This window comes from Pseudomonas sp. S3_E10, from assembly GCF_054667615.1.
In genome coordinates this window covers 3996554-4053622 of the sequence record NZ_CP162743.1, presented here as the reverse complement: position 1 = coordinate 4053622, position 57069 = coordinate 3996554, and the positions used below count along the sequence as shown (strand labels likewise).

At 60.5% G+C, this 57069-nt stretch carries 54 protein-coding genes and 1 tRNA gene (2 of these 55 only partly in view); 30 read left to right on the top strand and 25 right to left on the bottom strand.

Annotated features, from left to right (window positions below):
* Positions 1–124, top strand: partial view of an LTXXQ domain protein gene (locus AB4N98_RS18495; protein ID WP_065876957.1) — the final stretch only. Its footprint begins 341 nt before the window's first position; 124 of the gene's 465 nt are visible here — the last part of the coding sequence; the start codon falls outside the window, past its left edge; its stop codon occupies positions 122–124.
* A gap of 69 nt (positions 125–193) precedes the next feature.
* Complete coding sequence (locus AB4N98_RS18490) at positions 194–1537, top strand: sensor histidine kinase (RefSeq protein WP_017529184.1); 1344 nt, start codon at positions 194–196, stop codon at positions 1535–1537.
* A gap of 240 nt (positions 1538–1777) precedes the next feature.
* Here the strand turns inward: AB4N98_RS18490 and arcD (AB4N98_RS18485) are convergent, their stop codons facing one another.
* Positions 1778–3205, bottom strand: a complete 1428-nt coding sequence (gene arcD, locus AB4N98_RS18485) for an arginine-ornithine antiporter (RefSeq protein WP_017529185.1) — start codon at positions 3203–3205, stop codon at positions 1778–1780.
* Positions 3206–3624: 419 nt separating this feature from the next.
* On the opposite strand from arcD (AB4N98_RS18485), the gene arcD (AB4N98_RS18480) reads away from it, so the two are divergent.
* The 12 genes from arcD (AB4N98_RS18480) (at position 3625) to AB4N98_RS18425 (ending at position 17810) form a co-directional block, all read left to right on the top strand.
* Complete coding sequence (arcD, locus tag AB4N98_RS18480; RefSeq protein ID WP_017529186.1) at positions 3625–5052, top strand: arginine-ornithine antiporter; 1428 nt, start codon at positions 3625–3627, stop codon at positions 5050–5052.
* A gap of 20 nt (positions 5053–5072) precedes the next feature.
* A complete protein-coding gene (gene arcA, locus AB4N98_RS18475) occupies positions 5073–6329 on the top strand; it encodes an arginine deiminase (RefSeq protein ID WP_065876958.1) in 1257 nt (418 codons plus the stop codon).
* Between the two features lie 11 nt (positions 6330–6340).
* Complete coding sequence (locus AB4N98_RS18470) at positions 6341–7351, top strand: ornithine carbamoyltransferase (protein ID WP_017529188.1); 1011 nt, start codon at positions 6341–6343, stop codon at positions 7349–7351.
* Between the two features lie 96 nt (positions 7352–7447).
* Positions 7448–8377, top strand: a complete 930-nt coding sequence (gene arcC, locus AB4N98_RS18465; RefSeq protein ID WP_017529189.1) for a carbamate kinase — start codon at positions 7448–7450, stop codon at positions 8375–8377.
* Between the two features lie 18 nt (positions 8378–8395).
* Entirely contained in the window at positions 8396–8758 is a 363-nt protein-coding gene (locus AB4N98_RS18460) for a DUF5064 family protein (RefSeq protein WP_017529190.1), read from the top strand.
* Positions 8759–8906: 148 nt separating this feature from the next.
* A complete protein-coding gene (locus tag AB4N98_RS18455) occupies positions 8907–10415 on the top strand; it encodes a sigma-54-dependent transcriptional regulator (RefSeq protein WP_065876959.1) in 1509 nt (502 codons plus the stop codon).
* A 340-nt stretch (positions 10416–10755) separates the two neighbouring features.
* The gene (gene gcvH / locus AB4N98_RS18450; RefSeq protein ID WP_065876960.1) at positions 10756–11139 is read left to right on the top strand and encodes a glycine cleavage system protein GcvH; all 384 of its coding nucleotides are present in this window, start codon (positions 10756–10758) and stop codon (positions 11137–11139) included.
* A gap of 10 nt (positions 11140–11149) precedes the next feature.
* Positions 11150–13987: an aminomethyl-transferring glycine dehydrogenase gene (gene gcvP, locus AB4N98_RS18445; protein ID WP_135196406.1), complete on the top strand. Its 2838-nt coding sequence runs from the start codon at positions 11150–11152 to the stop codon at positions 13985–13987.
* A gap of 97 nt (positions 13988–14084) precedes the next feature.
* A complete protein-coding gene (locus AB4N98_RS18440) occupies positions 14085–15461 on the top strand; it encodes an L-serine ammonia-lyase (protein WP_017529194.1) in 1377 nt (458 codons plus the stop codon).
* 39 nt (positions 15462–15500) lie between these two features.
* The gene (gene gcvT / locus AB4N98_RS18435; RefSeq protein WP_065876961.1) at positions 15501–16625 is read left to right on the top strand and encodes a glycine cleavage system aminomethyltransferase GcvT; all 1125 of its coding nucleotides are present in this window, start codon (positions 15501–15503) and stop codon (positions 16623–16625) included.
* A 388-nt stretch (positions 16626–17013) separates the two neighbouring features.
* The gene (locus AB4N98_RS18430) at positions 17014–17226 is read left to right on the top strand and encodes a cold-shock protein (RefSeq protein WP_003227496.1); all 213 of its coding nucleotides are present in this window, start codon (positions 17014–17016) and stop codon (positions 17224–17226) included.
* A gap of 95 nt (positions 17227–17321) precedes the next feature.
* Positions 17322–17810, top strand: coding sequence for an RDD family protein (locus AB4N98_RS18425; RefSeq protein ID WP_068937278.1), 489 nt, complete (start codon positions 17322–17324; stop codon positions 17808–17810).
* Between the two features lie 76 nt (positions 17811–17886).
* Here the strand turns inward: AB4N98_RS18425 and nadA are convergent, their stop codons facing one another.
* Positions 17887–18945, bottom strand: a complete 1059-nt coding sequence (gene nadA / locus AB4N98_RS18420; RefSeq protein WP_017529197.1) for a quinolinate synthase NadA — start codon at positions 18943–18945, stop codon at positions 17887–17889.
* A gap of 324 nt (positions 18946–19269) precedes the next feature.
* Here nadA and AB4N98_RS18415 point away from each other — a divergent pair, with 324 nt between their 5' ends.
* From AB4N98_RS18415 to AB4N98_RS18365, 11 genes are read left to right on the top strand one after another with little or no spacing between them, the layout of a single operon-like run.
* Positions 19270–19839 (top strand): acyl carrier protein, encoded by a 570-nt coding sequence (locus AB4N98_RS18415; protein WP_026067366.1) that lies wholly within the window; start codon positions 19270–19272, stop codon positions 19837–19839.
* Between the two features lie 10 nt (positions 19840–19849).
* Positions 19850–21124, top strand: a complete 1275-nt coding sequence (locus tag AB4N98_RS18410; protein ID WP_017529199.1) for a beta-ketoacyl-[acyl-carrier-protein] synthase family protein — start codon at positions 19850–19852, stop codon at positions 21122–21124.
* A gap of 1 nt (position 21125) precedes the next feature.
* The gene (locus AB4N98_RS18405; RefSeq protein WP_065876963.1) at positions 21126–22193 is read left to right on the top strand and encodes a beta-ketoacyl-[acyl-carrier-protein] synthase family protein; all 1068 of its coding nucleotides are present in this window, start codon (positions 21126–21128) and stop codon (positions 22191–22193) included.
* A complete protein-coding gene (locus tag AB4N98_RS18400) occupies positions 22190–23488 on the top strand; it encodes a beta-ketoacyl-[acyl-carrier-protein] synthase family protein (protein WP_135196407.1) in 1299 nt (432 codons plus the stop codon). The genes AB4N98_RS18405 and AB4N98_RS18400 overlap by 4 nt, the downstream gene beginning before the upstream one ends.
* Positions 23485–24696 (top strand): beta-ketoacyl synthase N-terminal-like domain-containing protein, encoded by a 1212-nt coding sequence (locus tag AB4N98_RS18395; protein WP_065876964.1) that lies wholly within the window; start codon positions 23485–23487, stop codon positions 24694–24696. Before AB4N98_RS18400 ends, AB4N98_RS18395 begins: the two co-directional genes overlap by 4 nt.
* Positions 24697–24738: 42 nt before the next feature.
* The gene (locus AB4N98_RS18390) at positions 24739–27606 is read left to right on the top strand and encodes an aminotransferase class III-fold pyridoxal phosphate-dependent enzyme (protein WP_137220232.1); all 2868 of its coding nucleotides are present in this window, start codon (positions 24739–24741) and stop codon (positions 27604–27606) included.
* A gap of 9 nt (positions 27607–27615) precedes the next feature.
* Entirely contained in the window at positions 27616–28353 is a 738-nt protein-coding gene (locus tag AB4N98_RS18385) for a 3-oxoacyl-ACP reductase family protein (RefSeq protein WP_017529204.1), read from the top strand.
* Positions 28350–29114, top strand: a complete 765-nt coding sequence (locus AB4N98_RS18380; protein WP_116079226.1) for an SDR family NAD(P)-dependent oxidoreductase — start codon at positions 28350–28352, stop codon at positions 29112–29114. Before AB4N98_RS18385 ends, AB4N98_RS18380 begins: the two co-directional genes overlap by 4 nt.
* Before the next feature lie 2 nt (positions 29115–29116).
* Positions 29117–30400 (top strand): DUF1302 family protein, encoded by a 1284-nt coding sequence (locus AB4N98_RS18375; protein ID WP_460148856.1) that lies wholly within the window; start codon positions 29117–29119, stop codon positions 30398–30400.
* A gap of 36 nt (positions 30401–30436) precedes the next feature.
* Positions 30437–31267, top strand: coding sequence for an outer membrane lipoprotein-sorting protein (locus AB4N98_RS18370; RefSeq protein ID WP_017529207.1), 831 nt, complete (start codon positions 30437–30439; stop codon positions 31265–31267).
* Positions 31268–31302: 35 nt separating this feature from the next.
* Positions 31303–33912 (top strand): efflux RND transporter permease subunit, encoded by a 2610-nt coding sequence (locus tag AB4N98_RS18365; protein ID WP_017529208.1) that lies wholly within the window; start codon positions 31303–31305, stop codon positions 33910–33912.
* Positions 33913–34014: 102 nt separating this feature from the next.
* On the opposite strand, the gene AB4N98_RS18360 is transcribed toward AB4N98_RS18365, so the two are convergent.
* From AB4N98_RS18360 to AB4N98_RS18270, 19 genes are all read right to left on the bottom strand, one after another.
* On the bottom strand, positions 34015–34398 hold the full coding sequence (locus AB4N98_RS18360) for a MerR family transcriptional regulator (RefSeq protein WP_017529209.1): 384 nt from the start codon (positions 34396–34398) through the stop codon (positions 34015–34017).
* A 160-nt stretch (positions 34399–34558) separates the two neighbouring features.
* The gene (locus AB4N98_RS18355; RefSeq protein ID WP_017529210.1) at positions 34559–35137 is read right to left on the bottom strand and encodes an NAD(P)H-dependent oxidoreductase; all 579 of its coding nucleotides are present in this window, start codon (positions 35135–35137) and stop codon (positions 34559–34561) included.
* Positions 35138–35323: 186 nt separating this feature from the next.
* Positions 35324–35399: transfer RNA gene (locus tag AB4N98_RS18350), tRNA-Lys, on the bottom strand.
* Between the two features lie 111 nt (positions 35400–35510).
* Positions 35511–36158 (bottom strand): 7-carboxy-7-deazaguanine synthase QueE, encoded by a 648-nt coding sequence (queE, locus tag AB4N98_RS18345; RefSeq protein ID WP_068937273.1) that lies wholly within the window; start codon positions 36156–36158, stop codon positions 35511–35513.
* Positions 36159–36322: 164 nt separating this feature from the next.
* Entirely contained in the window at positions 36323–37156 is an 834-nt protein-coding gene (ybgF, locus tag AB4N98_RS18340; protein ID WP_017529212.1) for a tol-pal system protein YbgF, read from the bottom strand.
* Between the two features lie 6 nt (positions 37157–37162).
* A complete protein-coding gene (gene pal / locus AB4N98_RS18335) occupies positions 37163–37663 on the bottom strand; it encodes a peptidoglycan-associated lipoprotein Pal (RefSeq protein WP_003209827.1) in 501 nt (166 codons plus the stop codon).
* Positions 37664–37718: 55 nt separating this feature from the next.
* Positions 37719–39020, bottom strand: a complete 1302-nt coding sequence (gene tolB / locus AB4N98_RS18330) for a Tol-Pal system beta propeller repeat protein TolB (protein ID WP_460148855.1) — start codon at positions 39018–39020, stop codon at positions 37719–37721.
* Positions 39017–40090, bottom strand: coding sequence for a cell envelope integrity protein TolA (gene tolA, locus AB4N98_RS18325; protein WP_017529214.1), 1074 nt, complete (start codon positions 40088–40090; stop codon positions 39017–39019). The genes tolB and tolA overlap by 4 nt, the downstream gene beginning before the upstream one ends.
* Complete coding sequence (tolR, locus tag AB4N98_RS18320; protein ID WP_161979898.1) at positions 40090–40542, bottom strand: protein TolR; 453 nt, start codon at positions 40540–40542, stop codon at positions 40090–40092. Before tolR ends, tolA begins: the two co-directional genes overlap by 1 nt.
* A 23-nt stretch (positions 40543–40565) precedes the next feature.
* On the bottom strand, positions 40566–41261 hold the full coding sequence (gene tolQ, locus AB4N98_RS18315; protein ID WP_032890916.1) for a protein TolQ: 696 nt from the start codon (positions 41259–41261) through the stop codon (positions 40566–40568).
* Position 41262: 1 nt separating this feature from the next.
* Complete coding sequence (gene ybgC / locus AB4N98_RS18310; RefSeq protein WP_032890914.1) at positions 41263–41718, bottom strand: tol-pal system-associated acyl-CoA thioesterase; 456 nt, start codon at positions 41716–41718, stop codon at positions 41263–41265.
* A 139-nt stretch (positions 41719–41857) separates the two neighbouring features.
* Positions 41858–42916 carry a Holliday junction branch migration DNA helicase RuvB gene (gene ruvB / locus AB4N98_RS18305; protein ID WP_017529216.1) on the bottom strand — a complete coding sequence of 353 codons (1059 nt, stop codon included), beginning with the start codon at positions 42914–42916 and terminating at the stop codon, positions 41858–41860.
* Positions 42917–43528, bottom strand: a complete 612-nt coding sequence (gene ruvA, locus AB4N98_RS18300) for a Holliday junction branch migration protein RuvA (RefSeq protein WP_003175802.1) — start codon at positions 43526–43528, stop codon at positions 42917–42919. It abuts the gene before it with no gap.
* A gap of 69 nt (positions 43529–43597) precedes the next feature.
* The gene (ruvC, locus tag AB4N98_RS18295; RefSeq protein ID WP_017529217.1) at positions 43598–44122 is read right to left on the bottom strand and encodes a crossover junction endodeoxyribonuclease RuvC; all 525 of its coding nucleotides are present in this window, start codon (positions 44120–44122) and stop codon (positions 43598–43600) included.
* Between the two features lie 171 nt (positions 44123–44293).
* A complete protein-coding gene (locus tag AB4N98_RS18290; protein WP_017529218.1) occupies positions 44294–45040 on the bottom strand; it encodes a YebC/PmpR family DNA-binding transcriptional regulator in 747 nt (248 codons plus the stop codon).
* 135 nt (positions 45041–45175) lie between these two features.
* Positions 45176–46951 (bottom strand): aspartate--tRNA ligase, encoded by a 1776-nt coding sequence (gene aspS, locus AB4N98_RS18285; protein ID WP_021491234.1) that lies wholly within the window; start codon positions 46949–46951, stop codon positions 45176–45178.
* Positions 46952–47059: 108 nt separating this feature from the next.
* Positions 47060–47281, bottom strand: a complete 222-nt coding sequence (locus AB4N98_RS18280) for an FmdB family zinc ribbon protein (protein ID WP_010208103.1) — start codon at positions 47279–47281, stop codon at positions 47060–47062.
* Between the two features lie 166 nt (positions 47282–47447).
* Positions 47448–47789: a ribbon-helix-helix domain-containing protein gene (locus AB4N98_RS18275; RefSeq protein WP_017529220.1), complete on the bottom strand. Its 342-nt coding sequence runs from the start codon at positions 47787–47789 to the stop codon at positions 47448–47450.
* A 182-nt stretch (positions 47790–47971) separates the two neighbouring features.
* Positions 47972–48445 carry a Dps family protein gene (locus AB4N98_RS18270; RefSeq protein WP_003193874.1) on the bottom strand — a complete coding sequence of 158 codons (474 nt, stop codon included), beginning with the start codon at positions 48443–48445 and terminating at the stop codon, positions 47972–47974.
* A gap of 351 nt (positions 48446–48796) precedes the next feature.
* Here AB4N98_RS18270 and AB4N98_RS18265 point away from each other — a divergent pair, with 351 nt between their 5' ends.
* Complete coding sequence (locus AB4N98_RS18265) at positions 48797–49399, top strand: cold-shock protein (protein WP_460148854.1); 603 nt, start codon at positions 48797–48799, stop codon at positions 49397–49399.
* A 70-nt stretch (positions 49400–49469) separates the two neighbouring features.
* Here AB4N98_RS18265 and AB4N98_RS18260 read toward each other — a convergent pair whose 3' ends face one another.
* Together AB4N98_RS18260 and AB4N98_RS18255 are read right to left on the bottom strand one after the other, a co-directional pair.
* Positions 49470–49676, bottom strand: a complete 207-nt coding sequence (locus AB4N98_RS18260) for a SlyX family protein (RefSeq protein WP_003175810.1) — start codon at positions 49674–49676, stop codon at positions 49470–49472.
* A 3-nt stretch (positions 49677–49679) separates the two neighbouring features.
* Positions 49680–50105, bottom strand: coding sequence for an HIT domain-containing protein (locus AB4N98_RS18255; RefSeq protein WP_460148853.1), 426 nt, complete (start codon positions 50103–50105; stop codon positions 49680–49682).
* A 743-nt stretch (positions 50106–50848) separates the two neighbouring features.
* On the opposite strand from AB4N98_RS18255, the gene AB4N98_RS18250 reads away from it, so the two are divergent.
* The gene (locus AB4N98_RS18250; RefSeq protein WP_460148852.1) at positions 50849–52141 is read left to right on the top strand and encodes an OprD family porin; all 1293 of its coding nucleotides are present in this window, start codon (positions 50849–50851) and stop codon (positions 52139–52141) included.
* Between the two features lie 192 nt (positions 52142–52333).
* Here the strand turns inward: AB4N98_RS18250 and AB4N98_RS18245 are convergent, their stop codons facing one another.
* The gene (locus AB4N98_RS18245; protein WP_017529223.1) at positions 52334–53176 is read right to left on the bottom strand and encodes a mechanosensitive ion channel family protein; all 843 of its coding nucleotides are present in this window, start codon (positions 53174–53176) and stop codon (positions 52334–52336) included.
* 136 nt (positions 53177–53312) lie between these two features.
* Positions 53313–53798 (bottom strand): YajQ family cyclic di-GMP-binding protein, encoded by a 486-nt coding sequence (locus tag AB4N98_RS18240; RefSeq protein ID WP_003175814.1) that lies wholly within the window; start codon positions 53796–53798, stop codon positions 53313–53315.
* Between the two features lie 125 nt (positions 53799–53923).
* On the opposite strand from AB4N98_RS18240, the gene AB4N98_RS18235 reads away from it, so the two are divergent.
* The 3 genes in view from AB4N98_RS18235 to AB4N98_RS18225 are tightly spaced (at most 46 nt apart) and all read left to right on the top strand, a layout consistent with a single transcriptional unit that may run on beyond the window.
* Entirely contained in the window at positions 53924–54841 is a 918-nt protein-coding gene (locus AB4N98_RS18235) for a putative 2-dehydropantoate 2-reductase (RefSeq protein ID WP_065876986.1), read from the top strand.
* Positions 54842–54887: 46 nt separating this feature from the next.
* Positions 54888–56924, top strand: coding sequence for a sensor histidine kinase (locus AB4N98_RS18230; protein WP_017529225.1), 2037 nt, complete (start codon positions 54888–54890; stop codon positions 56922–56924).
* 2 nt (positions 56925–56926) lie between these two features.
* Positions 56927–57069, top strand: the 5' end (the start) of a protein-coding gene (locus AB4N98_RS18225) for a cob(I)yrinic acid a,c-diamide adenosyltransferase (RefSeq protein ID WP_017529226.1). Its footprint extends 436 nt past the window's final position; the window shows 143 of its 579 coding nt (coding positions 1–143); the start codon lies at positions 56927–56929; its stop codon lies off the right edge, out of view.

Sequence of the window (57069 nt, the reverse complement as noted above, 5' to 3'; positions counted from 1 at the left end):
TACCGTGCTCAAGCCGGACCAGCAGAAGAAGTTCGACGAGATCGTCAAAAAGCAAGCCGAGCGCCGTGCCGAGTGGAAGGAATTCCAAGCCTGGAAAGCGCAACAGCCGCAAAAAGCGCAATAATGCCCTCGCGTTAATGCTCCCAGCCCAGTGGCCCCCCGCCACTGGGCTTTTCCAGTTTGAGGGTTTCCTGTGCGTTCATTGTTCTGGCGCATCCTGGCCAGTTTCTGGCTGGCCATCGCCTTGGTTGCCGGGCTGTCGATCCTGCTTGGGCACATGCTTAATCAAGATGCGTGGATTCTCAGCCGGCACCCCGGCCTCAATAACCTGGCCCAAGAGTGGACTCAACTCTACGAAGCCCAGGGTGAGGACGCTGCCCAGGATTTGCTGCAACAGCGCAAGCGCCAGTACCACATTGACGTACAAGTGTTGAACGAAAGCGGCGAGCCGGTGGTGCGCGGGACCTTCCCGCGTCGCGCCGCGGCTTTTGAAGCCCGCCAGAACGACAACAAGGACAGCCACCTGCCCTGGCGGCGCCTGACCGCCGAGTACACCAGCGAGAAAACCGGCGACACCTACCTGTTGATCTACCGCATTCCGCACCCGGAACTTGACCAATGGCACCGCAGCAGCCTGACCTGGCCCTTGAGCGCATTGGCCATTGCCCTGGTGGTGCTGACCCTGTTCAGCCTGTTCGTCACCTTGTCCATCACGCGCCCGCTCAGCCGCCTGCGCGGCGCGGTGCATGACCTCGGCCAAGCGAGCTATCAGCAAAACAGCCTGGCACGCCTGGCCAACCGTCGCGATGAGTTCGGCGTACTGGCCACCGACTTCAACCGCATGGGCGCGCGCCTGCAAAGCCTGATCGGCAGCCAGCGCCAATTGTTGCGCGACGTTTCCCACGAACTGCGCTCGCCACTGGCCCGCCTGCGCATAGCCCTGGCACTGGCCGAACGCGCAAGCCCTGAAGAACGCGAAAAACTCTGGCCACGCCTGACCCGCGAATGCGACCGCCTCGAAGCGCTGATCAGTGAAATTCTGGTACTGGCCCGCGTCGATGCCGACAACGCCAGCGCCGAACAGGTCGACCTCATCCCACTGCTCAAGACCCTGCAAAAGGACGCCCAACTCAGCGCACCGGACCAGGTGGTGCAACTGAGCACCGACAGCGACCTGCACCTGAAGGGCTGGCCGACCATGATCGAACGCGCTGTGGATAACCTGCTGCGCAACGCCCAACGCTTCAACCCGCCAGGCCAACCAATCGAGTTGCAGGCACAGCGCCAGGGCGAACGCATCCTGATCAGCGTGCGCGACCATGGCCCCGGCGTCGACGCCGAACACCTCAGCCAACTGGGCGAACCGTTCTACCGCGCCCCCGGCCAGACCGCCCAAGGCCACGGCCTCGGGCTGGCGATCGCACGGCGCGCCGCCGAACGCCATGGCGGCAGCCTGAGCCTGGCCAACCACCCCGGCGGCGGGTTTATCGCCAGCATCGACCTGCCGTTGGAACCGGGGGTTGTCACTGCGGTGTGATGATCTCTTAGAGTGGCCCTTCTCAGACGGCCTGGGGCCAGGCACATCGCCTGCTGGCGCCGCTGACCATCGCGGCACGCCGTTGCAGTGGGATTTGCCGGCGGGGGAATTGGGGGCACATCGGGCTCAGTGGTGACTCGTCACACCGCTATCGAGGGCAAGCCCCCTCCCACATTTGACTGTGTTCACAAATCAAAATGTGGGAGGGGGCTCCCGATGAGGCCAGTACAGCCAACCCAGTCAAAGCGCCAAAACCCCGCTGTACAACCCATACGCCGCCAACCCCGCGCCCGCAATCACACAGCTGAAAATGCCTTTTTCCACGTGGGTAAACAACGGTTGCCCCTGTTCACGCTTGGCCAGGGCAAACAGGATCACACCCGGCGCGTACAGCAGCGCCGACAGCAACAAATACTTCAAGCCGCCGGCATACAGCAGCCACACCGCATAACCCAAGGCAATCACCCCCACCAGCAGGTCCTTCATGCGTTGGCCCTGGGCGTCTTGGTAGGTTTCACCACGCCCGCTCAACAACACCGCATAGGCCGCCGACCACAGGTACGGCACCAGAATCATCGACGAGGCCAAGTAAATCAGCGTGGTGTAGGTGCTGTGGGAAAACAGCGTGATCACCAGAAAAGCCTGGATCATCACGTTGGTCAGCCACAGCGCATTGACCGGCACCTGGTTGGCGTTTTCCTTTTTCAGGAAGGCCGGCATGGTCTTGTCATGGGCCGTGGCGTACAGAATTTCCGCGCAGAGCAGCGCCCATGACAGCAACGCCCCCAGCAGCGACACCGCCAGGCCGAGGCTGATGAGCATCGCGCCCCATGGCCCGACGATGTGCTCCAGCACGCCCGCCAACGACGGGTTTTGCAGGCTGGCCAACTCCGGCTGGCTCATGACGCCCAGGGACAGCACATTCACCATCACCAGCAGCGCCAGTACGCCGAGAAAACCGATGACCGTGGCCCGGCCAACGTCCGCGCGTTTCTCGGCCCGCGCCGAATACACGCTGGCGCCCTCGATGCCGATGAACACAAACACCGTGACCAGCATCATGTTGCGCACCTGGTCCACCACGCTGCCGAATTGCGGGTTGCCCAGGCCCCAGATGTCGCGGGTGAAGACATCGGCCTTGAACGCCACGGCGGCGATCACGATAAACATCAGCAGCGGTACGATCTTCGCCACGGTGGTGACCTGGTTGATGAACGCAGCCTCCTTGATCCCACGCATCACCAGAAAGTGCACAGCCCACAGCAGCACTGACGCACAACCGATGGCCACTGGCGTATTGCCTTGGCCAAACACCGGAAAAAAGTACCCGAGGGTGCTGAACAGCAACACGAAGTAACCGACGTTGCCCATCCACGCGCTGATCCAGTAACCCCAGGCCGATGAGAAACCCATGTAGTCGCCAAAACCTGCCTTGGCGTAGGCATACACCCCGGAGTCCAACTCAGGCTTGCGATTGGCCAGGGTCTGAAACACAAAGGCCAGGGTCAGCATGCCCACGGCGGTGATCGCCCAGCCGATCAGCACCGCGCCCACCTCGGCGCGCGCCGCCATATTCTGCGGCAAGGAAAAAATCCCCCCGCCGATCATCGAACCCACCACCAGGGCGATCAGGGCGCTGAGTCGAAGTTTCTGGGCCGGTTGAGACATGCACACTCCTGAGAATTTAACCGCTGACACTCGCACACTCATTTAACTAACTGCGCGAGTGTAGCGTTTATTAGCGATGGCGATAAAAGCGCCGCGTTCATAACCCAACGGCATGACAACTTATAGCGTTCAGGCGTATTTATAATTTAAATACGACAAATACTTCAGCGTTTTATTTAAACGTTTGCACATTCCATAAAACGGTCTAGCGTCAAACGTCCATACGTAGCCCCAATGCGTGACCACAAAGCAGAAACCGCTCTGGCAAGCGGCTTTGCGCGAAAAACTATTGCCCAAGGATTTCCAGCCTAAGTCATTAATTCACAATGGAATGTGCCAATGAAGTGATCTGAGTCAGCTGTTTGATTAGCACACGGAATTATTCTGTGGTCTCTCTTCTCCTGCATTGGAGTTATGCGATGTCTGAATCTCCCGGAAAACTTCGCTTAGGCGCATTGGTTGCACTTGTCGTCGGCTCGATGATTGGCGGCGGTATTTTCTCGCTGCCGCAAAACATGGCGGCCAGCGCCGATGTCGGCGCCGTGCTGATCGGTTGGGTGATCACCGCAGTGGGCATGCTGACCCTCGCATTCGTATTCCAGACCCTGGCCAACCGCAAGCCCGACCTCGATGGCGGCGTGTACGCCTACGCCAAGGCCGGGTTTGGTGACTACATGGGTTTCTCATCGGCCTGGGGCTACTGGATCAGTGCCTGGCTGGGTAACGTCGGTTACTTCGTGTTGCTGTTCAGCACCCTCGGTTACTTTTTCCCGATCTTCGGCGAAGGCAACACCCCGGCTGCCGTGATCGGCGCTTCGGTGTTGCTGTGGGCCGTGCATTTTCTGGTGCTGCGCGGGATCAAGGAAGCGGCGTTCATCAACCTGGTGACCACCGTAGCCAAGGTTGTGCCGCTGGTGCTGTTCGTGTTGATCGCAGTGTTCGCGTTCAAGCTGGACATCTTCACCGCAGATATCTGGGGCGTGAAAAACCCGGACCTGGGCAGCGTGATGAACCAGGTGCGCAACATGATGCTGGTGACTGTGTGGGTGTTCATCGGTATCGAAGGGGCGAGCATCTTTTCGGCCCGCGCCGAAAAACGCAGCGACGTGGGCAAGGCCACCGTGATCGGCTTTATCACCGTGCTGCTGTTCCTGATGCTGGTGAACGTGCTGTCGCTGGGCATCATGACCCAACCTGAACTGGCCAAATTGCAGAACCCGTCGATGGCTGCCGTGCTGGAGCATGTGGTGGGCCACTGGGGCGCGGTGTTGATCAGCGTCGGCTTGATCATTTCGTTGCTGGGTGCGCTGCTGTCGTGGGTGCTGCTGTGTGCGGAGATCATGTTCGCCGCAGCCAAGGACCACACCATGCCGGAGTTCCTGCGCAAGGAAAACGCCAACCATGTGCCGGCCAACGCCCTGTGGCTGACCAACGCCATGGTGCAGGTGTTCCTGGTGATCACGCTGTTTTCCGCCAGCACTTACCTGTCGCTGATCTACCTCGCCACCTCGATGATCCTGGTGCCCTACCTGTGGTCGGCGGCCTATGCCCTGCTGCTGGCGGTACGCGGCGAAACCTACGAAAACGCCCTCAAGGAGCGCCGCAAAGACCTGTTCATCGGCGCCATCGCGCTGATCTACGCGGTGTGGCTGCTCTACGCCGGCGGCACCAAATACCTGCTGCTCTCCGCCCTGCTGTATGCGCCCGGCGCGATCCTGTTCGCCAAGGCCAAGCATGAACTGGGCAAACCGATTTTCACCCCTGTCGAGAAGCTGATTTTCGCCGCAGTGGTCATTGGCGCCCTGGTGGCGGCCTATGGGCTCTACGACGGCTTCCTGACTCTGTAATTCTGACTGGAGGATCTGTAATGACCACGGAAAAAGTGAAGTACGGCGTACATTCCGAAGCCGGCAAACTGCGCAAAGTCATGGTGTGTTCCCCAGGCTTGGCCCACCAGCGGCTGACCCCCAACAATTGCGATGAATTGCTGTTCGATGACGTGTTGTGGGTGGCCCAGGCCAAGCGCGATCATTTCGACTTTGTGACCAAGATGCGCGAGCGGGACATTGATGTGCTGGAAATGCACAACCTGCTGACCGACATCGTCGCAATCCCCGAGGCGCTGGACTGGATACTGCAACGCAAGATCACCGCCAATACGGTGGGCCTGGGCCTGGTCGATGAAGTCGGCTCGTGGCTGCGCAGCCTGGAGCCGCGCAAGATCGCCGAGTTCCTGATCGGCGGCGTGTCGGCCGATGACCTGCCGAGCAGCTTCGGTGGCAAAACCATCGAGATGTTCCGCGATTTCCTCGGCCACGCCAGTTTCATTCTGCCGCCGCTGCCCAACACCCAGTTCACCCGCGACACCACCTGCTGGATCTATGGCGGCGTGACGCTCAACCCGATGTACTGGCCGGCGCGACGCCAGGAAACCCTGCTGGCCAGCGCCATCTATAAATTCCACCCCGAGTTCACCAACGCCGACTTCCAGATCTGGTACGGCGACTCCGACCAGGAACACGGTGCCGCCACGCTGGAAGGCGGTGACGTGATGCCGATTGGCAACGGCGTGGTGTTGATCGGCATGGGTGAGCGCTCGTCCCACCAAGCCATCGGCCAATTGGCGCGCAACCTGTTCAAGAACAAAGCCGTGGAACGCGTGATCGTTGCCGGCCTGCCCAAATCCCGCGCGGCGATGCACCTGGACACCGTGTTCAGCTTCTGCGACCGCGACCTGGTGACCGTCTTCCCGGAAGTGGTCAACCAGATCGTCCCGTTCACCCTGCGCCCTGACGACAGCAAGCCGCACGGCATCGACATCCAGCGCGAGAAAACCAACTTCCTCGACACCGTGGCCGCAGCCCTCAACCTCAAGGCCCTGCGTGTGGTCGAGACCGGCGGCAACAGCTTCGCCGCCGAGCGCGAGCAGTGGGACGACGGCAACAACGTGGTGGCCGTGGAACCGGGCGTGGTGATCGGCTACGACCGCAACACCTACACCAACACCCTATTGCGCAAGGCGGGCGTGGAAGTCATCACCATCAGCGCCGGTGAACTCGGCCGCGGCCGTGGCGGCGGCCACTGCATGACCTGCCCGATCGTCCGCGACCCTATCGACTATTAAGGAGATCCATCATGGCTTTCAACATGCGCAACCGCAGCCTGCTGTCGCTGATGCACCACACCACCCGCGAGCTGAACTACCTGCTGGACCTGTCCCGCGACCTCAAGCGCGCCAAATACACCGGCACCGAGCGTCCGCACCTGCAAGGCAAGAACATCGCGTTGATCTTCGAAAAAACCTCGACGCGCACCCGTTGCGCCTTCGAAGTAGCGGCCCATGACCAAGGTGCGCACGTCACCTACATCGACCCGGTATCGTCGCAGATCGGCCACAAAGAGAGCATGAAAGACACTGCCCGTGTGCTCGGGCGCATGTTCGACGCCATTGAATACCGTGGTTTCGAACAGGAAATCGTCGAAGAGCTGGCCAAGTTCGCCGGCGTGCCGGTGTTCAACGGCCTTACCGCCGAATTCCACCCCACCCAAATGATCGCCGACACCCTGACCATGCGCGAACACAGCGACAAGCCGCTGCATGACATCAGCTACGCCTACCTGGGCGACGCCCGCTACAACATGGGCAACTCGCTGCTGATGATCGGCGCCAAGCTCGGCATGGACGTGCGCATCGGCGCGCCGAAAGCCCTGTGGCCACACGAAGATTTCATCAAGCAATGCCAGGCGTTCGCCGAAGAGAGCGGCGCACGCATCACCATCACCGAAGACCCTGCCGAGGCGGTGAAGGGCGTGGACTTCATCCACACCGACATCTGGGTATCCATGGGTGAGCCCGTGGAAGCGTGGGACGAGCGCATCGAGCAACTGCTGCCGTACCAGGTCAACGCCAAGATGATGAAAGCCTCGGGCAACCCCCGGGTGAAATTCATGCACTGCCTGCCGGCGTTCCATAACAGCGAAACCAAGGTCGGCAAAGACATCGCCGCACGCTATCCGAACCTGGCCAATGGCGTGGAAGTGACCGAAGAAGTGTTCGAGTCGCCGGCCAACATCGCCTTTGAGCAGGCGGAAAACCGCATGCATACCATCAAGGCGATCCTGGTGTCGGCACTGGCGGATATCTAACTTTTACTGCAGGAACGCAATCAATGTCGGAGGGGGCTTGCGCCCTCCCACATTTTTCCTGTGTTCACAACGATAAATCTTAGAAGGACATTCCTTATGCGCATCGTCGTAGCCCTGGGCGGCAACGCCCTGCTCCGCCGTGGTGAACCCATGACGGCGGACAACCAACGCGCCAATATCCGCGTCGCTACCCAACAGATCGCCAGGATCCACCCCGGCAACGAACTGGTGATCGCCCACGGCAATGGCCCCCAGGTCGGCCTGCTGTCGTTGCAGGCGGCGGCCTATACCAGCGTTTCGCCCTACCCACTGGACGTATTGGGCGCCGAAACCGAAGGCATGATCGGCTACATCATCGAACAGGAACTGGGCAACCTGCTGGACGTTGAAGTGCCCTTCGCCACCGTGCTCACCCAAGTGGAAGTCGACGCCAACGACCCCGCCTTCCAGAACCCCACCAAGCCGATCGGCCCGGTATACACCAAGGCCGAAGCGGAAAAACTCGCCGCCGAAAAAGGCTGGGCCATCGCCCCGGATGGCGACAAATACCGGCGCGTGGTCGCCAGCCCGCGCCCGAAACGCATCTTCGAAATCCGCCCGATCAAATGGCTGCTGGAGAAAAAAGCCATCGTGATCTGCGCCGGCGGCGGCGGCATCCCGACGATGTATGGCGAAGACGGCAAACTCCAAGGCATTGAAGCCGTGATCGACAAGGACCTGTGCTCGTCCTTGCTGGCCGCGCAACTGGACGCCGATTTGCTGGTGATCGCCACCGACGTCAGCGCCGCATTTATCGACTTCGGCAAGCCAACCCAAAAGGCCATCGCCCAGGCCCACCCCGACGCCATGGAAGACCTCGGTTTCGCCGCCGGCTCCATGGGCCCCAAGGTGCAAGCCGCCTGCGAGTTCGCCCGCCAGACTGGCAAAACCGCGGTGATCGGTTCACTCTCGGACATCGAAGCCATCGTCCAGGGCAGCGCCGGTACCCGCATCAGCACGGCAACACCTGGCATCACCTATCTGTGAAGTAGAGGAGATTCGCCTATGGCCACCTTTGAACCCGGTCACCTGCATATCGAGCGACATGCGCTGAACAAGGACGACGTCAGCTACGACCTGTGCCTGGACTACGAAGTCGTCACGGATAAAAGCGAGGGCAAAGGCATGCAATTCACCCTGCATGGCAGCGTCCAGGGCAAGGACATGAAGGAAACGTTCTTTCTGCCCAAGGATCAGGCCTACAACTTCGCCAGCAACGTGACCCGGATTGTCGAGAAATACGGTATCCCCAAAACCCACAGCAGCGTGGGATCGGACCACAAGCACTACGATCTGATGTTTGAAGATGTGCGGCATCAGTTGGACATGAAATCCGGGGACCCGGTCAAGCCCGAACACCTGGCGTGATGCGTTTGCACTGACACAACAGTGTTCAAATGTGGGAGGGAGCAAGCCCCCTCCCACATTTTGATCTCCATTATTTGTCAGATTTCACCTGTGCCTCGCGTCAAGGCATACTTGCCGCCTCTCGCTCCCCAGAATCGTCAGCCACTGCATGCGTATCCACGTCAGCTTCATCGACCGCGTCGGCATTACCCAGGAAGTCCTGGCCTTGCTCGGTGGGCGCAATCTCAACCTGGATGCGGTGGAAATGGTGCCGCCCAACGTCTACATCGACGCCCCGACCCTCAGCGCCGAGGTGCTGGAAGAACTGCGCGATGCCCTGTTCAGCGTGCACGGCGTACAAGCGGTGACGGTGGTGGACATCCTTCCCGGCCAACGCCGCCACCTGCAACTCGACGCCCTGCTGGCCGCCATGACCGACCCGGTGCTGGCCCTGGACAGCGCGGGCAAGATTCTGTTGGCCAACCCGGCGTTGATCGCCCTGTACGGGCGCGAACCGGCCGGCGAAAGTATCGCCGAGCTGTTCAACGACCTCGCGCTGCTGGAGACCTTGCTGGAAAACGGCTTTCGTTTGCCGCTGCGCGAGATCAGCGTCAACGGCCAGACCTTGCTGCTGGACGCCACGCCGATCACCGACGCCGGCGCCCTGCTGACCCTGTACCAACCCAACCGTATCGGCGAACAACTGTCGGCGTTGCACCATGACCATGCCGAAGGCTTTGATGCGCTGCTCGGCGAGTCCCCGGTCATTCGCACCCTCAAGGCGCGTGCGCAGCGGGTGGCGGCCCTGGATGCACCGTTGTTGATCCAGGGCGAGACCGGTACCGGCAAAGAGTTGGTGGCGCGTGCCTGCCATGCCATCAGCACGCGGCACAGTGCGCCGTTTCTGGCATTGAACTGCGCGGCGCTGCCGGAGAACCTCGCCGAGAGCGAGCTGTTCGGCTACGCACCGGGCGCCTTCACCGGCGCCCAGCGCGGCGGTAAGCCAGGGCTGATGGAACTGGCCAACCAGGGCACGGTGTTCCTCGATGAGATCGGCGAGATGTCGCCGTACCTGCAGGCCAAGCTGCTGCGGTTTCTCAATGACGGCAGCTTTCGCCGGGTGGGCGGCGACCGTGAAGTGAAAGTCAATGTGCGCATTCTCAGCGCCACTCACCGCGACCTGGAAAAAATGGTCAGCGAAGGCACCTTCCGCGAAGACCTGTTTTATCGCCTCAACGTCCTCAACGTCGAAGTACCGCCCCTGCGCGCACGCGGCCAGGACATCTTGCTGCTGGCCCGCTACTTCATGCAGCAGGCCTGTGCGCAGATCCAGCGCCCCGTCTGCCGCCTGGCACCCGGCACTTACCCGGCGCTGCTGGGCAACCGCTGGCCGGGCAATGTGCGCCAGTTGCAGAACGTGATCTTCCGCGCCGCCGCCATTTGCGAAAGCAGCCTGGTGGACATCGGCGACCTGGACATCGCCGGCACCTCGGTTGCGCGCCAGAACGACGGCGAAATCGACAGCCTGGAACAGGCCATGGAAGACTTCGAGCGCGACCTGCTGGAAAAGCTCTACACCAGCTACCCCTCGACCCGCCAGCTGGCCAGCCGGTTACAGACCTCGCACACCGCCATTGCCCATCGATTGCGCAAGTACGGCATACCCGGCAAGCCCTGATTCCAAAGGGAATGGGCTCTAAACCTGAAATACAAGCCCCCTCCCACATTGACCGCATTTTTGGTCCAGGAACGACATCCCGTGTACTGAAAGCGCTACAGCGTAACGATATCGCTACAACCCTGCTTTTTGCGCGCCATGCAAGGCTTTGATCCACATAGGCTTTTTTTCCAAGGCCCAGCTGTAGCGAAATCGCTACAGCGCAGCCGTATAACCTCATAACCATTTTTATTAACTTATTGAATTATAAGGAATTAATAACATTGGCCGCGATTTTGCTTAGCAACTCCTCATTATTCCAATCCCGCCCACCAGACGATTCTGGCCCTGAGGAGTTTCCATGAGCGAGTTGCGTTTCACTGAAGATCACGAATGGCTGCGCGCCGAAGCTGACGGCAGCGTTACCGTAGGCATTACCGCTTTTGCGCAGAACGCGCTGGGCGATGTGGTTTTCGTGCAACTGCCTGAGCTGCAGGTCTACGGCAAGGGCGCTGAAGCGTCCACCGTGGAGTCGGTCAAAGCCGCCAGCGGTGTATACATGCCGCTGGACGGCGAAGTACTGGAAGTGAACGACAAACTCGACGCCAGCCCGGAGCGGGTCAACGAAGACCCGATGGGCGAAGGCTGGTTCTTCCGTTTTAAACCGGCCGATGCCAGTGCAGTGGCTAAGCTGTTGGATCAGGATGCGTACGACCGCCTGATCAAAGCCAACGCTGAAGCCTGAGGAGCGCGCCATGAGTATTAATTTGAGCACCGCCAACGAATTCATCGCCCGCCACATCGGCCCGCGCCAGGCAGACGAGCAGCAGATGCTCGCAAGCCTGGGCTTTGATTCCCTCGAAGCCTTGAGCGCCAGCGTGATCCCGGAAAGCATCAAGGGCACCAGTGTGCTCGGCCTCGAAGACGGCCTGAGCGAAGCCGAGGCGCTGGCCAAGATCAAGGCTATCGCCAGCCAGAACCAACTGTTCAAGACCTACATCGGGCAGGGCTACTACAACTGCCACACACCGTCGCCGATCCTGCGCAACCTACTGGAAAACCCGGCCTGGTACACCGCCTACACCCCCTACCAGCCGGAGATTTCCCAAGGCCGCCTGGAAGCGCTGCTGAACTTCCAGACCCTGATCAGCGACCTCACCGGCCTGCCGATCGCCAACGCATCCTTGCTCGATGAAGCCACCGCCGCCGCCGAGGCCATGACCTTCTGCAAGCGCCTGAGCAAGAACAAAAGCAGCAACGCGTTCTTCGCCTCCGTACACAGCCACCCGCAAACCCTCGATGTGCTGCGCACGCGTGCCGAGCCGCTGGGCATCGATGTAGTGGTGGGCGATGAGCGCGAGTTGAGCGACGTGAGCGCCTTTTTCGGCGCCCTGCTGCAATACCCGGCGAGCAACGGTGACGTGTTCGACTACCGCGAGCTGACCGAACGCTTCCACGCCGCCAACGCCCTGGTGGCCGTGGCCGCCGACCTGCTGGCCCTGACCCTGCTGACCCCACCGGGTGAGTTCGGCGCCGACGTGGCCATCGGCAGCGCGCAACGCTTCGGCGTGCCGCTGGGCTTTGGTGGCCCGCACGCGGCGTACTTCTCCACCAAGGATGCGTTCAAGCGCGACATGCCGGGCCGCCTGGTCGGTGTGTCCGTCGACCGTTTCGGCAAGCCGGCCCTGCGCCTGGCCATGCAGACCCGCGAGCAACATATCCGCCGCGAGAAAGCCACCAGCAACATCTGCACCGCCCAAGTGCTGCTCGCCAATATCGCCAGCATGTACGCCGTGTATCACGGGCCTGAAGGCTTGACCCAGATCGCCCAGCGTATTCATCAGCTGACGGCAATCCTGGCGAAGGGCTTGACCGCCCTGGGCCTGAAGGTCGAACAAGCACACTTCTTCGACACCCTCACCCTCAACACCGGCGCCCACACCGCGGCCCTGCACGACAAGGCCCGCGCCCAGCGCATCAACCTGCGTGTGGTGGATGCCGAGCGTGTCGGCCTGTCGGTGGACGAAACCACCACCCAGGCCGATATCGAAACCCTGTGGGCGATCTTCGCCGACGGCAAGGCCCTGCCGGTTTTCGCCCACACTGAAAGCACCTTGCCGGCCGCGCTGCTGCGCCAGTCGCCGATCCTCAGCCACCCGGTGTTCAACCGCTACCACTCGGAAACCGAGCTGATGCGCTACCTGCGCAAGCTGGCGGACAAAGACCTGGCGCTGGACCGCACCATGATCCCGCTGGGCTCCTGCACCATGAAGCTCAACGCCGCCAGCGAAATGATCCCGGTGACCTGGGCCGAATTCGGTGCCCTGCACCCGTTCGCCCCCGCCGAGCAAAGCGCCGGTTACCAGCAACTGACCTCCGACCTGGAAGCCATGCTCTGCGCGGCCACCGGTTACGACGCGATCTCCCTGCAGCCGAACGCCGGTTCCCAGGGTGAATACGCCGGCCTGCTGGCCATTCGTGCCTATCACCACAGCCGTGGCGAAGAACGTCGCGACATCTGCCTGATCCCATCGTCGGCCCACGGCACCAACCCGGCCACCGCCAACATGGCCGGCATGCGTGTGGTGGTGACCGCATGCGACGCGCGTGGCAACGTCGACATCGAAGACCTGCGCGCCAAGGCCATCGAGCATCGCGAACACCTCGCCGCGCTGATGATCACCTATCCGTCCACCCACGGCGTGTTCGAGGAAGGCATCCGCGAGATCTGCGCGATCATCCACGACCACGGCGGCCAGGTGTACATCGATGGCGCCAACATGAACGCGATGGTCGGCCTCTGCGCACCGGGCAAGTTCGGCGGCGATGTATCCCACCTCAACCTGCACAAGACCTTCTGCATTCCCCACGGCGGTGGCGGCCCGGGCGTTGGCCCGATCGGCGTCAAGTCGCATCTGGCGCCGTTCCTGCCAGGCCATGCGGCCATGCAACGCAAGGAGGGCGCGGTGTGCGCCGCACCGTTCGGCAGCGCGAGCATTTTGCCGATCACCTGGATGTACATCAGCATGATGGGCGGCGCGGGCCTCAAGCGCGCTTCGCAGTTGGCGATCCTGAATGCCAACTACATTTCCCGTCGCCTCGAAGAGCACTACCCGGTGCTTTACACCGGCAGCAACGGCCTGGTGGCGCATGAATGCATCCTCGACCTGCGCCCGCTCAAGGACAGCAGCGGCATCAGCGTGGATGACGTGGCCAAGCGCCTGATCGACTTCGGCTTCCACGCACCGACCATGTCGTTCCCGGTGGCGGGCACGCTGATGATCGAGCCGACCGAAAGTGAGTCCAAGGAAGAACTGGACCGCTTCTGCGACGCAATGGTCGCCATTCGCGAAGAGATCCGCGCGGTGGAAAACGGCACCCTGGACAAGGACGACAACCCACTCAAGAACGCGCCGCATACCGCCGCCGAACTGGTAGGCGAATGGAGCCACCCGTACAGCCGTGAGCAAGCGGTGTACCCGGTTGCGTCGCTGGTCGAACGCAAGTACTGGCCGCCGGTGGGCCGGGTCGACAACGTGTTCGGCGATCGCAACCTCGTCTGCGCATGCCCATCGATCGAGAGCTACGCCTAACTCAAGGGTCAACTCGATCAAATGTGGGAGGGGGCTTGCCCCCTCCCACACTTGACCGAGTACGATCTCAAAAATAATAAGAAACCGGAGAACAACCATGTCGTTAAGCGTGTTCGACCTGTTCAAGATTGGCATCGGCCCCTCCAGTTCCCACACCGTCGGCCCTATGCGCGCCGCCGCTCGTTTTGTCGAGGGCCTCAAGCGCGACAACCTGTTGAGCGCCACCACCGGCATCAAGGTGGAACTCTACGGGTCGCTGGGCGCCACCGGCAAAGGCCACGGCAGCGACAAGGCCGTGCTGCTCGGCCTGGAAGGCGAACACCCGGACACCGTAAACACTGAAACCGTCGCCGCGCGCCTCCTGGCGATGCGCAGCAGCGGCCGCTTGAACCTGCTCGGCGAACACAGCATTGCGTTCAACGAGAAAGAACACCTGGCGATGATCCGCAAACCCCTCGCCTACCACCCCAACGGCATGATTTTCCGTGCCTTCGATGGCGCGGGTATCCAGGTCCGCAGCCGCGAGTACTACTCGGTCGGCGGTGGGTTTGTGGTCGACGAAGACGCCGCCGGCGCCGACCGGATTGTCGAGGACGCCACGCCCCTGACCTTCCCGTTCAAGCACGCCAAAGACTTGCTCGGCCATTGCACTACTTACGGGCTGTCCATCAGCCAGGTGATGCTGACCAACGAAAGTGCGTGGCGCCCGGAAGCGCAAACCCGTAGCGGCCTGTTGAACATCTGGCAAGTGATGCAGGACTGCGTAGATGCGGGCTGCCGCAATGAAGGGATCTTGCCGGGGGGCTTGAAGGTCAAGCGGCGCGCGGCGGCCCTGCATCGCCAGTTATGCAAGAACCCGGAGTCGGCGCTGCGCGATCCATTATCGGTGCTCGACTGGGTCAACCTGTACGCCCTGGCCGTCAACGAAGAAAACGCCAACGGCGGCCGCGTGGTCACGGCGCCTACCAACGGTGCGGCGGGAATCATCCCGGCGGTACTGCATTACTACATGCGCTTTATCCCAGGTGCGAACGAAGACGGCGTGGTGCGTTTCCTGCTCACCGCCGCCGCCATCGGTATTTTGTACAAGGAAAACGCCTCGATCTCGGGTGCCGAAGTCGGCTGCCAGGGCGAAGTCGGCGTGGCCTGTTCCATGGCCGCGGGCGCCTTGTGCGAGGTGTTGGGCGGCAGCGTGTCCCAAGTGGAAAACGCCGCCGAAATCGGCATGGAACACAACCTGGGCCTGACCTGCGACCCGATAGGCGGGCTGGTGCAGGTGCCCTGCATCGAGCGCAACGCGATGGGTTCGGTCAAGGCGATCAATGCAGTGCGCATGGCCTTGCGCGGGGATGGGCAGCACTTCGTATCCCTCGACAAGGTCATCCGCACCATGCGCCAGACCGGCGCCGATATGAAAAGCAAATACAAGGAAACCGCCCGTGGCGGTTTGGCGGTCAACATTATCGAGTGCTGACGCCTCAAGGCGCGCCGGCACGTTTTTCAGGAGCTGAACATGTCCACCGAAACCCTGTTGAAAACCCCCTTGCACGCTCTGCACCTCGAGTTGGGCGCACGCATGGTGCCCTTCGCCGGCTACGACATGCCGGTGCAGTACCCGCTGGGCGTGATGAAGGAACACCAACACACCCGTGAGCAGGCCGGGTTGTTCGACGTGTCCCACATGGGCCAGATCCGCCTGACCGGCGCCAACGCCGCCAAAGCCTTGGAAACCCTGGTGCCTGTCGACATTCTCGACCTGCCGGTGGGCATGCAGCGCTACGCCATGTTCACCAACGAACAAGGCGGCATCCTCGATGACCTGATGGTCGCCAACCTGGGTAACGATGAGCTGTTCCTGGTGGTCAACGCCGCCTGCAAGGATCAGGACCTGGCACACCTGCGCAAGCACATTGGCGACCAATGCACCATCGAGCCGCTGTTCGAAGAGCGCGCGCTGCTGGCCCTGCAAGGCCCGTTGGCGGTGAAGGTGCTGGCGCGCCTGGCGCCGGAGGTCAGCAAGATGACGTTCATGCAGTTCGCCGCGTTGCGTCTGCTGGGCGTGGACTGCTACGTGAGCCGCTCGGGTTACACCGGCGAAGACGGTTTTGAGATCTCCGTGCCTGCCGCCAGCGCCGAAAGCCTGGCCCGCAGCCTGCTGGCCGAGACCGAAGTACAGGCCATCGGCCTGGGCGCCCGCGACTCGCTGCGCCTTGAAGCTGGCCTGTGCCTGTACGGCCACGACATGAACACCGACACCACGCCGATCGAAGCCAGCCTGTTGTGGGCAATCTCCAAGGCGCGCCGTGCCGACGGGGCGCGTGCCGGCGGTTTCCCTGGCGCCGACCGGATCTTCACCCAGCAGCAAGCCGGCGTCGGCCGCAAGCGCGTGGGCCTGCTGCCGCAAGAGCGCACGCCCGTGCGGGAGGGCGCGGAAATCGTCGACGAACATGGCACGGTGATCGGCAGCGTGTGCAGCGGCGGCTTTGGTCCGAGCCTGGGCGGCCCGCTTGCCATGGGCTACCTGGACAGCGCATTCACCGCCTTGGATACCGAAGTCGCTGCGTTGGTGCGTGGGAAAAAGGTGCCTCTTCGTGTAAGTAAAATGCCATTCGTGCCGCAACGTTACTTCCGTGGCTGACTGTTCCTATAAGTAACGCGGTTGCGTTAACGTGCACTAATCTGTAACGCAACCGCCATAAAACAGTGCAGTAGCGATAGTCATTGTTATAGGGTTTTCCCTATAACAAGTGACTAACTCTATCGAATAAGTCCGTTCCATATTATTCAACCCAGTCTCATGAAACCGAGCAAAACCTGGGGTTTGGCGGGGCTTGTTTTTTTCATATTAGTTGGCGTAGAGTTTGCCCACTGTGTTTGCATGGGTCGCTTGGAACCTGGACCTGGGCAGTAGCTGAAGTAGTTGCGCTACAACCCGTTCGACGTCTCTTACTTTCCTGCAACCCAGCCCAGTACTCTTTCATGTGAAAGGGGCTGTCATTAATTTTAGTGTCAAAGGAAAGAAGACAATGTCTACACGTCAGAGCGGTACCGTTAAATGGTTCAACGACGAGAAAGGGTTTGGTTTTATCACGCCAGAAAGCGGTCCGGATCTGTTCGTGCATTTCCGCGCTATCCAGGGCAACGGTTTCAAGAGCCTGAAAGAAGGCCAGAAAGTGACCTTCGTTGCCGTGCAAGGCCAAAAAGGCATGCAGGCTGACGAAGTACAAGCGGAAGCCTGATCTCTACCTGCGACAAAAAGCCCCTGATATGACATCAGGGGCTTTTTTATGGGCGCGATTCCGTAAACTGCGTGTTTTCTCCAGAGAGCCCTGCCATGTCCAAACCCCTGCTGAGCCCCCAAGGCGAATTTCCCGCCGTTGGCCTGGGCCGTCGCCTGGCAGCGATGTTCTATGATTTGCTGCTGTGCACCGCACTGCTGATCGTCACCGCGTTTATCTACAAGCTGGTATGGATCGCGTTCGTCGGCGAAGCCAGGATGCGCACCCTCACCGAGTCCGGCGCCTTGGACGGCGATCCGCTGCTGTCGACGATTCTGTTGTTCGTGCTGTTTGGCTTCTTCGCCAAGTTCTGGACCCACTCGGGTCAGACCTTGGGCATGCAGGTGTGGGGGGTACGCGTGCAGAACGCCGACGGCTCACGCATCAGCCTGTGGCAGGCACTGTTGCGCTTTGTGGTGTCGATTGCGTCGTGGCTGTGCGTGGGGTTGGGGTTTATCTGGTCGCTGTTTGATAAGCACAAACGCAGCTGGCATGACATCTATTCGGACACGCAACTGGTGCGCGTCCCAAAGCAAAAGAAGTAACCCCTGCCCAATGGAAATCAACCGGTGGGAGGGGGCTTGCACCCCTGCCCACCGGTTTGACCGAGCCCGTCTCGGCTCAGGCGTTGCCGGCCAGCTTCAGACGTGCGGCCTGGGTAAAGTCCAGCATGCGCTTGAGCGGCCGCACGGCATGCGGGATCACCGACGGTTCGACGAAGATCTCATTGCTGCCCTCACGCAGGCACTGCAACGTGCGCTCCAGCGTGTTCATCGCCATCCACGGGCAATGCGCGCAACTGCGGCACGCAGCACCGTTGCCCGCCGTAGGCGCTTCCACGAAAACCTTGTCCGGGCAGAGCTGCTGCATCTTGTAGAAGATGCCGCGGTCGGTCGCCACGATGAAGGTCTTGTTCGGTAAGCGTTGCGCCGCAGCGATCAACTGGCTGGTGGAGCCCACCGCATCGGCGAGCTCGATCACCGAGGTCGGGGATTCGGGATGCACCAGAATGGCCGCATCCGGGTACAGCGCCTTCATGTCTTCCAACTGCTTGGACTTGAACTCTTCGTGCACGATGCACGCACCGTCCCACAGCAACATGTCGGCACCGGTCTGGCGCTGGATATAAGTGCCCAGGTGTTTGTCCGGGCCCCAGATGATGGTCTCGCCGTTGTCCATCAGGCTTTCGACGATTTCCAGCGCGCAGCTGGAGGTCACCACCCAGTCGGCCCGGGCTTTGACCGCAGCCGAGGTGTTGGCGTAGACCACCACGGTGCGCTCGGGATGCTGGTCGCAGAATGCCGAAAACTCATCCACCGGGCAGCCCAGGTCCAGCGAGCACGTGGCTTCCAGAGTGGGCATGAGGATGCGTTTGTCGGGTGTGAGGATCTTGGCGGTCTCACCCATGAAACGCACGCCGGCGACCAGTACGGTCTTGGCCGGGTGGGCGGCGCCGAAGCGGGCCATTTCCAGGGAGTCGGAGACACAGCCGCCGGTTTCTTCGGCCAGGGCCTGAATCACCGGGTCGCAATAGAAGTGGGCCACCAGCACCGCGTCCTGAGCCTTGAGCTCGGCGGCGATGGCGGCGCGCAGGCTCGCCTCTTCGTCGGCGCTGAGGGCCTTGGGCTGCTTGGCGTCGAGATGGGCTTGAACCAGTAGGCGTTCGGAAATGTGCGTCATATTCGCAAGACCTGCAGGCGCAGTTGCGCGAAAGTCGAGTTTACCACCGGCTCTGGAGCCCTTCGGGCGCCGCCGGACGAAGTGATCGTGTTCATCAAGCACGGGTAAAGGTGAAGCTGCGCAAGGCTACAGAATATCGAATGGATTCAAAAGCCTAATCTGGCCATGACACCTGCGCCTGCTCAGCAAAAAAAAATAATGGCACATTGACTCTCCCCCTCGCAGGAGGGTTTACGCTCCCCCGCCTTCAAAAACACCTCAAGCAAATCCCGTCAGGGTCACTGCTCACACCCCTCTCATTTACGCGTTATAGGGACATAACCTTTGAACAATCCATTGGACTTGGACAGCGTCATTACCACCACCCGCGAAATCCTCGCACAGCTACTGGTGATGGATGCCGCCGATGTAAATGAGCACAGCAGCATCGTGGAAGACCTGAGTGCCGACTCGCTGGATATCGTCGACCTGAGTTTTCAGCTCGGCCGCCACTACGGCTGCACGCTGCCCAAGACCAGCGTACTCGACCATGCGGTCGCGGTGTTTGGCGATGTCAGCGGGCTGGTCGAGAAAGGCCGCATCACGCAGGCCGGCGTGGAGCTTCTGGAACACAGCCTGAGCGCGTTTACCCCCGGACAGTTGCGCAGCGGCATGCAGCCGGCGGATGTGTTCGCGGCCACGACCGTGCGCAACTGGGCCGAGCAGTGCTACCGCATGTTCAACTACTTGCCCGCGACCTGCCCCGAGTGTGCCGCCGACCAGGCCCGTCTCAATGAGCGTAGCCAAGTCGTGTGTTGCGGTTGCAGTGCGCGCTTGACGCCGATGGAGGGCGATGAAATTTCTCGCCACCTGGTGGAGCAATTTGCCGCGTCGCGTTTGCCGCAAGCGGTCTAGGAGTTTGCTCATGGGGCCGCGAGAGGTTTTAGTCACGGGCTACGGGCTGGTAGCCCCCACGGCACTGGATGCTGCAACGCTGTTTGCACACATCCGTGGCAAGCGTTCGTGTATCCGTCAACATCCGGTGTTTGCCGAACTGGGCTTCGCGGTGAGCGCCGCCGGTTATATCGACCACGCGCAGTGGCAGGCCATGGCCGCGCAGGTGGCGGTGGATGCAACAACGCTACCGCGCCAGAGCCTGCTCGCCGAGTTCGTCGCCCGGCAGGCGCTGCAGCAGGCAGGCCTGGTTGCCGCCGATTTTTCCCGCGTGGCCAGCGGCGTGTTCCTCGGCGCCAACAAGCATTGCGTGAGCCGTGACCTGCAAGAAGCCAGTCGCCATATGGACGCCACCGGCAGCGTCGACCTGGATCGCTACCTGGACAACCACACCCTGGTGGGTGGCCCATTCGCTCGGCGGATCGACCAGCAGACGGTCCACATCGCCCGCCTGCTCGGCATTCGCGACCATATCAGCACCCACTCCGACGCCTGCGCGGCCGGAACCATGGCGATCGGCAGCGCGTTTCGCGCCATCGCGCGCGGCGACATCGACGTGGCCATCTGCGGCGCCGTCGAGTTGATGGCCCACGAATTGTCCTACTACAGCTTCGACGGCCTGGGTGCGATTTGCCAGCGTGCCGACCTCGCACCCGAGCAACAGAGTCGCCCGTTCATGAATGACCGCTGCGGGTTCGTCCTCGGCGAAGGCGCGGCGATGCTCGTGCTCGAGTCCAGGGAACATGCCGAACGACGCAAGGCCCGCGCCCTCGGCCGGGTCTTGGGCTACGCCAATTATTGCGAAGCACAGAAGATCACCTCCAGCAGCCGCGATGGCAGCCACTACGCCCACTGCATGAACGCCGCCCTTGCCAGTGCCGGCCTGAGCCGCGACGCCGTGGACCACGTCAATACCCATGGCACCTCGACCCAGGCGAACGATCGCAGTGAAGCACTGGCCATCGAGCGTGTGTTCGGCGCGGCCGCAAGCACGATGACGTTTACCGCCAACAAATCGGCGATTGGCCACTCGCTGGCGGCCAGCGGCGCCATCGAGGCGGTGTTGTCATTGATGACCCTGCAGCAAGGCGTGGCGTTGCCCACCCTTAACTATGACCCGGCAAATGCCGAGTTCCCTGAGTTGAACTTCCTGACCGAAGCACAGCAACAGCCCATCAAGGTGGTGCTGTCCAATTCGTTCGGTTTTGGTGGCGTCAACAGTTCGCTGGTGTTGGGAAACGCATGAGATGAACAGCCTTCAAGCAAAACCCGTCTACCTGGTCGCCGCATCCGTGTTCAACAGCGCCGGTAGTGAGTGCGCCGACTTACATGGCTCGGCGCCGGTCGCCCACGTGTTGGATTTCCCCCCAGGCCCGTTGGCCTATCCAGTGACCGTACCGCGTTTGCCGACCACGGTGTTCGACCGCAAGATTCAACGCAATGTCGAACCGCAGGGCGCCAGGCTGCTGTATTGCGCCGGTCGTATGGCCGGCCCGCTGAATAACTTGCACCTCGCCGGCGAGCGGGTTGCGCTGATGGCCGCCATTCCGGAAGTGGATGGCCCCAGCTCCTGTTGGGAGGCCGTGCAGGCCATCGCCGAACAACCGGATGCGCTGCTCGCGCAACTGTTTGCGCATACCCCGCCGCTGCATGCGCTGATGATGCTCAACAGCAGCGTCATGGCCTACGTGGCCGAAGCCCTGCATTGCCACGGCCCCATGGGCGGTTTCTGCTCACAGAGCAATGCCGGGATCGATGCGCTGATCGAAGCGGTTGAACAGATCGCCGGTGATCGTGCCGATGCGGGTGTCGTGGTCAGCAGTAGCCCGAACCTCTCGCCTGCGCTGTATCTGCGCGACAGCACACAAAGCCCGCCTCAGGCAGACGCGAGCCTTTACGGCGAAGGCGCGGCAGCGCTGTTGCTGACCTCGCGCCCACCGGCAAACGGCACACATGCATTGCGCATTGCCGGGTTCGCCCGTGGCTACAGCGCCTCGCCCGAACGGTCGAGCGCCGTGGCGCAGCGAGTCGTCCAGCAAACATTAGCCAGGGAAAAACTCGGCATGCGCGACGTCGCACGGATTGTCGCCGCGCCAGGTACGCCGTTCCTGCCTCTTCTGTTCGCAGACACCCAGGCGATTTTCCACAGCAGCCGGCATATGACTGGCGACTTGGGGGCCAGCGCCTTGCTGACCGAGATCGCCCTGGCGCTTCACGATCACGCCGATGGCTACACCCTGCTGCTCGATCACAGCCGCGCAGGCCATTGGGGCGCCGTATTACTGGCCAACGAAACCACGGAGAAACAGGCATGAGCCCACCAAGGATTGTGATAACCGGCATGGGTGCCGTGACCGGCTTCGGTTTCGAATGGCAATCGATGTGGGCGCAGATGCTGCGCGGGGAGCACTGCATCCGCCCCTGGCAACCCGAAGGCGTGGCGGACGGGACGTTCCCGGTACGCTATGCCGCCGCCGTGGACAGCCGCCTGCTGCCCGACTACCTGCAAGGCCATCGCGCCTGGCAAATGCCCCTGGAAAAACGCAGCCGATTGGGTTGGGTGGCGGCCAGCCAAGCCATTACCGACAGTGGCCTGACCCGCGAGCAACTGCGCGATGCCGCGGTACTGTGTGCGTCCGGCGCCCCGGCCCACAGCATCCAGGACATGCTGCTCACCGTCTCCAGCGAGCGGGATGCGCCACCGGCGTGGCGCCATTTGATGGCCAGGGTCGACCAGGTCGATGCCGACCACTCGCTGCGCCAGAGCAACGACCGCCTGGCGCGGGTGATTGCCGATGACATCGGTTGCGAAGGCCCGGTGGTCAATATCAGCAGCGCCTGCGCGGGGGCCTCCCAGGCCATCGGCAATGCCTTCCAGATGATCCGCCGGGGTGAAGTCGAGGTCGCTATCGCCGGCGGCGCCGATTCGGTGCTGAGCCTGGACACCATGACCGCGCTGTACCTGTTGGGTGCCGCGAGCAGCGAACAACGCTGGGGCACCGGGCTTTGCCGGCCATTTGATCGCCACCGTAGCGGCCTGGTGGCCGGCGAAGGCGGCGGCTTTGTAGTGCTCGAACCCCTGGAGCGCGCCCTCGCCCGTGGCGCCGTGCCCTATGCCGAAGTGCTGGGTTTTGGCAGCAGCCTGGACGGCTACAAAGTCACTGCGCCCGACCCGCAGGGCCGGGGCGCCGCCCTCGCGATGCAGACCGCCCTGGACGACGCCGGCATCCGCCCGCAACAGGTGGACCTGATCAATGCCCACGGCACCTCCACCCCGCTCAACGATGCGGCCGAAACCCTCGCCATCAAGTCAGTGTTCGCCCAAGGCGAGCACTATCGACGGCTGGCGGTCAGCGCCAACAAATCCCAGTTCGGCCACTTGATCGCAGCCGCCGGCGCGCCCGAGTTGATCGTCACAGCACTGGCCTGCAAGCACGACCGGATTACCCCGACCCTCAACCTGCACGATGCCGCCGACGACTGCGACCTGGATTACTGCGCCCATCAAACGGTGAACCGCCGCGTCGATGTGGCACTGAGCAACTCATTCGGTTTTGGCGGGCTCAATACCTGCCTGGTGCTGGGTAAATACCAGGAGCACGCACAATGAGCGGCGTACCCATCGCGATCGCCGGCAGCGGCTGCGTACTGGCCAGCGGTTGGGGCGTGGATGCGTTCTGGTCGGCGGCCTGCGAGTCGCGCAGCGGGATCAAGCCGCTGCGCTCGTTGCAGTTTCACAGTGAACGGGTCACAGCCTTCGGCCAGGTCCACTATGACGACCACCAACGCAGCCGTCAGGACCTTGCCCAAAACCTGCAACGTTACTGCACGCCCGCCGTCATCTGGGGCGTCAGCGCGGTACGCCAGGCATTGGCCGAGGCCAATCTGAACCCGGGCACCGACGACCTGACCTACGGTCTTTATTGCTGCCAGGGCGGGTATACCCATCCGTCGCTGGCGTCCTACGGCGAGTTGCTCCACGACTGTCGTCAAGCCGAAGGCGCCGACATGCGCCACCTGGCCCGACGCATCTTGCAGGAGCGGGCGCAGGACCCGTTCCTGGTGCTCAAAGGCCTGAGCAACATTCTGTTGGGCGTGACCAGCCTGGCGCTCAAGCTTGAATGCGAATGCAACGCCTACATGCAGGGCGTCAGCGGCAACCTCGCGGCATTGCGTGAGGCCTGCGCCGCCTTGCAGAGCGGGCGCATCGACGTGGCCATCATCGTCGGCGCGGGCAGCGAACTCGATGCATTGGCACTCAGCGCTCTGGTGCAGGCCGGCACGATCAGCGCCGACGGCGCCCACACCCTGCTGCCTTTCGATGCGCAAGGCACTGGCGGTATCGCCGGCGAAGGCGCGGCGGCCTTGGTGTTGCGCCGGCGCGTAGAGCTTGGCGATGAAGCCCAGGTATGCCTGCAAACAATGACCGCCGATGTGGCGGTCGAAGCGTTGAACCTGCCTGACCGGCAAGCCGATTTGCTGGTGTGCGGCGCTACCGGCCAGCCCGACAAAGACCGGCGGTTGAGCCACACCCTGGCCCGAACCGGCGCCGCCCACATTACCAGCGGCGTGGCGGTAACCGGCCTGCTCAGCGCGGCCCCCAGCCTGGCGGACCTGATCCTCGCCCGCTGCGCCCTGCGCGCCCAGTGCGTGCCGCCGATTGCCGGGTTGCGCCAACCGGTGGCCGCGGACCTGCCCTTTGCGATGGGGGCCGCCCATTCGACAAAACTCGTCGACTGCCTGGTCCTCAACCAGGACGACAACGGTTTCAGTGCTTGTTACCACTTGACCTACAGCGAGCGGGCCGACAACGCCTGACGTTCTTGACGACACCCTCCTCTTTTAAAGGACATGGATGTAATGGATTACCGTGATTTTGTGCGCCCCAAGTTTGTCGACTTGCTCCAGGCCCTGGGGCTGGAGTGCGAGTTCCAGCGCGCGCTGGGCAGCCAATTGTTCTACCGCAACCGCCAGGGTGACGAAGTCACCGTCACCGATTTTCTCGGCGGCTATGGCGCCGCCTTGTTCGGCCACAACGACCCAGGGTTTGTCGACCAACTCTGCACGTTGCTGCGCGCCGACGTGCCGTTTAACGCGCAGATGTCGATCCGCGGCACGGCCGGAACCTTGGGGCGTGCGCTGAGCGAAGCCTTCAACCGCGAATTGAAGAACAGCGAAGCGTACATTTCGACTTTTTCCAACAGCGGCGCCGAGGCGGTGGAAATTGCCGTCAAGCATGCCGAGTTTCGCCGCCAGAAAAACCTGCAACGCCGGTTCGACGAACTGGACTTCGACCTGGCGCAACTGAGCGCCAGCGACCGCGCCTACCGTGAAGTGGACGTGGCCGACCTCGACCTGCCGGCGGGCCTGCTGCCCGCCCACCTGACCAGCGCCACGGTACGCCAGGTGGTTGAGGCCGTGCGCCAGCACAACCTCGCCGAGTTGCACATAGAGCCGGTGTTCGTCGCGTTGCGCGGCAGCTTCCACGGTAAGTTGGTCAACACGGTGCAACTGACGCATGGCCGGCAATATCGCCAGCCGTTCGCGCGCTTTGGCTTGAACGTGGAGTTCATCGACCCGCAGCAGCCCCACCAACTCCAGGAACTGCCGGCGCGCCACACCCGACATTGGCTGAGCGTGCAATGGAGCGCAGACCAACTGCTGGTCAAGCGCGATGCATTCAGCGCGATCACCGGCGTGCTGATGGAGCCGATCCAGGGGGAAGGCGGCATCATCGAGTTCCCGGCTGATTTTTACCGGGCGTTGCGCCGCCTGTGTAACGAGCAGCAATGCCCGCTGATCATCGACGAAGTGCAGTCGGGTTTCGGGCGTACGGGCACCTTCCTGGCCAGCAGTCATTTCAACCTGCAAGGCGATTACTACTGCCTGTCCAAGGCGCTGGGCGGCGGCTTGATGAAGATCGCGGCCACGGTGATCCGCAGCAGCCACTATGAAAAAGACTTCAGCTATATCCACAGCTCGACCTTCGCCGAAGACGACGCCTCGTGCCATATCGCCCTGGCGGCGCTCAATCGCCTGTTCGCCGATGACCATGCGATGCTCAAGGACGTGCACAACAAGGGCGAATACCTCAAGTCGTCATTGCTTGAATTGCAAGCGGCGTACCCCGAGGTCATCGCCGATGTCCGGGGCCGTGGCCTGTTGCTGGGCATTGAACTGCACGACCAAAGCGGCAACAGCTCACTGGTGCAGGCATCGGCCCAGTACAACGATGCGTTGGGTTACCTGATCGCCGGCTACCTGTTGCAGTTCCAAGCCCTGCGCGTGGCGCCTTCGGGCAGCAACTCCAATGTGATCCGCCTGGAACCGCCCGCATGCATCACCTTTGCGGAGATCGACGGGCTGATCGGCGCGTTGCAAACAGTCTGCGACATGCTGCAACGCGGGGACGCCTTCCCGCTGGCCGCCACCGTCTGCAGTGACTTGATCCCGGTGATCGCCCCGCGTGACACCGGCTTCCAGGTCGCCGCCGCTGCCCATGCCACGCAGGACACGCCTATCGTCGCGCGCGTGGCCTTTATCAACCACTTGATCGATGCCGACATTCTCGGTGATGTCGACCCGTCCTTGAGCCAACTGAGCGCCGAGCAAAAGCGCGTGTTCATGCAACGCACCGCACCGGAGCGCCGTGCCGCGCCCGTGGGCCCCGTGGTGATTCGCTCGCAGTTGGGCATGGCGGTGGAGTTCACCTTGTACCCGCTGAGCATGGACTCCAATGCCATGGCGGACTACATCATCAGCGGCGACCTGGAGGTGATTCGCACAGAAGTCGGCAATCGCGTCCTCGACGCCCGCGCCGACGGCTACCGCGTCGCCGGCTTGGGAATGTACACCTCCATCGTGACTAACAATTGCCAGGCCCTGAAAATCCCGGACATGGCGCTCACCTCCGGCAACGCCCTGACCATCGGCATGGGCCTGGAGGCCATCGAGCAAGGTTGCAAGCAACAGGGCCTGGCGCTGCATGCGCAAACGGCAGCCGTGGTCGGTGCGGCCGGTAACGTGGCGTCGACCTACGCCTCTTTGCTGTCCGTCGCCGTCGACCATTTGATCCTGATTGGCAGCGGTCGTGATGGCTCGGTACGCCGCCTGGAAAAAACCGCCCAACTGATCTACGCCGACGCTGCGCGCTCGATACTCAAGGGCACGGCCAACGACGACCTGCTGGCGCGGCGCCTGCTCCAGATCGACGGTATCCATGCATTGCTGCAGGAATACGGCAGCAGCCCGCAGTTGGGGTTGCAGGTCTCGCGCCTGGTGCAGGAGCGCCTGGGCGCCAACGCCTTCATCACCGTTACCGATGACCTGCAAGCCCTCAAGCGCGCACGCATCGTGCTGTGTGCGGCAAACGCGGCGCAGCCGTTTCTCGACGCCGGGCATTTTGCCGAACACAGCGTGATCTGCGACATCGCCGTGCCCTTGAACGTGGACCAAGCGATAAGCGCCCAGCGCAGCGACGTGCTGTACATGCATGGCGGCATTGTGCAGACGCCTTTCAACGATGGCCTGGCGCCGAATGTGCGGGCCTATCTGAAACAGGGCCAGTTGTATGCCTGCATGGCCGAGTCGGTGCTGATGGGGCTGGCGGGGATCACCAAGCATTACTCCTACGGCGACATCAGCCGCGAACAAGTGCAGCAGATCCGCGCCCTGGCGGCGATCCACGGTTTTGGCCTGGCGCAGTTCAAGACCCACAACTCACTCTAAGGAACGGCCATGAACCTCAAAACAGCGGTAGTCACCGGAGGCAGTCGCGGCATCGGCAAAGCGGTCGTCCTGGCACTGGCCGAGGCCGGTTACCAGGTTGCCTTCAGCTATGTGCGTGACGAAGCGGCGGCCCAGGCGGTGCGCGATGACGTCGAAAAGATGGGCCGCGCGTGTTTCACGGCGCAGTGCGATGTCGGCGACGCCCACAGCATCACGGCTTTTTTCGCACAGGTTGAACAGCGCTTCGAGCGCATAGACCTGCTGGTCAACAACGCTGGGATTACCCGCGATGGCCTGTTGGCGACACTCTCGGTCGAGGCGATCAGTGAAGTGATCCAGACCAACCTGATAGGCACCCTGCTCTGCTGCCGGCAGGTGATGCCCGGCATGATGCGCCAGCGCCAGGGTTGCATCATCAACTTGAGCTCGGTAGCCGCGCAAAAACCTGGCAAGGGTCAAAGCAGCTACGCCGCCGCCAAAGGCGGCGTGGAGGCGCTGACTCGCGCCCTGGCGGTGGAACTGGCGCCGCGCAATATCCGCGTCAACGCGGTAGCGCCGGGTATCGTCAGCACCGACATGACCGCAGCCTTGCTCGACCTCCACGCGCAAGAAGTGCAATCACGCCTGTTGATCAAGCGTTTTGCCTTGCCGGCTGACATCGCCGAGGCCGTGCTGTACCTGGCCGAACGCGCAACGTATGTGACCGGTGAAGTACTGTCGGTCAACGGCGGGCTGAAAATGCCATGAATGCATCTCGAACGTTTTTGATTTCCGGCGCCGCCAACGGTATCGGTCGCGCGGTGGCGGAGCACTTCGCCAACGACCCGGCCCATCGCCTGATCCTGGTGGATCGTGACCTGGCGCAGTTGCAAAGCTGGGTGGGCGCCGGGGCGTTTGCCGCAAGCATCGAAACCCATGGCGTCGATATCGCCGACCTGGCCTGCGTGCAGGCTTTGTTCAACGACCTGTCGGCACGCCTGGGTTACATCGACGTGCTGGTCAACAGCGCCGGCGTGTGCAACGAGAATGAACCGGAGGACCTGGATAACTGGCACAAGGTGATTTCGGTCAATCTGAACGGCACCTTTTATGTCACCTCGTTGTGCCTGCCGCTGCTGGCGGATCGCGGGCGAATCATCAATTTGTCGTCGATCCTGGGCCGCATCGGCAAGGTTCGCAACACCGCTTACTGTGCCTCCAAGCACGGCATTATCGGCATGACCAAGGCACTGGCGTTGGACCTGGCGCCGCGCCGGATCACCGTGAACGCCATTTTACCGGCCTGGATCGATACGCCGATGCTGCAAGGCGAGCTGGCGACGCAAGCCGGCATTACCGGGATGAGCCAGGAGCAGATCCTGCGCAATGCCAAGAAAAAGCTGCCATTGCGCCGTTTCATCCAAGCCGACGAAGTCGCCGCCATGGTGGGTTACCTGGTCAGCCCCGCAGCCAGCGGGGTCACGGCGCAGAGCCTGATGATCGATGGCGGCGCCGGGTTGGGGATGTAGCCATGAACACAGCATTGCTCACGCGCAGCCTGCTGCTGGGCCTGGTCGCGCTGGCGCCGCAACTGGCCGGCGCGGACCTGCTGCCGGCGCATGCCGATGCGGAAGTGGGCCTGGCCAGCGCATTGCGCTTGCACGGTGATGACCCGGTCACGCAGAAGGCGGTGTATTTCAAGGCCAATCTGGAAGACAACTGGGACAGCGGTTACTACAAGGCCAAGGGCCGGGTTCGCTACGACGCACGCTATGACGGGCATACCCCCTATAGCCAGGCGGCACGCGAGGACTATCGCTTCAGTGCCGACTGGCGCCACCTGTACTGGGGCCATTACCTGGGTGACGGTGAGGTCACGGTGGGCTGGCAGCAAGTGGTGTGGGGGCGCGCCGATGAGTTGCGGGTGCTGGACCAGGTCAACCCCATCGACTATCGCGAAGGGGTGACGGCCTTGCTCGAAGACAGCCGCATCGCCGTGCCGATGGTGCGCCTGACCCAACCCGTGGGCGAGTGGGAAGTGGAAGCCTTGTGGATCACCGACTTCCTGAAAAACCAGGCGCCGGCCACGGGCAGCGAATTCGACGCGCCGCTGTTCGCCGCACCGGCCCCGGACACGTTCGTGGTCGGCTCAAAGCCCGACTACAGCGGGCAGAAGGGATTTTCGTATGGGTTGAGCGCCAACGGCCGGATCGGCGCGGTAGACGCCAGTTTTGTCGCCCTCAATGCACGCCAGCAAGACCCGGTGTATGCGGTCGAGGGCATCGCCGACGACCAGCGCGTGATCCTCAAGCGCCAGTTCCCTCGCTACAGCATGGGCGGCGCCGGCCTGGCGATCGACGCCGGCCACAGTATCGTGGTGCGCAGCGAGGTGGCTTACTTCGATCGCTGGCACGTCACCAACCCCTACCGCGCCCAGGGCAGCAGCCAGAGCCCGATGATCAAGTCGTTGCTGGGGGTGGACTACCTGCTGCGCAACTGGCTGATCTCGGTGCAATGGCAAGAGCAGCAATTGCTGGACTGGCAGGCCGGCATGGTGCAGGACAAACGCCAGCCGTTGTTCACCTTGTCCGCCGAGGGCACCCACCTGCGTGACCGGCTCAAATCCAGGCTGGTGCTGGCAATGTCCCCGCCGGCCAAAGACGACGCCTTGCTGCAAGGCATTTTCACCTACACCCCCGTGGACTGGCTGAAGCTGGGGCTGGAGGTGGATGTGTTTTTTGGCAAACAAGACCGCACGTTTGGCCAATACAGCCAACGCGACCAACTGCGCGTGTCGGCCGGTTATTTGTTCTGACCTTCGATAAAACCACTTAAAGAAAAGGAAATTTCTATGTTGCCGCCCCTCAAGGTCCTGACCACCAGCCTGCTGATGTTCACCAGCACGCTTGCGCTGGCCGCGCCGAACGCCGACGACATCATTCGCCAGGCCCGCGACCGCAATGACGGCAAGAGTTTTATGTCGCAGGTCTCGTTGATCCTGCTCGACAAGCAAGGCAACAGCCGTGTGCGCGAGTTCAGCTACCTGCAAAAGGATTACGCGGACAGTGACAAATTCACCATGTACTTCTCGGCGCCCAACGATGTGCGCAACGTGGCCTTCCACATCGAAAACCCCCACGAAGCCCTGAATGCCGAAGACAGCCAGTGGATGTATTTGCCGGTCAGCCGTCAGACCCGCCGGATCTCGACCACCGACAAGCGCGGCGCGTTTATGGGCAGTGATTACTCCTACGCAGACCTGGACAAGATCCGCGCCGAGGACTACCGCCAGACGCTGGTGGGCGAAGAGACCCTGGGCGGGCGCGAATGCTACGTCATCGAACGCACCCCGGTGTCCGCGCAGATTCTGGCCAAGACCGGCTACAACCAGCTCAAGGTGTGGATCGACAAGCAGAACAAGCTGGTCATGCGCCAGGATTTCTTCGACGTCAAAGGCGTGATGTTCAAGCAGATGCGTACGCTCAGAGTCGAGACCGTCGACCACATCGACAGCATCACCCTCAGCGAGACCGAAGACTTCATCGCCGGCACCCGCTCCCAGCTGCGCTTCAACCAGTTGCAATACAACGTTGAACTGGACGACTGGCTGTTCAACCAGACCGCGATCAAGCGCGGCCTCAAAACCGGTGACCTGCCGGAATTTGCCGTCTCCGCCCGCTGACTCCTGCGCCTGCCTTTCGTGGAACCGATTGAACTATGGAACGATACCTGAACTTCGTTGAGCGCTATGCGCGAACGATTGTGTTTGTGCTGGTGGCGATCACGGCCTACTTCACCTATGCCCTCGGCTCGCTGATGTCGGACACCAACCCCTACCTGCTCAAGGAAAGCCACCCCGCACGCAAAACCATCATCGAACTGCAACGCGAGTTCACAGGCACCTATGACTCGGTCATGGTCGCCCAGAATAATGCGCACAGCGTCTTTAACACGCAGTCGCTCAACGCCCAGTTCGAAATATCCCAAGCCCTGCGGCGGCTGATGCTGGCCAACGCCGATGACGAAGTCGAGTTGCGCCGCATTGTCGGCCAGCACGAGAACGACAGTCGTGCCCAACTGCTGGCCACCGATATCCTCGGCAACGGCTTCAGCCAAAACGATTATGCCCAGGCCAAAGCCTTGCGCGACCACGCGCGCAGCCAGGGCTGGGAGGCGCGCGACCTACAGTTTCTGACCTTTCTGGCCGAACGCATCAACCCGATCCAGGAAATGGCCTCGATGGCCGACCTGGAAAACATCAGCCTGAGCGCTGACGGCGAACTGTGGATCCACAAGACTCTGCACGGCCTGGACATGGACCCGCAGGCCGTCGAAGCGCAGATCATGGGCAACGAACAAATGGTCGGCGGGGTGGTGTCCCCGGACAAGAAAGTCGCGGTAGTGGTGGCCGAGCTGGGCACCAAGCAAGACGACGCCCAGGCGCAACTGCGGGCTTACCAACAGGTTCGCCAGATTGTCGCCGACTACCAGAGCCAAAACCCGCAATTCACCGATGAAGTGTTTATTGCCGGCACCCCCATTTTCATTGCCGCCCAACAAGAGATCATCGATCACGACCTGGCGTTGCTGTTTCCTATCGTGTTCCTGCTCGTGACCTCGATGCTGGTGTTTTTCTTCCGCAAGCCCCTGGGCGTGTTCCTGCCGCTGTTCAATATTCTGTTCTGCACGATTTGGACGCTGGGGCTGATGGCATTGCTGAAAGTGCCCATCGACCTGCTCACCAGTGTGCTGCCGGTGTTCTTGTTCACGATTTGCTGCGCCGACGCGATCCATGTGATGGCTGAGTATTACGAGCAACTCAACGCCGGCAAGACGTACCGCGAGGCCAACCGCGAGACCATGCGCCGCATGGTGGTGCCCGTGGTGTTGACCACGGTGACCACCATCGCCACGTTTATGATCTCTACGACCAACAACATCGTCAGCATCCGCAATTTCGGCATCTTCATGTCCATCGGGCTGACGGCCGCGTTGATCATCTCGCTGCTCTTGATTCCAGCGTGGATCTCCATCTGGGGCAAAGACCAGCCGCTGCGTAAAACCGTACACAAAGAGTCGATTATCTCGCGCTACCTGGTGGCTTTTTGCGCGCGCCTGATCCGCTGGCGCAAGCCGGTGCTCGTCGTGAGCCTGCCGTTGCTGGCACTGATGACGGTATTTACCTTCATGGTCGATATCGAGGACTCAGGTATCGCCTATTTCAAGAAAGACAGCCCGGTGCGCGTTTCCGATGAGTTCATCAACCGTTCCCGGATCGCGGGCACTTCCCCTGGCTGGATCGCCTTCGACACCAACACCCCGCGCGGCGCGCTGACCACCGAGACGGTACAGTTCCTCGACAAACTCGATCACTTTCTCAAGTCTCAGCCGAACGTCAGCTACACCTATTCAGTGGCGGCTTACGTCAAGCGCATGAACCTCGTGCTCAATGACATGAACCCCGCGTACCTGCGCGTGCCGCAGGCCATGGAGCAGGTGACGTCCGTCAACGATGAAGGGCAAACGGAAACCTTTGAGGTCGACGGTAACTCGCTGATCGAGCAGCACATCATGATGTTCGAGAACGGCGGCGGCTCCGACTTGCAGAACGTGCTTAACGCCGATTACTCCAAAGCCTTGACGCTCTATACCATGACCTCCTCGGTGGCCAGCGACTACAAGGACCTGCTGGACCGCCTGGACGCCTGGCTGTTGGTAAACAAACCGGCCAACCTGCAGGTCACCCATGCCGGCACACCCAAAATCTGGACCGGCATCCTGGCGGAGATCACCCAGGGCCAGGTGCTGAGCTTCTCGCTCGCGCTGCTGGTGGTCACGCTGATGATGATGTTCTGGCTCAAGTCAGTGCGGCTGGGGATCCTGGGCATGCTGACGCTGCTGACCACTTCGGTGACGGTGTATGGCTGTATGTACCTGTTGAACATCGAGCTGAACATCGGCACCACGCTGGTCACGTTCCTGGTGGTGGGCGTCGTGGATTACGCCGTACATCTGCTGTCGCGCATCAAGCTGCTGGTGCAGCAAGGTATCCACGTGGACGAGGCAATTCTGACGGCCATGCACAGTGTCGGGCGCTCGACGGTGGTCAACGTGGTGATTTTCTCGGTGGGGTTTCTGGCGCTGCTGTTTTCCGCGTACAAGCCCGTGATTGATCTGGGAACATTGGTGGCGCTGGCGCTGTTCTCCAGCGGGGTCATGACCATCTTGTTAGTGACGCTGATATCGCCCTGGTTCTTTGCAGCGATCGTGCCCGAGCAACCGGCAACTGAACGTGAACATCCAGCACACGAGGGCGCCCTGGGCTAGGTGCTGAAACGGGCGACGCCGGCAATAACCATTCAGTAACCATGGGTTGCCGGCGTTTGCGAACCGCGTGCACCGCTTCATGAGCTCATGCAGCACGTTCGTTCAGGCTGTTTTGGACAGGTGCTCAAACTGGCATTGGTATTGGGCATCCTTGAGGCTGCTTTCAAATTGCTCAAGGCCGTCGTAGATGTTCTGCAACCCTTGGATCTGGGCTTTCAGCTCGATTTTTTTATCCGCAATGGCCTTGTTGGCCAAATCCCAAGGCAGCTCCTGGCCGCGGTGATCCTGAAGGATCGCCTGCATTTCCTTGAGTTTGAACCCCAGTTGCTGAGCACACTTGATAAACGTCAGCAACTCGACGCTTTGCTGGCTATAGACCCGATACTTGCCCTCGCGCACCGGCGGGGGCAGTAAGCCGATGTCTTCATAGTGGCGGATCGTCTTGACGGTGGTGCCCGACAGCAGGGCCGCTTTGCCGATATACATGAAAAGTCCTTTTTTATGGCACACGTGTGGAAGCGCATTTTGGCGCGCGCATCTTCACACATGTCTCCGGAACCGGGAACCCGGAGATATCAAAAGGCTATGTATCTATATGAATGAAGCTGGCATCGCCCGTTGCAGGCGATGCTGTGCCACGCGGGCATCAACGGCCGGCGATAGCCTGCGCTTGCTTGAGCCAGGCTTCACGCTGGGAGGCGCCGGAACCGAGGATTGGCCCAAACGTAAGCGTGTTCAACGGTTTTATGCCGCAAAACTCAAGGGTGGTTTTGCGCATCTGATGCAGGCCCGGCATGCGATAGACCCATTTGTAGTACCACGGCGGCGTGTCCATCGTGACCAGCAGATCAGCCGTACGCCCCTTTAGAAGCTTATCGGGAAAGGCTTTGCCTTCGCGGTACTTGAAGGCGAACCCCGGAAGGAATATCCGGTCGAAAAACCCCTTCATCAATGCCGGAATCCCGCCCCACCAGATCGGATAGACAAATGCCAGGTGTTCAGCCCAAGTGATATCGGCCTGAGCCTTGAGCAGATCCGGCTCCAACAGCTGAACCTGTCTGTAGCCGTCGTGCAGCACGGGATCGAAGCGCAATGCGTCCAGCCGCAACAGACGCACATCGTGCCCGGCACGTGTGGCGGCATTCACGTACGTCTCGGTCAACGCCCCACAAAAACTGTCGGTTGAGGGGTGCCCCAGAATCACCAGTACTCGCTTACTCATCATCACCGCATCCTGAAAGTTGAACGTTCAGGATAGGGTGTGCCCGTAACAGGAGAGTCAACAGGCGCTTTGGCCAAATGCTGGCAGTGCCGGGTGCATTGCGCACCTGTCAGGCCCAAATGCCAGGCAAAAAAAAACCCGGAAATCCTCACTTGCGTGGGCCTTCCGGATTTTCTAAACCGCCAAAAATGGTGGGTCGTGTGGGATTCGAACCTACGACCAATTGGTTAAAAGCCAACTGCTCTACCAACTGAGCTAACGACCCGCTGTGTGGTGGCGCGTATAATACTGATTTCTAAGGATTATTCAACACCTTATTTTAAAAAAATCAGAAATAACGCGTTAGGGCTGCAATGACGGCCGTTTGTGCGCCCTCTCAGCGACCCGGCTCGTCGTTCCACAGGTACTTGTGCAACTGCAATTGCAGGCGCACCGGCAGGTTGTCCGCCACCACCCAGTCGGCCAGATCGCGCGCGTTCAGGTCGTGATGGCTTGGGGAAAACAGCACTTCACCGGCTCGACGGTCGAGACCGTATTGGATCAACTTGGTGTTGGCCCAATCGTAGTCCGCACGGGAACAGATGACGAACTTGACCTGATCGTTGGGCGTCAGCAGCTCGATGTTCTCGTAACGGTTGCGATGCGCTTCCTTGGAGCCTGGCGTCTTGAGGTCGACCACGCGGCTGACGCGTGGGTCGACTGCCGAGATGTCCAAGGCCCCGCTGGTTTCCAGGGACACTTCATAACCGGCATCACACAACTGCTTAAGCAACGGGATGGCATTGGGCTGGGCCAAGGGCTCGCCACCGGTCACGCAGACATAGCGAGGCTTGAAGCCGGCGACCTGCTCCAGGATGTCGTCGAGGGTGCGCAGGGTGCCGCCACTGAAGGCATAGGCACTGTCACAGTATTGGCAGCGCAAAGGGCAACCGGTAAGGCGCACGAAAACGGTGGGCAGCCCAGCGGTTCGCGTTTCACCCTGTAACGAGTAAAAAACTTCGGTAATACGTAATGTGTCTTGCATAGTCGCCACGGGCGTAACAGCTAAACAGGCTGTCCGCCTCCGTCAGGCACTTCAAGGAACCCCGCCAACGCGTAGGCTCCAAGGAGCGTGTTTCATAAAAGGGCGTGGATTCTAACGAAAAAACCCGCGCCAGGCGCGGGTTTCTTCTAAACGGGCGGCATTGCTTACAAGCGCTGCAGATCCCGTTGAGCCAACTGTGCGGCGGAAGTCCCCGGATATTGGGCTACAACCTGCTGCAGAATGCCTTTTACCTTGTCGGTATGACCCAGGCGGCGTTCTACGTCAGCGAGCTTGTACAGCGAGTCGGGTACTTTGGCGTGTTTGGGGTACAACTGGCTGACCTTGGCAAATGCCTGGCCCGCCCCCTGCAGATCACCCTTCGCCAGGTTTACTTCGCCCAGCCAATATTGGGCATTGCCCGCGTACTGGCTGTTCGGGTATTTGCGCAGGAACGCGCTGAATGCCTGGCTGGCCTTATCGAAATCCTTGGCTTTGATCAGGTCGAAAGCTGCATCGTAATACAGCTTCTCCTTGGCCGGATCACCCGGTTCGCTGCTGGCGGCAGGGGCTTGGCTGGCAGCCGCGGCGCCTGCTGCACCACCGGCGGCAGCGCTTGGCGCACCACCGGCAGAAGAATTATCAGGAGTAGCGGCAGGTGTAACACCGGCTCCTATGCGTCGATCAAGATCCTGGTAACGCTCCAGGCCTTCTTGCTTCAACTGGTTCACTTGATTCTGCAGAACTTCAATGGCGCCCTGTTGCTGGGCCAATTGATCCTGCATGCGTTGCAGTTGGTTGAACAGTTCGCCCTGTGCCGAAGGAGCGGCCGTAGCCGCCCCCCCAGCATAGGCGCCGTTCGTGCCATAACCCGCTGGCGGATAGCTGCTCCCGCTATTGTTATAGCCAGAGTTGCTATCTTCCACAGGAACCGCAGCCCACACCGCAAGCGGTGCGAAGCTGAGAGCCAATACAGTTAGAGCACGACGGCACGTTCGCATGACGAATTACTTACGCAGTTCGACGCGACGGTTTTGAGCCCAGGACTGCTCGTCGTGGCCAGTAGCAACTGGACGCTCTTTACCGTAGGAAACCAGTTCCAGTTGGCCTGGAGCAACACCTTGCAGTACCAGGTAGCGCTGAACGGCTTTCGCACGACGCTCGCCCAGTGCCATGTTGTACTCACGAGTACCACGTTCGTCAGTGTTACCTTCCAGAACAACGCGAGCGCCGTTAGCTTTCAGGTCCTTGGCGTGAACGTCCAGAGCGCGCATGGCTTCTGGTTTCAGGTCCGAACTGTCGTATTCGAAGTAGAAAGTGGTGATAGCGCGCAGAGCAGCTTCTTCGCTCAGGGAGCCGTCAACTGCACCAGTGTTAGCGCCGTAACCAGCGTTTGGATCAACAGCTGCGCCTTCACCGGCATTGTCGCCGCCTTTAGACGAGCAACCAACGGCTACGGACAGAGCCAGAGCCAGAGCAGCAAACTTACCAAACTTCAGCATTTCCATCGTGAAACTCCTAATGAACCCCAGTGTGTTAAGTACTTCTTTTTGTAGCGCCGCGTCAGTTCAGGTAAGGGGACCAGGACGGTTCTCTGACTTCGCCTTGAGCGGTAGGAAGCGGGAGCCTTACGCGTCCGTTAATGGACACGAGCATCAAGACTCCCCGGCCCTGCTGGCGGGTGGCGTAGATTACCATGGTGCCGTTGGGCGCAACAGTAGCTGACTCATCAAGGTTGGTATCTGTAAGGATTTTTACCGTTCCACGCTGCAAATCCTGGGCCGCAACCCGGAAATTAGTGAAACCATCCTGACGGTGAATCATCACCAACGTCTTTTCATCAGCCGAAAGCTTAGGGTTGGCGTTGTAGTTACCAATAAAGGTCACTCGTTCCGCACCGCCACCGCCAATACTCGATTTGTAGATTTGTGGCTTGCCGCCCCGGTCAGAGGTGAAATAGATGGTCGAACCATCCTTACCCCAGAACGGTTCAGTGTTGATACCCGGGCCGCTGGTCACACGCGTGATCTGGCGCGAAGCCATGTTCATCACGTAGATGTCCGGGTTGCCGTCTTTGGACAATACGAACGCCAGGCGCGAACCATCCGGCGACCAGGCCGGCGCACCGTTGAGGCCTTCGAAGTTAGTGATCTGCTCACGACGGCCGGTGTCGATGTGCTGGACGAAGATACGCGGACGTTTCTGCTCGAAAGACACATAGGCAATGCGCTTGCCATCCGGCGCGAAGCGCGGCGACAGGATTGGCTCACGCGATTGCAGCAAGGTCACGGCGCGCGCGCCGTCATAGTCCGAGCGCTGCAGGGTGTAACGGGTGTTGTCTACGGAGAAACGCTCAGCCGTCACGTACAGCAGACGCGTCGAGAAAGCACCCTTGATGCCGGTAAGCTTTTCAAACGACTGGTCAGAGATGTAGTGGGCCATATCCCGCAGTTGTTCGGCGGTGCCCGATACGCTGCCGGTCAGCACCTGCTGCTCGGTGGCCACGTTGAACAAGGTGTAGGTGATCTGCAGGCGACCGCCGGCCGGCGTGATGTTGCCGACCATCAGGTACTGGGCGCCAACGGCTTTCCAGTCACGGAAGATCACTTCGCTGGCCTGGGCCGGCTGGCTGATCATGTTGCCTTTGGGAATCGGCGCGTAGTAGCCGGAATTGCGCAGGTCGTCGCTGACGATCTGGGCCATGTCGTCCGGCAGCACGCTGCCGCCCTGCCAACCGAACGGTACAACCGCGATCGGGGTGGCCCGATCGCTACCGCTGGTAACCAGAATGTTCTTTTCATCCGCCGCCGCTATCCCTGCCGTACAGCAAATAACGACAAGCATTCCTCGAAGAAGGTTTCTCACAAGGCTAGATCCTCAGGTGTGAATGTCATCTTGAATGAACGATAGGGAGCGAAGTCGCTTGGTTTCATTCCCTGCATCTCGGTCAACCGGCCAATGTTCTTGACCGCGGCAACCGCCGAACTGTCGAACGATGGATCGCCACTGCCCTTGGCCACGCTGACCGAAGTCACCGTACCGTCCGGCAACATGCCGATCTGTAGCACTACTGTCATGCCTTTGCGTGCCGAAGGTGGACGAGTCCAGCCTTCTGCTGCCCGTGCCCGAATCAGGTCGTCGAAACTGCCCGCGACTTCATCACCACGCTCATCGGCCAAGGCTTGCTGACGCTGCGGCGTGTCGGAGAGCAAATCTGCCAAGGCCTGGGCCTTTTTCTCTTCGGCGGATTTACGCGCTGCTTCCTGGGCCTTTTTCTTGCTGGCATCGGCGGCAGCTTTCTTCTTCGCGTCGTCGGCGACTTTCTTCTTCGCCTCGTCTGCTTCAGCTTTTTTCTTGGCGTCTTCGGCGGCTTTCTTCTTCGCGTCTTCGACTATCTTCTTCTTGGCCTCTTCAGCGGCCTTTTTCTTGGCCTCTTCTTCGGCAGCCTTTTTGGCTTCTTCTTCAGATTTCTTCTTGGCTATATCAGCCAATTGTTTCTCTTCGGCTTTTTTCGCTTCGGCGGCTTTCTCGGCTTTCTTGGCTTCATCAGCCTTTTTCGCCTCGTCGGCCTTCTTCGCTTCGTCAGCCTTTTTCGATTCCTCGGCTTTTTGAGCCGCCTCTTCTTTCTTTTGTTCCGCAGCAGCCTTCACCGCTTCCTGCTCGACCTTTTTCTGTTCCATCTGCTCGACTTCAGTCTGGCGCGCGGCCGACTTCTGGGCTTCACCCGCAATCTTCTGATTGGTCTGGGTGGTGGCCTGACTTTTCGATTTCAGCTGATACAGGGTCGCCTGCACGATCGGCTTGGCTGGCGGCAGGTCCGGGGTCATGGCAAAGCTGACGAACAGCATGCCAAATACCAGGACGTGCAGGGCAATTGCCCAGACGCTCGGCCAGAAGTAGCTTTCCGAGGCGGACGGCTCTCGCTGTTGCTGCATCAGGGCGCCTCGGTAATCAAGCCAACGTTACCCACGCCGGCTTTCTGCAGCCCACCCATGGCACCCATGACGGAGCCGTAGTCGACCGACTTGTCGCCGCGAATGAACACCTGGGTGTGCTTGCCGCCTTCGTTGCCGGAGCGAATGATCTTGGTCACCGCATCGGTCATCGCCGGCAGGGTCAAGGCCTTGTCCTGCTGCTTCTGGGTGTCGACTTCGCTGCCAAGGTTCCAGTAATAGGTCTTGTCAGACTTGATCGAAATGGTCAGCACCTGGGTGTTGTTGTCCTGGGGCAAGGCTTCGCTGGAAACCTTGGGCAGGTCAACCTTCACGCCCTGGTTGAGCATCGGCGCAGTCACCATGAAGATCACCAGCAGCACCAGCATCACGTCGATGTAAGGCACTACGTTCATCTCGGCGACCGGCTTGCGCTTGGTTCGAGCTCGAGTGATTAAAGCCATCGGGGAGTACCTGCTTATTCTTCGCTGGTGTGCACTTTACGGTGCAGGATCGCCTGGAATTCATCGGCGAAGGTGTAGTAACGGCCAATCAGGTTTTCGCCGCGCGCGGCAAAACGGTTGTAGGCAATAACGGCCGGGATAGCGGCGAACAGGCCGATCGCGGTGGCGATCAGGGCTTCGGCGATACCCGGGGCCACGGTGGCCAGGGTGGCTTGCTGGGCCTGGGCCAGGCCGCGGAAGGAGTTCATGATGCCCCACACGGTACCGAACAGGCCGATGTACGGGCTGACGGAACCTACGGTGGCGAGGAACGGCAGGCTCTGCTCCAGTTTCTCTTCTTCGCGGGAAATGGCCACGCGCATGGCACGGGCGACGCCTTCCATCACCGCTTCCGGATCAACACCCGGTTGCTGGCGCAGGCGCGAAAATTCCTTGAAACCGGCACGGAAGATCTGCTCGACGCCCGAGTCCGGGTCGGGGTTGCTGCCGGCCTGGCGATACAGCTTGGACAGGTCGATACCCGACCAGAAGCGCTCTTCAAAGCTCTCCAGGGCACGTCGACCGGCACGCAGCAGGTTGCTGCGCTGAAAAATCATGACCCAAGAGGTAACCGATGCGGCTACCAGGATCAGCATGACCAGTTGAACCACAACACTGGCATTGCTGACCAGGCTCCACATGGAGGAATGGTCGACGACGGTAGGTTCCACGCTAAATCTCCTGCTTTGATTGTTTACCCGCGCCGCTCACGGCGGCAAAGGCCGCACGTAGAGTTTCGGGAATGGCCCGAGGTTTCAAACTGTTGGTGCGCACACAGGCCACCAGGAACTGCCCCTCGCAGAGCAGCGTTGCATCCGTTGCCCGCCTGACCTGCTGCTTGAAACGCAGGCTGGCACGGTTCAATTCGATTACTTCAGCGCTGACCAGCAGTTCGTCGTCCAGTCGCGCCGGCGCGTGGTAACGCGCCTCGCTGGAGTGCACGACGAATAACAGGTCCTCCCCTGCCAGCTGGGATTGGGCAAAGCCCAGCTCCCGTAGCCGCTCGGTTCGAGCCCGCTCCATGAACTTGAGGTAATTGACGTAATACACGATGCCGCCGGCATCGGTGTCCTCGTAATAAACGCGACAGCGATGTGCGAACGACTGATCCCCGTTTTGCGCGCGCATACTCTAGTGCTTACTCCTGAGGTTGCCAATCCGGCTGAGCAACTGTTTTTGCATTCTCAAAGACATTTCCAACCACTGACTGACGACGCCAGACACTGGGACAGCACAAACCTCGAATAAATCGGCCCGCATCGCCTTTTTAATCGTCCACTGCATCGAGAAACTCGTCTACCGCAGGCATCTCACCCAAACGTGACGGAATGTTTAACCCGAAGTGCAGATAGGCATGGCGTGTGACGACGCGGCCCCTTGGGGTGCGCATGATATAGCCCTGCTGGATCAGGTACGGCTCCAGCACATCTTCGATGGTATGGCGCTCCTCACTGATTGCGGCCGCCAGGCTGTCCACACCCACCGGGCCACCGTCGAATTTCTCGATCATGGTCAAGAGCAGGCGCCGGTCCTGGTGGTCGAAACCATGCTCATCCACGTCCAGCAGGTTCAACGCCAGGTCGGCCACGGCCTTGGTGATATGCCCCTTGGCTCGCACTTCGGCAAAGTCGCGCACGCGGCGCAGCAGGCGGTTGGCAATTCGCGGCGTGCCACGGGCGCGACGGGCGATTTCAAACGCGCCTTCCGGGTCCAGCGGCAACCCGAGAATGCTTGCCGAACGGCTGACGATGGTTGCCAGGTCGGCGGTGCTATAGAACTCTAGACGTTGAACAATGCCGAAACGGTCTCGCAACGGGTTGGTCAGCATACCGGCACGCGTCGTTGCGCCCACCAGCGTGAACGGTGGCAGGTCGAGCTTGATCGAACGGGCCGCCGGGCCTTCGCCGATCATGATGTCGAGCTGGAAGTCTTCCATCGCGGGGTACAGCACTTCCTCGACAATCGGCGACAGGCGGTGAATCTCGTCGATAAACAACACATCGTGAGGTTCAAGGTTGGTCAGCAGCGCGGCCAGGTCGCCTGGACGCTCCAGCACCGGGCCGGAGGTGGATTTGATCGACACGCCCATTTCCTGGGCAATGATGTTGGCCAGGGTGGTTTTACCCAAGCCCGGCGGGCCGAAGATCAAGGTGTGGTCCAAGGACTCACTGCGCCCACGCGCGGCCTGGATAAACAGCTCCATCTGCTCGCGCACGGTGGGCTGGCCGATGTAGTCGGCCAGGCTCAGCGGGCGAATGGCACGGTCCTGGACTTCTTCACGGTCGCGCGGGCCGGTGGCCGCGATCAGACGATCAGCTTCAATCACTTAAATCATTCCCTTCAGGGCTCGGCGGATCATGTCTTCACTGCTCAGGTTCTTGTCTTTGATGGCCGACACGGCTTTGCTGGCTTCCTGCGGCTTGTAGCCCAGGGAGATCAAGGCACTGACCGCATCGCTTTCGGCGCTAGCGACCTGGCCCGCCGGCATGTCCGGCTGGTTCGGCACCAGGGCGAACATGCTCGGTACGACTTCCCACGCTTTAAAGCGGTCCTTGAGCTCCACCAGCAGGCGCTCGGCGGTTTTCTTGCCCACGCCTGGCACCTTGGTCAGCGCCGAGGTGTCCTGGGCCGAAACCGCACGCACCAGTTCATCCACTTCCAGGCTCGACATCAAGGCCAGCGCCAATTTTGGCCCTACGCCATTGAGGCGAATCAGTTCACGGAAGAAGTCGCGGTCACGCTTGCCAATGAAACCATAGAGCAATTGCGCGTCTTCGCGCACCACCAGGTGAGTATGCAGCGTAATGGGTTCGCCGACCGAGGGCAGGCGGTACAGCGTAGTCATGGGCACTTCCAGCTCATACCCCAACCCATTGACATCCAGAATCAGGTGCGGCGGCTGTTTTTCAGCCAGAGTGCCGCGCAAGCGTCCAATCACGGTTCAGATCCTTAAAGCGTGGGGGTCAGATCAAAGGCCTGACCGCAAATATCGATTGCGCTGATGCTATCAGAGACGCAGCCGCCCGCCACGACTGCGTGCGGTGCCCAACCCATGAGGCAGCAGGCTGGAACGGGTATGCGCATGACAAATGGCGATGGCCAGGGCGTCGGAAGCGTCAATCTGCGGTTTTGAAGTGAGTTTTAGCATGTGCATGACCATCATCTGCACCTGTTCTTTATTGGCCGCGCCAGTGCCGACCACAGCCTGCTTGACCTGGGTCGCGGTGTATTCGGCGATCTCCATGCCCTCCTCGGCGCCAGCCACGATAGCAGCACCGCGGGCCTGACCAAGCTTCAACGCAGAATCGGCGTTCTTGGCCATGAATACTTTTTCGATGCCCATGGTCACAGGGCCGTAGGTCTGGATCACTTCACGCACGCCGCGATAGACAATCTGCAAACGCTCGGCCAGTTCGCCCGAACCGGTGCGGATGCACCCCGAAGCAACGTAGACGCAGCCGCGCGGGGTCTGTTGCACCACGCCAAAACCGGTAATGCGCGAACCGGGGTCGATACCTAGGATTAAAGTCATAACGCCTGCGGTTAGGGTAAACACATTTCTTGATACTCAGAGAATCCAATGTGGGAGGGGCTTGCCCCCGATGGCGGTGGGTCAGTCACAAATGTGCTTACTGACACTCCCTCATCGAGGGCAAGCCCCCTCCCACACAAGCCCCTCCCAGATTCGGAGCTACAGCGCTTTTCAGCCCAGTTGCTCCGCTACCGATTCCGGGATGTCGGCATTCGAGTAAACGTTCTGCACATCATCCAGGTCTTCGAGCATATCCAGCATCTTTAGCACTTTCTGCGCGCCGTCCAGGTCCAGTTCGGCACTGGTGGTCGGCAACATCACGATTTCCGCGTCGGTGCCCTTGAAGCCAGCAGCCTCCAACGCGTTACGCACGGCGTAGAAGCTGGCAAACGAGGTAAACACATCGATGGAGCCGTCTTCGTTGGTCACCACGTCGTCGGCATCGGCCTCCATCGCAGCTTCCATCAGCGCGTCTTCATCGGTGCCCGGCGCGAAGGATATCTGCCCTTTACGCTCGAACAGGTAGGCCACCGAGCCATCGGTACCCAAGTTGCCGCCGCATTTGCTGAATGCATGGCGCACGGCGGCGGCGGTGCGGTTGCGGTTATCGGTCATGCACTCGACCATCACCGCCACGCCGCCCGGACCATAACCTTCGTAGGTCAGCTCGACCATGTCGTCGGTGTCGGCCGCACCGGCGCCACGAGCCACGGCGCGGTCGATGATGTCGCGGCTCATGTTAGCGCCCAGGGCCTTGTCCAGTGCCAGGCGCAGACGCGGGTTGGAACCTGGGTCACCACCGCCCTGGCGGGCGGCGACGGTCAGCTCACGGATCCACTTGGTAAAAATCTTGCCTTTCTTGGCATCCTGACGCTCTTTGCGGTGCTTGATGTTCGCCCACTTGGAATGGCCAGCCATAACACAACTCCGAATTCTCTAGAAACCTTATCAATCCCGCCCCAGGCGAGATTTCCCTCTTTTAAACGCAAAGGCGCATCCGAAGATGCGCCTTTTTGACTGCCTACAACCCTATAGCGCTTTCACGCAGCAGCCTTACTCAGCCTTCGGCGTCTCGCGCAGGCGGATGTGCAGCTCGCGCAGTGCCTTGGCATCCACCACACCCGGAGCCTGGGTCATGACGTCCGCGGCGCTCTGGGTTTTCGGGAAGGCGATCACTTCACGGATCGACTGGGCGCCAGTCATCAGCATGACCAGACGGTCCAGGCCGAACGCCAGGCCACCGTGCGGCGGCGCGCCGTATTTCAGGGCGTCGAGCAGGAAGCCGAATTTCTCTTCCTGTTCCGCTTCGTTGATGCCCAACAGGCGGAAGACCGCTTGCTGCATCTCTTTGCGGTGGATACGGATCGAACCGCCACCCAGCTCGGTGCCGTTGAGCACCATGTCGTAGGCGCGGGACAACGCGCCTGCCGGGTTGGCTTCCAACTCGGCCGGGGAGCACTTCGGCGCGGTGAACGGGTGGTGCAAGGCGCTGAAGCTGCCGTCGTCGTTCTCTTCGAACATCGGGAAGTCAACGACCCACATCGGCGCCCATTCGCAGGTCAGCAGGTTCAGGTCGTGACCCAGCTTGATACGCAGCGCGCCCAGGGCTTCGCTGACGATCTTGGCCTTGTCGGCGCCGAAGAACACGATGTCACCGTCGACCGCACCCACGCGATCGAGGATCGCGTTCAGGTTGTCCAGCGGGATGTTTTTCACGATCGGCGATTGCAGGCCGTCAACGCCGTTGGCGCGCTCATTGACCTTGATGTACGCCAGGCCCTTGGCACCGTAGATGCCGACGAACTTGGTGTAGTCGTCGATCTGCTTGCGCGGCATGCTCGCGCCGCCCGGCACGCGCAGGGCGGCGATGCGGCATTTAGGGTCGTTGGCCGGGCCGCTGAATACTTTGAAGTCGACTTCTTTGAGCTGGTCGGCCACGTCCACCAGTTCCAGCGGGTTACGCAGGTCTGGCTTGTCGGAACCGTAGCGGCGCATGGCCTCTTCGAAGGTCATGTGCGGGAAGTCGCCGAACTCCAGGTCCAGCACTTCCTTGAACAGGTTGCGGATCATTTGCTCGGTCAGGCCCATGATCTCTTTTTCATCGAGGAAGCTGGTCTCGATGTCGATCTGGGTGAATTCCGGCTGGCGGTCAGCGCGCAGGTCTTCGTCGCGGAAGCATTTGGCGATCTGGTAGTAACGGTCGAAGCCGGCCACCATCAGCAGTTGCTTGAACAACTGCGGCGATTGCGGCAGCGCGAAGAACGAACCGGCGTGGGTACGGCTCGGCACCAGGTAGTCACGCGCGCCTTCCGGGGTGGCCCGGGTGAGGATCGGCGTTTCGACGTCGAGGAAGCCGTTTTCATCCAGGAAGCGGCGGATGCTGGTGGTCATGCGCGAACGCAGGCGCAGCTTCTCGGCCATTTCCGGACGACGCAGGTCCAGGAAGCGGTACCGCAGGCGGGTTTCTTCGCCTACGTCGGAGTATTCGTTGAGCGGGAACGGCGGCGTTTCCGACTCGTTCAACACTTCCAGCTCGTAGCCCAGCACTTCGATGCCACCGGACGCCATGTTCTTGTTCACGGCACCGGCAGGACGCAGGCGGACCTTACCGGTGATCTTCACAACGTACTCGCTGCGCACACGGTCGGCGGCGGCGAAGCTCTCGGCGCGGTCCGGGTCGAACACTACCTGGGCCAGACCATCACGATCACGGATATCGAGGAAGATCACCCCGCCGTGGTCGCGGCGACGGTGAACCCATCCGCAAAGGGTGATTTCCTGACCTTCCAGGGTCTCGTTCAGTTGGCCGCAATAGTGGCTGCGCATCATGGTCGTGGTTTCACTTCTCGTAATTCGAAATTCGGTGGCAGGCCTGCCTCGTCACCGTACATTAAAGCAGGGGACGGATAATGCAGGAGCCTGCGCGTAGAGTTCAACTCAGTCTGCTTTGTCGCCGCCCGCCAGATTCTTCTTCGAGCCGGTCTTGAAATCGGTCTCGTACCAGCCGCTGCCGCTCAAGCGGAAGCCCGGCATGGACAACATCTTCTTGAGCTCCGGAGCCTGGCAGGCTGGGCAATCGACCAGCGGCGCTGCGCTGATCTTCTGAATGGCTTCCAACTGATGACCACAGGAAGCACATTGATAGTCGTACATGGGCATGGAGATGTCTCGGCGATCAGAACGTTACTGCGCCACGCCTGCCCTAAGGGTCGGCGGCATGCGCAGCAAAGCGCGGGATTATATCTGGTAAATCGAGGCAGCGCAGCCGGCTTTCTACCCGAAGCCTCGCCCGCCTGGGCGGCGGGCCGGCTGCGGGGTCACGGGTTTACTCAGGGTTCGGCGAGGTGGCGCAGCTTTTTAGCAAGTGAACGACGCACACCACCCTCACGAGCCCACTGAAATTTTTCACACCGCCGTAACGCAAATGCACTTCCCGGTCGACGTAAGACAACAATGCACTGACAGAACAGGCATTGATCCGGGCTATTTCCGTAAGGATGTTCCAATAGACCTGCTCAAGCCGCAGGCACGTTGAAAACCCATTGAGCCTGACCGATCGGGACAAGGGCCTGGCCAGCGCCATGTCGAACCCTTTAGCAAACGGGTCGACTTTTATCTTATGAAAACCACAGGTTTCCATCACTCCATTACCCACCGCGCGTGACATACACCTGACACTCCATTGCCAAACAGTAACCCAGGGGTTATTCCCATTGGGCGATGGCTCTATGGAACAGCAGGGAGACCGGTGGCAGCCAGAAGACGCGGAGTCGATAGTTGTAGGACAACGCCAGGAAGTGCGCAGAAACAAGCGAGTGGCGCCAGGACGGCGCCACTCCGATGCGTGAATTATTGATTTTCGAGCAGGGAACGCAGCATCCACGCGGTTTTCTCATGGACCTGCATGCGCTGGGTCAGCAGGTCCGCCGTCGGCTCATCGCTGACTTTATCGAGCAATGGGAAGATGCCACGCGCCGTGCGGGTGACCGCCTCCTGGCCGGCCACCAACTGCTTGATCATCTCTTCGGCGCTGGGTACGCCTTCCTCTTCCTTGATAGAAGAAAGCCGGGCGTAGATCGAATAGGCGCCCGGTGCCGGGAACCCAAGGGCGCGGATACGCTCGGCAATGGAGTCCACCGCCAGCGCCAGCTCGTTGTACTGCTCTTCGAACATCAAGTGCAACGTACGAAACATGGGGCCTGTGACGTTCCAATGGAAGTTGTGGGTCTTCAGATACAGTACATAGGTATCGGAAAGCAGCCGCGAAAGCCCGTCGACGATGGATTTGCGATCTTCTTCACTGATGCCGATATCGATTGCCATGTTTATCCCCTTCAATTGAGCAACATTCATTGACCAGGTGCCGCACCACTCTAGCAAGAGTGCCGGCGATACGCAGCCGGATACACCCAGGCGACGTGCGGCAAATCGCGCGCACCTGTCTAGGACAAGTGTTTGCCCTGCAAATGCCCAAAGCCTCACGCGCCCCGTAAATGCTTGATTTGAGTAGGCACGGCCTTTGCTGTTAAATAGGCAGCGTGTCGCCGCCGTTAATGACCACGGCAAGCGGCATAGGCTGATACCCGTGCACGTGCCCAACGCCTCCCATTGTTCAGAAGCGAACCGTGCCAGTCAGCTCTTCCTGGTGATCCGTCTTAACGTGAGTTAATCAAAATGTTGAAAATCGTCCACCTGCTAACGGGCGTTGCAGCGTTGCTGCTGTCCTTTATCCCGAGCCTGCAGCCTGAAAGCCTGCCCTACCTGCAACAACATGATGCTTTGTATCTGGCCTTGTTCGGCCTTCTTAACCTGACCCTCGCCCCGGTAATCCCTTACTGGAACAAAGGCACCCGTCATCAACTGCAAAACCTGGTCAGCGCGCTGCTGGTACTGACCGTTGTCGTACAAACCCTCACCCTCCTGGCACCCATGCCTGAAGTCGGTGGTCATCCGGCCATCCTGCTCAGCCTGGCGATTGCTGTGGTCGCCATCGTTCTTCACCTGGCCATCAGCTTCTACCGTTCGTCGCCGGCGGCCGCGTCGCAGAACTACGATATGACCAACCGGGATACCGGTACCGTCAAGTGGTTCAATACGTCCAAAGGCTTCGGCTTTATTTCCCGTGATTCGGGCGACGATATCTTCGTCCACTTCCGGGCCATTCGCGGTGAAGGCCATCGCGTCCTGGTGGAAGGCCAGCGCGTGGAATTCTCCGTGATGAATCGCGACAAGGGCCTGCAAGCCGAAGACGTGATCGCGGCATTGCCGCGTCGCTGATACCGCTTTAGCAGCCGTAAAAAAACCGCGATCCGGCGCTGCCGGGTCGCGGTTTTTTATTGCCCCCGGATCAATAGTGAGGCGGTGGCGCTTCTTCTTCGGACGTTTCGAACTGGCCACCCATTTCTTCCTGGCGCTTGAGCAGCGCAGTCATCTGCAGTTGCAGGCGCTCAACCGCGCGTTGCTGGGCGACGAGGATGTCATTGAGGGTCTCGATGGTGTCGTCCTGAAAGGCCAGGCGGCTTTCCAGGTCGGTAACGCGTGCTTGCAGATCCATGATTCAGCTCTGGGTAAATTTGAAATCGGCGGGCAGCAGCTCGCGCAGACGTGCGCGGATACCCGCCACTTGCTCGTCAGCATAGGGCTGCGCAGGATGCTTGCCCCACACCGGTGCCGGCCAGGCGGCGTCATCGCGCTTGCGTACGATCACATGCACATGCAGTTGGCTGACCACGTTGCCCAGTGCACCGATATTCATCTTGTCGGCGTCCAGGCCCTGGTTCAGCCATTGCGCCAGGGCTGTCGTCTCTTGCCACAGAGTTTGTTGATCTTGGACACTCAGCTGAAACACTTCGCTGATACCTTCGATGCGCGGCACCAGGATGAACCAGGGGTAGTTCGAGTCGTTGGTCAGCAGCAGGCGGCACAACGGGAAATCCCCGATGACCAGTGTGTCTTGTTGCAGGCGTTGATCTAAGGCGAACACCGCGGGCCTCCGTTCGGCAGGTCAGGTTCAGGGCGCCCAGCATACCGTTGAATGCCTCAGGCTTCACGGCGATTGCACACGCACCCGCGCAATCCTGCAAAAAACCTGCACCCTTTCGATGCAGGCAATTATTTGAGCTACGCTAACTCGGGCCTCACCGGGATGCACCAAAATGACCCACCTGTGCTTCAAAGGGGCCCGCGAACTACCCACTTCGTGGGGTGGACCGGTAACGTTTTTACCTGGAACAGCTTTTTTGTACCTGCGAACAGAAGTAACACTAGGGCGTCAAGCCCAAACCAAACGGCTTAAAAAGCCCGTGTTTATGAGGTTTTTACAGGACCATCACATTTTTCACGAAAAAATGACATTCGGTTACCGAGTTGGGCGCGCTTGTTGCATTCACCCCGTTATCGTCGGCAACGGCACCTGCCGGGAAGCAGGTGTTACGCGATAAAGAACAGTGGCGTTTCAATGCATCTCAGGGAAGGTTTCAAACTTCGAAAGGCGTTTGAAAACAGCATTGAAGTTGTCAGCCCATTTACAGTCGGGCTGTGAATTTGCGACACGGAGCTAGCAATTTACGACAGCCTCGTAAAGAAGCTGAAAGGAAAGATGGGTAAGTATCGTCAATAGAGCCGGCGTGATATAACTTTGCGCCGACACAAAAAAGAAAGAGCCGCCCAGATAAAAATACAGGTGGGACGGCAGTACTCTTCCTAAAACCAAAGGAGCAAATCACGATGCGCGTGATGAAGTGGAGCATGATCGCCCTGGCTGTTTCAGCAGGCACCTCGCAGTTCGCAATGGCGTCCGCCCAGGACGATTCCAAGGGCTTTATCGAAGACAGCACCGCCAGCATCCTGACGCGTGCCTTGTACTTCAGCCGTGACCGCCGTAATCACGATGCAGCGCAAAGCCGTATTGAAGAATCCGGTCTGGGCTTCCACGGCCTCTTCAGCTCGGGCTACACCCAAGGCACCGTCGGTGTTGGTGTCGATGTCATCGGCCTGCTGGGCGTCAAACTCGACAGCGGCAAAGGGCGCGCAGGTACCGGTCTGTTCCCACAAGGTTCCGACGGCCGTTCGCAGGACGACTATTCCAAAGCCGGCGCTGCCGTGAAGTTCCGTATTTCCAACACGGTTCTGAAGGTCGGTGATCAATACACCACCGCTCCAGTATTCGCCTCCGATGACAGCCGTTTGCTGCCGGAACTGCCGCAAGGCGTTTCCATCACCAGCAACGAAATCAAAGATCTGAAACTGGAAGCCGGTCACTTCACCTCGATCGTTGCCCAAGACCAGACCTACCGCGACAGTATCTCCAGCTCTGAGCCGGGCTCGAGCCGCGGCCTGCGCGACGCCAACTTCGTGGGCGGCGTGTACTCCTGGACCCCAGAGTTCACCACCAGCCTCTACTACTCGAAAGTGGAAGACTACTGGAAGAAGATCTACGCCAACGTGAACTGGACACACGCGCTTAGCGATGACCAATCCGTGGCTGTCGACTTCAACATCTACGACACCAAGAGCGACGGCGCGGGCCTGGTACGGTCCGACAAAGACAAGACCACCAAGCTCGACAACCGTGCATTCAGCTTGCAAGGCGCGTACACCATTGGTGCTCACACCTTCACCCTGGCAGCTCAGAAAGTCAGCGGCGACGGCCAATACGGCTACGGCGTAGACGGCGGCGGCACGATTTTCCTGGCCAACTCCATCGCCCGTTCCGACTTCAACGCTGAAGACGAGAAGTCCTACCAAGCTCGTTATGACCTGAACATGGCGACCTTCGGCATTCCAGGCCTGAGCTTCATGACTCGTTACGTAACCGGTCGCGGCGCCAACATCGCCACGACTAACAACGGTAAAGAGTGGGAACGCGATATCGAAGCCAAGTACGTGATCCAGAGCGGTCCGGCCAAGGACCTGAGCCTGCGCGTACGTCAAGCGACCTATCGCTCGTCTGATCAGGTTTACTCGGGTTCTCTCGACGAACTGCGTCTGATCGCGCAATACCCGCTGAACATCCTGTAATTGCCCGTTCAATTACAACGATGACTTAAGGCTTCGGCCTTAAACAAAAAGCCGCTCCCCTGTTTGCAAGGGAGCGGCTTTTTTATTGCAGTTTCATGTCGCCCGATAATAACTAGCAAGCTAAGTAACTAATGAGATTAAACCAACACGTTTAACCTGACCTTTCGGCCAAGTTAAACATGACGCTTCCCGTTACTTCGGTGCGGCTTCCTGCATTACGCGAATAACCCGCTGCGGAAATGGAATATCAATTCCCGCCGCCTTCAAACGATCACGCGCCAATTCATTAAGCATGAACACTACGTCCCAATAATCCGGCGTATTGGTCCAGCAGCGCAGGGAAACGGTGATCGAGCTGTCGCCCAGGGTCGAAACCACCGCGACCGCGGCAGGATCGGTCAGTACGCGTGGGTCCTTGGCCAGCTCCAGCAGCACTTCGCGGGCTTTCTGCAGGTCCGCCTCGTAGTCCACACCCACGTCAAACACCACCTTGCGGGTCGGCTGGCGGTTGGTGTTGGTGATAAGGCCGTTGGACAGGCTGCCGTTAGGAATGATCACCGTCTTGTTGTCGCCGGTGCGCAACACCGTGTGGAAGATCTGGATGCTGTCGACGGTACCCGAGGTGCCCTGGGCTTCGATCCAGTCACCAATGCGGAACGGGCGGAACAACAGAATCAGCACGCCACCGGCAAAATTCGCCAGGCTGCCTTGCAAGGCCAGGCCAATAGCCAGGGTAGCGGCACCGATGGCGGCAACGAACGAGGTGGTCGCCACGCCGATCATCGAGGCCACGTTGACCACCAGCATGACTTTGAGCGCGATGTTCGCCAGGCTGGTGATGAAATGTTGCAGCGCCTGGTCTGCGTTACGCAGGGCCAGCAGGCGGCCCACTCGGTGGGTCAATACATTGATCAGCCACCAGCCAATGGCCAGGGTGATCATCGCCAGCAATACGCGGCTGCCATATTCCATGATCATCGGGATCCACGACTGTGAGGTCTTGATCAAGTGATCCATTTCAGCGTTTAAATCCATGGAGCTTCTCCTGTGTAGCGGATGTGCGGCTTTATTGACTGCCTAAAAACGCAAATGAGCCCCGTAGGGCTCAAGTGTAGGCGCGGATTCTGGGGCGTGGGACGTCAAAAACGCGCACAGGTTCCGCAAAGTGCCATCAGTCGCGGAAGTTATTGAACTGCAATGGCATGTCGAAGGTCTTGGCGCGCAGGGCCGCGATGGCCTCTTGCAGATCGTCACGCTTCTTGCCGGTCACACGAACTTGCTCACCCTGGATGGCGGCCTGGACTTTCAGCTTGGCATCCTTGATATGCGCGACGATTTTCTTCGCCAGCTCCTTGTCGATGCCTTCCTTGAGCACGGCTTCCTGCTTCATCAGCTTGCCGGAGGCGTAGGCGTCCTTGATTTCAAGGCATTGCGCGTCGATCTTGCGCTTGACCAGTGACAGCTTGAGGATCTCGATCATCGCTTCCAGCTGGAAATCGGCTTCAGCGGTCAGGTTGACGGTCAGTTCTTTTTCCTTGAACTCGAAGCTGCCCTTGCCTTTGAGGTCATAGCGACGGTCCAGCTCCTTGACGGCATTCTCGACGGCGTTGGTGACTTCGTGTTTGTCCAGTTCAGATACCACGTCGAACGAAGGCATGTGATTTCTCCAATAATAAAGGGGCGGGCTCAGTAGAGATGGAGCGCGCCCGAGCTAAAATGCCGGGGCATTATAGCGGTTCTTTCGCCCCGTTCACCGCAGGCGACCCTACGGAGCAAAAACTGATGTCGACCACCTGGCATATTCTCGGCGCCGGCAGCCTGGGCACACTCTGGGCCACGCGCCTGGCCCGCGCCGGGCTGCCCGTGAGGTTGATCCTGCGGGATGAGGCGCGCCTGGCCAACTATCAGGCCGCAAAGGGGCTGACGTTGGTCGAGCACGGCGTAGAGCAGACATATCCAGTCATTGGCGAAACGCCCCACGGCCCGGAGCCAATTCATCGCCTGCTGGTAGCGTGCAAAGCCTACGACGCCCAAAGCGCGGTCGCACAGCTGCAACACCGGCTGATGCAAGACGCGGAGTTGATCCTGCTGCAAAACGGCCTTGGCAGCCAAGACGCGGTGGCCGCGCAATTGCCCCAGGCACGCTGCATCTTTGCCTCCAGCACCGAAGGCGCGTTTCGCCAGGCGGACTGGCGCGTGGTCTTTGCTGGTCATGGCTACACCTGGCTGGGCGACTCGGCCCGGCCGACGCCACCGGTGTGGCTGGACGAGTTGCAAGCCGCCGGCATCCCCCACGAATGGAGTACCGATATCCTGACGCGGCTATGGCGCAAGCTGGCGCTCAATTGCGCGATCAACCCACTGACCGTGCTTTACCAGTGCCGCAATGGCGAGCTGCAAAAGCATCAATGCGAAGTGGCCACCCTGTGCGCCGAACTCGGCGAACTATTGGAATGCTGCGGCCAACCCGCCGCCGCGCAGGATCTGCAAGCAGAAGTGGAACGGGTGATCCACGCCACCGCCGCCAACTATTCCTCCATGTACCAGGACGTGGCCAACGCCCGCCGCACCGAAATCAGCTACTTGTTGGGCTATGCTTGCCAGGCGGCAACCCGCCACCAATTGACGCTGCCGCATTTGCAGCAGTTGCAGCAGCGCTTGATCGACCAGTTAGTGGTACGCCGATTGCCCCGCGACTGAACCACGCGCTACCCTGCCAGCCTGTCTATCACCTGGGAAAACCCTGATGCCGCTGCGCCAGCGTCTTGAAAACTTACCGGTAGGGCAGAAACTGCTGGCCGCCCTGCTGGTGCTGCTGACCACCGTATTACTGGTGGCCAACCTGACCTTTATCAGCGCCGCCTATTGGATCTCCCAGGAGAGCATGGCTCCCCAGGCCTTGCAGGCCATCGGTCGGCTGGTCTCCAACCCGGCCCTCGCCGCCGAAGCCCTCGAATCCAGCGCCAAAGCCCAAGCGCTGCTCAATGAACTGACCAGCTATTCACCCTTGCGCGCTGCCGCCTTGTACGACGGCGAAGGCAACCGCCTGGCGCAGATGCAACACGGTGATCGCTTGAATTTGCCCGACAACTATCGGCATATCGAGGCGTGGCGCGTGACCGAGTTTCGCAGCAACCAGGTGATCACCCTGCCCCGCGCCGGCCAGCCTTCAGGGCATTTGCTGCTGGTGGCCAGCAGTGAGCTGCCGGTGGCGTTCTATACCGGCACGCTGACGGCCAGCCTGGGCATCCTGATTTTCAGCGTGCTGTTGTGGTTAGTGATCGCGCGGCAGATCAAACGCCTGATCACCCGGCCGATCCACGAACTGGAAGAACTGTCACGCCAGGTAACCCGCGAAGAAAACTACGCCCTGCGCGCCGGCCGTGGCAACCACGATGAAATCGGCAGCCTGGCCGAAGCGTTCAACACGATGTTGTCGCGTATCGAAGCCCGCGAGCAACAGCTCAAGCGCGCCCGGGACGACTCCCAGGCCGCCTACGACCAGGCCCAGGGCCTGGCTGAAGAGACCCGCCACACCAACCGCAAGCTGGAGCTGGAAGTCCAGGTTCGCAGCAAAATCGAGAAAAAACTCACCGGTTTCCAGAACTACCTCAACAGCATCATCGACTCAATGCCCTCGGCGCTGATCGCCCTGGACGAGCAGCTCTATGTCACCCAGTGGAACCAGGAAGCCAGCGCGCTTTCCGGTACGCGCCTGGACGAAGCACTGAACCAGCCGATCTATCTCGCCTTCGAACCGCTCAAGCCTTTCCTGCCGCAAATCAAGGCCACGATCGAGCAACACACGGTAGAACGCATCGAACGTGTGACCTGGATCAAGGATGAAGAGCCCAAGCATTACGCCCTGACGTTCTATCCACTGATGGGCGGTGCCGGGCGCGGTGTGGTGATCCGCATCGATGACATCACCCAGCGCCTGTCCCTGGAAGAAATGATGGTGCAGTCGGAAAAAATGCTCTCCGTCGGCGGGCTGGCCGCCGGTATGGCCCACGAAATCAACAACCCGCTGGGGGCGATCCTGCACAACGTACAGAACATCCGCCGCCGTTTGTCCGCCGACCTGCCCAAGAATCTGGAATACGCCGAACAGACAGGCGTGGAACTGGCGACGATCAACCGCTACCTGGAAGGTCGCGAAGTGCCACAACTGCTCGATGGCATCCAGCAAGCCGGGGCACGAGCCGCCAAAATCGTCACGCACATGCTCAGTTTCAGCCGGCGCAGCAATCGACAGATGGCGCCTTGCGACTTACCCGCGCTGATCGATCAAGCCGTTGAAATTGCCGGCAACGACTTCGACCTGGCCATAGGGTTCGACTTCAAGGGCCAGGCGATCATCCGCCAGTTCGACCCGCAGTTGGGCCCGGTACCCGGCACCGCCAACGAACTGGAACAGGTGCTGCTCAACCTGCTGAAAAACGCTGCCCAGGCGATTCACCTGCGTGAAGACGATCGCGAGCCGGGGCGCATCATCCTGCGCACCCGCCTCAACCCGCCATGGGCAGAGATCCAGGTGGAAGATAACGGCATCGGCATGAGTGAGAATGTGCGCAAGCGCACCTTCGAGCCATTCTTCACCACCAAGGAAATCGGCCAGGGCACAGGGCTGGGGCTGTCGGTGTCGTATTTCATCATCACCAACAACCACAAAGGCCAAATGGAAGTACATTCCACCCTCGGCCAAGGCACCTGTTTTACCTTGCGCATCCCCTTGGCCGGCAGCCAACTGCCACCCTACGAACGCACCCAACTGGAGCACTGACCATGGGCTTTCGCCTGTCGAAAATCTACACACGTACCGGCGACAAAGGCGAAACCGGCCTCGGCGACGGCCGCCGGGTGCCCAAGGACCATCCGCGCGTGGAGGCCATCGGCGAAGTCGATGCGCTGAACAGCCAGCTGGGGTT

What these genes read in the sequence shown, in the direction of transcription:
- arcD (WP_017529185.1), bottom strand. Translation starts at nt 3,205, where the DNA reads ATGTCTCAACCGGCCCAGAAACTTCGACTCAGCGCCCTGATCGCCCTG.
- arcD (WP_017529186.1), top strand. Translation starts at nt 3,625, where the DNA reads ATGTCTGAATCTCCCGGAAAACTTCGCTTAGGCGCATTGGTTGCACTT.
- arcA (WP_065876958.1), top strand. Translation starts at nt 5,073, where the DNA reads ATGACCACGGAAAAAGTGAAGTACGGCGTACATTCCGAAGCCGGCAAA.
- AB4N98_RS18470 (WP_017529188.1), top strand. Translation starts at nt 6,341, where the DNA reads ATGGCTTTCAACATGCGCAACCGCAGCCTGCTGTCGCTGATGCACCAC.
- arcC (WP_017529189.1), top strand. Translation starts at nt 7,448, where the DNA reads ATGCGCATCGTCGTAGCCCTGGGCGGCAACGCCCTGCTCCGCCGTGGT.
- AB4N98_RS18460 (WP_017529190.1), top strand. Translation starts at nt 8,396, where the DNA reads ATGGCCACCTTTGAACCCGGTCACCTGCATATCGAGCGACATGCGCTG.
- AB4N98_RS18455 (WP_065876959.1), top strand. Translation starts at nt 8,907, where the DNA reads ATGCGTATCCACGTCAGCTTCATCGACCGCGTCGGCATTACCCAGGAA.
- gcvH (WP_065876960.1), top strand. Translation starts at nt 10,756, where the DNA reads ATGAGCGAGTTGCGTTTCACTGAAGATCACGAATGGCTGCGCGCCGAA.
- gcvP (WP_135196406.1), top strand. Translation starts at nt 11,150, where the DNA reads ATGAGTATTAATTTGAGCACCGCCAACGAATTCATCGCCCGCCACATC.
- AB4N98_RS18440 (WP_017529194.1), top strand. Translation starts at nt 14,085, where the DNA reads ATGTCGTTAAGCGTGTTCGACCTGTTCAAGATTGGCATCGGCCCCTCC.
- gcvT (WP_065876961.1), top strand. Translation starts at nt 15,501, where the DNA reads ATGTCCACCGAAACCCTGTTGAAAACCCCCTTGCACGCTCTGCACCTC.
- AB4N98_RS18430 (WP_003227496.1), top strand. Translation starts at nt 17,014, where the DNA reads ATGTCTACACGTCAGAGCGGTACCGTTAAATGGTTCAACGACGAGAAA.
- AB4N98_RS18425 (WP_068937278.1), top strand. Translation starts at nt 17,322, where the DNA reads ATGTCCAAACCCCTGCTGAGCCCCCAAGGCGAATTTCCCGCCGTTGGC.
- nadA (WP_017529197.1), bottom strand. Translation starts at nt 18,945, where the DNA reads ATGACGCACATTTCCGAACGCCTACTGGTTCAAGCCCATCTCGACGCC.
- AB4N98_RS18410 (WP_017529199.1), top strand. Translation starts at nt 19,850, where the DNA reads ATGGGGCCGCGAGAGGTTTTAGTCACGGGCTACGGGCTGGTAGCCCCC.
- AB4N98_RS18405 (WP_065876963.1), top strand. Translation starts at nt 21,126, where the DNA reads ATGAACAGCCTTCAAGCAAAACCCGTCTACCTGGTCGCCGCATCCGTG.
- AB4N98_RS18400 (WP_135196407.1), top strand. Translation starts at nt 22,190, where the DNA reads ATGAGCCCACCAAGGATTGTGATAACCGGCATGGGTGCCGTGACCGGC.
- AB4N98_RS18395 (WP_065876964.1), top strand. Translation starts at nt 23,485, where the DNA reads ATGAGCGGCGTACCCATCGCGATCGCCGGCAGCGGCTGCGTACTGGCC.
- AB4N98_RS18390 (WP_137220232.1), top strand. Translation starts at nt 24,739, where the DNA reads ATGGATTACCGTGATTTTGTGCGCCCCAAGTTTGTCGACTTGCTCCAG.
- AB4N98_RS18385 (WP_017529204.1), top strand. Translation starts at nt 27,616, where the DNA reads ATGAACCTCAAAACAGCGGTAGTCACCGGAGGCAGTCGCGGCATCGGC.
- AB4N98_RS18380 (WP_116079226.1), top strand. Translation starts at nt 28,350, where the DNA reads ATGAATGCATCTCGAACGTTTTTGATTTCCGGCGCCGCCAACGGTATC.
- AB4N98_RS18375 (WP_460148856.1), top strand. Translation starts at nt 29,117, where the DNA reads ATGAACACAGCATTGCTCACGCGCAGCCTGCTGCTGGGCCTGGTCGCG.
- AB4N98_RS18370 (WP_017529207.1), top strand. Translation starts at nt 30,437, where the DNA reads ATGTTGCCGCCCCTCAAGGTCCTGACCACCAGCCTGCTGATGTTCACC.
- AB4N98_RS18365 (WP_017529208.1), top strand. Translation starts at nt 31,303, where the DNA reads ATGGAACGATACCTGAACTTCGTTGAGCGCTATGCGCGAACGATTGTG.
- AB4N98_RS18360 (WP_017529209.1), bottom strand. Translation starts at nt 34,398, where the DNA reads ATGTATATCGGCAAAGCGGCCCTGCTGTCGGGCACCACCGTCAAGACG.
- AB4N98_RS18355 (WP_017529210.1), bottom strand. Translation starts at nt 35,137, where the DNA reads ATGATGAGTAAGCGAGTACTGGTGATTCTGGGGCACCCCTCAACCGAC.
- queE (WP_068937273.1), bottom strand. Translation starts at nt 36,158, where the DNA reads ATGCAAGACACATTACGTATTACCGAAGTTTTTTACTCGTTACAGGGT.
- ybgF (WP_017529212.1), bottom strand. Translation starts at nt 37,156, where the DNA reads ATGCGAACGTGCCGTCGTGCTCTAACTGTATTGGCTCTCAGCTTCGCA.
- pal (WP_003209827.1), bottom strand. Translation starts at nt 37,663, where the DNA reads ATGGAAATGCTGAAGTTTGGTAAGTTTGCTGCTCTGGCTCTGGCTCTG.
- tolA (WP_017529214.1), bottom strand. Translation starts at nt 40,090, where the DNA reads ATGCAGCAACAGCGAGAGCCGTCCGCCTCGGAAAGCTACTTCTGGCCG.
- ybgC (WP_032890914.1), bottom strand. Translation starts at nt 41,718, where the DNA reads ATGCGCGCGCAAAACGGGGATCAGTCGTTCGCACATCGCTGTCGCGTT.
- ruvC (WP_017529217.1), bottom strand. Translation starts at nt 44,122, where the DNA reads ATGACTTTAATCCTAGGTATCGACCCCGGTTCGCGCATTACCGGTTTT.
- AB4N98_RS18290 (WP_017529218.1), bottom strand. Translation starts at nt 45,040, where the DNA reads ATGGCTGGCCATTCCAAGTGGGCGAACATCAAGCACCGCAAAGAGCGT.
- aspS (WP_021491234.1), bottom strand. Translation starts at nt 46,951, where the DNA reads ATGATGCGCAGCCACTATTGCGGCCAACTGAACGAGACCCTGGAAGGT.
- AB4N98_RS18280 (WP_010208103.1), bottom strand. Translation starts at nt 47,281, where the DNA reads ATGCCCATGTACGACTATCAATGTGCTTCCTGTGGTCATCAGTTGGAA.
- AB4N98_RS18275 (WP_017529220.1), bottom strand. Translation starts at nt 47,789, where the DNA reads ATGTCACGCGCGGTGGGTAATGGAGTGATGGAAACCTGTGGTTTTCAT.
- AB4N98_RS18270 (WP_003193874.1), bottom strand. Translation starts at nt 48,445, where the DNA reads ATGGCAATCGATATCGGCATCAGTGAAGAAGATCGCAAATCCATCGTC.
- AB4N98_RS18265 (WP_460148854.1), top strand. Translation starts at nt 48,797, where the DNA reads ATGTTGAAAATCGTCCACCTGCTAACGGGCGTTGCAGCGTTGCTGCTG.
- AB4N98_RS18260 (WP_003175810.1), bottom strand. Translation starts at nt 49,676, where the DNA reads ATGGATCTGCAAGCACGCGTTACCGACCTGGAAAGCCGCCTGGCCTTT.
- AB4N98_RS18250 (WP_460148852.1), top strand. Translation starts at nt 50,849, where the DNA reads ATGCGCGTGATGAAGTGGAGCATGATCGCCCTGGCTGTTTCAGCAGGC.
- AB4N98_RS18245 (WP_017529223.1), bottom strand. Translation starts at nt 53,176, where the DNA reads ATGGATTTAAACGCTGAAATGGATCACTTGATCAAGACCTCACAGTCG.
- AB4N98_RS18240 (WP_003175814.1), bottom strand. Translation starts at nt 53,798, where the DNA reads ATGCCTTCGTTCGACGTGGTATCTGAACTGGACAAACACGAAGTCACC.
- AB4N98_RS18235 (WP_065876986.1), top strand. Translation starts at nt 53,924, where the DNA reads ATGTCGACCACCTGGCATATTCTCGGCGCCGGCAGCCTGGGCACACTC.
- AB4N98_RS18230 (WP_017529225.1), top strand. Translation starts at nt 54,888, where the DNA reads ATGCCGCTGCGCCAGCGTCTTGAAAACTTACCGGTAGGGCAGAAACTG.